Here is a 57,671-nt window from a genome sequence, read left to right on the forward strand (position 1 = left end):
TATTGATCATATTCTGGAAAGAATCCCGGCTGAACTGTTGTTCGCAGAATTCGATCTTGGCTGGGTTAAGGTAGCAGGTCAAGATCCAGCGGAATATGTGAACAAATATGCGGGGCGTCTTCCTGTCGTTCATGCGAAGGATTTCAAAGAAGATGGAACGGATACGGAAATTGGCCGAGGCTCCGTCGATTGGGATTCTGCACTAGCAGCATGCGAATCCGCAGGTGTAGAATACGTCATCATCGAGCAAGAGCGTTATGAAGTGTCCTCACTTGAGAGCGCGAAGCTGAACTATGAGTGGTTCAAAGCACGCGGCTGGCTCTAGCCTTATAGTTGTACATTCAGCATGGAACACTAAGCTCGGCTTATGCCGGGCTTTTTGGCATTTGTGTCTGTTGAGGGTCAGCATCTTACTCCACGAGGATATCTTTGTTACTATAGAGATAATAGTACTAGTCAGTTGAGGAGGCAGAACAGCTATGGAGATCAGACAGCTTCGAGCAGATGAGTTTGAGATAAGAAAGGCGTTAACGGAATTCGCTTTCCAGAAAAAATGGACGGAAAAAGAAACAGAAGAAAGGCAACTCCTCTTTCGCCCTGAGAATGATTGGGGGGCGTTCGACGAACAAGGGGCATTGTTGTCGGCGTTGCTCATCCACACGATGGATGTGTGGATTCAGGGCAAGAAGCTGGCGATGGGTGGAGTATCGGCAGTAGCCACTTGGCCTGAAGCGAGAAGGCAGGGATGCGTAAGTCGGTTGCTAGTCCATGCCTTGGAGACGATGAGAAGTAATGGACAAACGATCAGCATGCTGCACCCGTTCGCTTTTCCTTTTTACCATAAATACGGTTATGAAATGACGATCGAACGCAAAAAATACACGATCGAAACGAAGCAACTGCCTCCTCGCAAGGAAGTGCCAGGACAGGTTAAGAGAATGCCCACGCCTGACATAGAAGTGCTGGATGGCATCTATTCGGCTTATGCTTCACGATTTAGTGGGACGCTTGTGAGGACGCAGGAATGGTGGGAGAGCAGGCTACTGATCAAAACCGGTGCGTTTGCGGTTTACTATAATGAAAGTAATGTTCCTGAAGGTTATGTGTTCTATCATATCGAGGATAGAAAGCTGCTGATTCATGAATGGGTGAGCACGAATGAGACGTCCCGTGTGGCCTTGTGGACGTTCATAGGCAACCATGACTCGATGATTAACGAGGTAACGACGACCGTACCGATAGATGATCCATTGCCGTTCTTGTTAGCCGACCCTAGGATTAAGCAGGAGATTATCCCTTACTTCATGTCGAGAATTGTGGATGCGCAAGCTTTCGTAGGACATTACACTTGGGCTCCAGGCAATCAAGATGAGGCTATTGTGATATCTCTGTCTGACTCCCATGCACCATGGAATAATGGAGCCTACCAGCTCGTGTGGAGCCAAGAGGGTCAGGGCCGATTGAAGCTGTTGGAGGGCGATGCCGCGAAGGCTGTGACGTCTGAACAGGGGGCAATAATCTGTGATATCCAAGCGCTGACAGCTATGTTAGTGGGTAATCGGAAACCATCCTTACTTCAGGAGTGGGGGCGGATTAGCGGGTCTAAGGAAAGTGTGGAGCTGTTGGAACGACGGATTCCGGAGCGGGTGACGTTGTTGATGGACTTCTTCTGATCAAGCTAATGAATATGGGATTACGAGATGCCACGGCAAGAAGGAGTGGGTTGAGGTGTTTGCACAGCAACGACATCAGTTAATTATCGAGAAGATAAATAAAGACAAATCGATTCGAGCCTCAGAGCTTATTGAGATGTTCGATGTGTCATTTGAAACGATAAGACGCGATCTCGAGTATTTGGAAAATGAGGGATGCTTAAAGCGTGTTCACGGGGGCGCGATATTGAAGGAACCGGATTATAGCCGTGAAATACCGTTGCCGATACGTGAATCTATATTTGTGGAAGAAAAGACGGAATTATCCCAGAATGCGTCCAGATATGTGACAGAGGGGATGTCCATCGCGCTGGATGCCAGTACGACAAATACGCAACTAGCGAGGATGTTCAAGAGTAAGTTTAAACGTCTGACAATCATTACGAATTCATTGCCGATTATGAATGAGTTGGTCGATAGGCCTGGATATACGCTGATCATGATCGGCGGTATTCTTCGCCAAGAGGAACAGAGTATTATTGGTGACTTAGCTGAAGAATTTACATCGCGGTTTCATGCTGATTTATTCTTTATGAGTATGAGTGGGGTTACGATAGAAGACGGCATTACAGATAACGCGATCGGTGAAGTGCAGGTCAAGAAGATCATGCATGCCAATGCGAAGCAAACGATTGTGCTTGGAGACAGCAGTAAATTTAATCAGGTTTCCCTCATTAAGGTATGTGCATGTGCTCAGGTTGACCGGTTTGTAACGGATTCTAAGATCGATAGAGCTCTTGTGGAGAAATACAAAGCGAGTGGTATTGAGATCGTCTATGAATAGAGGGCATCGCGAAATAAGGAAGTTCGTTTAAACGGTTCTTAGTGAAATCTAAGAGTCGTTTTTTCTTGTTTATGAGGTTGTGTTTTCCTTTGTTGTATTGTATTTGTGTGTGTTTGTGTGATAACATGTTGAAAACACATACAAAAGAAGAGTGGTACTCAGATGATCGCAATTCCTCTTATCCTCGTTCTATGTTCAGGTCTGGCACACGCTGTGTGGAATATGTTTGCTAAGCAAAGTACGGATAAGCCGGTGTTCTTATGGGTGATTTATGCTCCGGTAACGCTTCTCTTACTCCCGACAGCGATCACTGAAATGGCTGTTGCTCGGTTTACATGGAATGAATGGTTGATGATTGGGTTGTCTCTAATTATGCAAGGTGTGTATTCGCTGTTACTTGTCCAAACCTATAAGGCGGGGGATTTATCTCAGGTGTATCCTATTATGCGCGGTACGCCGACCGTGTTGATTCCAGCGGCCGGCGTACTTGTATTGGGGGAAACGATACCTCTCTGGGGATGGGTTGGGATAGGCTGCATGCTGATCGGATTCATCATCATGGTTGGACGAAGCCCAAGAACACAGCATAAACATACATCCCTTAAACCTGTATTGTTGGCTCTGAGTGTGGGCCTGTGTATTACAACTTATACACTACTTGATAAAACGAACCTGCAATACATTTCTCCTCTTTCACTCCTAGCGGTGACTAATCTTGGTTTTATGCTAGGTCTGACGCCAGCTGCACTTCATCTGGACCGATTGAAGCGTGTTATACGCACGCATTCCCGAATCATTTGGATCGGGGCGATCTTGTCTCCGGGCTCTTATTTATTGTTCTTAATTGCAGCAAGTACTGCCAATGTATCCACTGTCGCTCCCTTACGTGAGGTAGGAATTGTATTCGGCACGCTACTGGGGATATTTGTATTGAAAGAAACACAAGGAACCCGGAGGATTGTGGCTTCAATCGCTGTTGTGATAGGTATTATTGTAATTGCGTTATCAGCAAAATCCATATGAAGTATAAGAATGATATAGATTAACGTATAGATTAGGTTGTCAACCTACTGGGAATTGTGATAAAATAAAAATACTGTTTTTCAAAAGCAATCAGGTAGCGGCGTAGCCGTTTTACTTAGGGATTTGGGAGGTGTAAGCGATGGACGTCGTTCTTAAAATAATCTTGGTTATTTTCTCGCTAGGACTAATTGCAGTTGTTCTTCTTCAACGCGGTAAAAGTGCAGGCTTGTCTGGTGCGATCTCTGGTGGAGCTGAGCAATTGTTCGGTAAACAGAAGGCTCGTGGTATCGACCTGTTCTTGCAGCGTCTAACGATTGGACTGGCAATTGGTTTCTTTATCCTTTCTTTGGTGGTTGCTTATTTCGTTAAGAACTAGTCACAAGAAAATCTGGCAGGGAGCGTGAGCTTCCTGCCTTTTTTTGTGCATGAGATAAGAAGAATTATCCGGTTGCCGAGGATGCAAAATGTACATACTATACGTAGGACGAGGTGATACGGATGCCGATGTGCACAGAGCAGGAGCTGCTCGATTTTATGCGGGAAACCGCTTATAAACCCATGACTTACCGCGAATTAGAGAAACATTTTGGCATAGAGGACGCTATTGAATTTAAGACCTTTCTTCGTATGCTTACGGAGATGGAGCAAGACGGCAAGATTCTATTGACCCGTACGGATCGCTATGGCGTTCCAGAACGGATGAATTTGTTGCGCGGACGGATTCAATCCCATCCGAAGGGCTTTGCGTTCTTAATTCCGGATGACAAAGAGCATCCTGATCTTTATATTCATGCCAATGATTTGAAGGGTACGATGAATGGAGATATCGTGCTTGCGCGCGTATCTGCGAAGAATGAGAATGGCAAGCTTGAAGGCGAGATTGTTCGCATCGTTAAACGTGCTGTGACCCAGATTGTCGGTTTGTTCCATAATCATGAAAGCTACGGCTTCGTGGTGCCGGATGACAAACGGATTAATAAGGATATTTTTATCCGTGGGGAAGGCTTTAAGGGAGCGGTGACCGGACAGAAGGTTGTCGTTAATATTCTTACATATCCAGAAGGCCGTTCTGCGGCAGAAGGCGAGATCGTTGAAATTCTGGGGCATAAGGATGATCCAGGCGTCGACATTCTGAGCATTATCCGCAAGCATGGACTTCCTGAAAGCTTCCCGGGAGACGTGGTCGAGGAGGCTGAGGCAGCTCCTGATGCGATTACGGAGGAAGAGATCATTCAACAGGGTCGTCGCGACTTGCGGAATAAGGTTATCGTGACCATTGATGGTGAAGATGCCAAGGATCTTGATGATGCGGTTAACGTTGAGCGATTGCCGAATGGCAACTTCGTGTTGGGCGTGCATATTGCGGACGTGAGCTACTACGTGCGCGAGAAGTCCAAGCTTGACGAGGAAGCTTACAATCGCGGATGCAGCGTTTACTTGGTAGATCGCGTTATTCCGATGCTTCCGCATCGGTTGTCTAACGGGATCTGTTCGTTGAACCCGCAGGTTGATCGCTTGACGATGTCTTGCGAGATGGAGTTCGAGGCAGGTACGATGAAGCAGGTTCGTCATGATATTTTTACAAGCGTAATTCGGACGACGGAGAGAATGACCTACACCAATGTCCGTAAAATATTGAATGAAGAAGATCCAGAAGTCACTGAGCGATACGCGGACTTGGTGGATACGTTCAAGGATATGCGTGAGCTAGCTATGGGCTTGCGTGCCTTGCGGATTCGTCGCGGCGCAATCGACTTCGAATTCCAGGAATCGAAGGTTCTTGTGGATGAGCAAGGTAAGCCAGTTGATATCGTGAAGCGTGATCGTTCGGTCGCCGAACAGATTATCGAAGAGTTCATGTTAGTGGCGAATGAGACTGTGGCCGAGCATTTCCACTGGTTGAAGGTGCCATTCATCTACCGGATTCATGAAGAGCCTTCCGATGAGAAGCTTATGACTTTCATGCAATTCGCAGGTAATTTCGGTTATGCGGTTCGGGGTAAAGGAAATACCGTGCACCCGCGAGCGCTACAAACCTTATTGGAAGAAATACAAGGAACGAAGGAACAAACTGTTCTTAGTACAATGCTGCTGCGTTCAATGAAGCAAGCTAAGTATGATTCTGAGAGCCTAGGACATTTTGGTCTAGCTGCAGAGTATTATTCGCACTTTACTTCTCCAATTCGTCGTTATCCGGATTTAGCGATTCATCGGGTTATGAGAGAAGTGTTGGAGAACGGTGGCTTGCTACCGGACAACCGTTTTGATTCGCTGAATGCACGTATGCCGGACATCGCGTCTCAATCTTCGGAACGCGAGCGGGTAGCCGTTGATGCAGAGCGGGATACGGAGAAGCTGAAAAAGGCTGAATTCATGCTCGATAAGATCGGTGAGGAATTCACGGGTATTATTAGCGGTGTGACAAGCTTCGGTATGTTCATTGAGCTGGAAAATACGGTAGAAGGACTCATACGTCTAAGTGATCTGACGGATGACTACTATCATTTCCATGAGCTTCATATGGCGTTAATTGGCGAGCGTACGTCGAAAATTTATCGGATTGGCGATGAAGTGAAGATTCGCGTGGCGCGGGTTAACATGAATGATCATACAATCGACTTCGAAATGGTCGATATGAAGTCACGTAGCGGCAGTCGCGTAAGCTTCGTGGACGCACGTGGCCCAGGCTTCGACCGGAAGCGTAAGAAGCAGAATGCTGCGGGCAGATTTGTTGGTGTCGGTGGTGGTAATGCTGGCGGTCGTGGTGGACGCGGCGAACGTGGAGATCGCGGAGGCAAGGGTGGTAAAGGCGGCGAAGGACGGTTTAGCAAAGCTGGTCGCTCTGATGATCGTAGCTTGAACAGCGCTGCTCCGCAGGTCGGAGGCGAAACAACCAATCCTAACAGCAGACCGAAGAAGAAATCCCACAATAGATCTTCAGAAGCTGGTGCTCAGGCACAAGTTCAGACTCCGAAGGCTCAAGCGCCAAAAGCTCAGGCTCCAGCTCAAGCTCCAGCCGTGACGAATGCTCCAGCGACATCACCAGAAGTGAAGTCGAAGGGATTAGAGACATCAGGAGGCTCGAACAGATCGGGTGGCTTCAATCGGTCTGGTGGATCCAGTGCATCAGGTGCGTCGAATAGATCTGGTGGTGTGAGTGCATCAGAAGGTTCGAATGGATCGAGAGGCTCAGGCTCGAGTACTTCGGGCGGATCAAGTGCTGCTCCAGCGCGCCGTGGGAAGCTTGATATGTGGGGGCTTCCACGCTCCGGTAATTATCCGAAAAATGCGGATGATGGTACGGACGGAAGAATGGCTAATGATCGTAAGGGCAATAGAGGTGGAGGTGGTGGACGGCCGAAGAGTACTCCTAAGCCATTCACCAAAGCGGAAGCTTCGATTCCTAAGCAAAGTGGAGAGAAGTCCGATCGACGTAGAAAGCCAAAAGAATAAGTAATCATGAGCCTCCCGGACGTAATTGTCGGGAGGCTCTTTTTCTGCTCATTGAATGGTCAATATGAGGTGCGGATTCCATTTTACAAACTTCGCCGTATCTTATAGGATAGTACTTAGTGTGTACGGAGATGTATGTCGGGGAGGCTGACAGGATGAAACAGTATTATCATGTTCTTGGAGCTAAACAGTTCGATAAGGAAGAATTAGAGCAATTGTTTGATGCAGCGCGGGATATGGAGAAAATAGTCGCTCGCGGCGGAGACAGAAGACATGAAGGAAGAATAATGACGACGTTGTTCTTCGAGGCAAGCACGCGGACAAGATTATCGTTCGAATCGGCTATGCATCGGCTCGGAGGAAGCGTCATCGGTACGGAAAATGCTTCGCAGTTCTCTTCCGCGATTAAGGGAGAGACGCTGGAGGACACGATCCGGGTTATCAGTGGCTATAGCGATATTATCGTCATGCGTCATACGGAAATCGGTGCAGCTAAACGTGCAGCTGAGGTCGCTAAAATTCCGGTCATCAATGCAGGTGACGGAGCGGGTGAGCACCCAACACAGGCATTGCTGGATGCGTATACGATTCGCAAGGAGTTCGGTAAGATCGATGGCTTGAAGATCGCGATGGTCGGGGATCTAGCTTATGGTCGGACAGTCCACTCGCTAAGCTATATTTTGGCCAATTATCAGGACGTTATGGTGTACTATATCTCTCCAGACAATGTGCGGATTCCGGACAACGTGAAGAAGTATATGGAAGAGAAGGGAATCCGCTATGCGGAAACGAACGATCTGGATTCCGTTGCTGGCGAGATCGACGTTCTGTATCAGACTCGGATTCAGAAGGAACGTTTTCCATCGGTTGAGGAGTATGAGAAGGCTTCCGGGCAGTACATTGTGGATGCGGAACTGATGAGTCGGATGCGTAAGGACGCTATCGTTCTACATCCTCTTCCTCGCGCTGGTGAGATCGCTGAAGAAGTAGATTCGGATCCTCGTGCAGCCTATTTCCGCCAAGCTGTGAATGGTTTGTACATTCGTATGGCTCTGATTGACAAGTGTATTACAGAATCTCAAGGGAAATAGGCTAAAGTTGGTACCTGCTTTGTTGATGGCGTGGGTGGGCGCGTGCTATAATGAATGTCCGACGGTTGTTAAGCTGTCGCGCCATCAACGGAAGCTAGGTAAGGAAGGTGAAGGAAAATGGGCAAGAACTCGCAATACGATAAACCGTTAGCTCAGAACAAGAAAGCCTCTCATGATTACTTCATCGAGGACACCTATGAAGCCGGAATGGTGCTGACAGGTACAGAGATCAAGTCCTTGCGTACCGGCCGCGCGAACTTAAGCGATACGTTCGCCACGATTCGTAACGGTGAGATTTTCCTACACAACTTGCACATCAGCCCTTTTGAACAGGGTAATCGTAACAATCCGAGTGATCCATCCCGTGCACGGAAGCTTTTGCTGCATAAGGTACAGATCCATAAGCTTCTAGGATTGACCAAGCGTGATGGCTACACCATCGTTCCTCTTCGTATCTACATCAAGAACGGTTATGCGAAATGTCTGATCGGGTTTGGTAAAGGTAAGAAGCAGTTCGATAAACGTCAAGCGGATGCTAAGCGTGATTCCCAGCGGGATATTCAGCGGATTCTCCGTGAAAAGCAGAAGGTCAGCAACTAAGCGAGCTGGATGTACGGGGACGAAGTGGTAATACTGCCAACAATATTTTAGGTAATCGGATGTCTCCCGTGTTATACTAAACAAGTAAGCTAAGCAAGTTTGTTCTACCGTCATTCTTCGGAGTGACTTTCTCTGGAATGTCCAACCGCAGTATGCGGTGGCGACCAGCCATTCGGGGGCGTTTATGGATTCGACGGGGATAGAACGAGCGTGGGTAGCGGGTAGTAGGGCTGCGTCTGCTTCACTAACGCGGAAAGCCAATTAAACGGCAAACAACAAAACAACTACGCTTTAGCAGCCTAAGAAACTGTTAGCGTGCTTCTACCTTCCATCGCCCATGTGGCAGGCTAGGGGCTAACCTATAGTGGGATACGCTAGAAAGTCTCCGCCTGAGGCTCTCTAGAAGAAGACAACCAGGCTGACCCGAAGGGAATCCGGTGACGGGGAGTCTCTAGGGTGACATCAAAACTGTCACTACACCCGTAGAAGCACATGTGGCGTTGTCTTCGGACAGGGGTTCGACTCCCCTCGCCTCCACCATCATCAAAGCCAGCCGCAAGAGGCTGGCTTTTTTGCGTGGAAAAGAGGGGAGTCGATTACCCTGAATCCGAAGGAGGACACTGGGGTACGTTCCGCGCGCAGGTTTGCAGAGCAAACCGAGCACGGCATCTCATTCTACCTATAAGAACGTCATCCGCGAATCATCTTCGTCAGCCGTTTCAATGAAGAATGGGATATTCCTGAGCCGAATAAAAGAATCGCGACACAAGAAACCGACACGAAGTAGTCGTGTTTCGTTTGGGGAGCCACAGGGGAGTCGTCTCAGTGAGAAGGAGGACAATGGGGTACGATCGCGCGGAAGGTAGCGAAACAGTCTGAGCACGCAATTCAATTCTTCATGCCAATAAAACAATGACAAGCAATTCGAAGAGAACTAAAGTAAGGATCGCCGCTTCACTAGGTCCAAAAAAGGCGCGTTGTCCTGATGGATGAGAAACTCTTAAATAAACGTGTCTGTTGTCGACATGTACAATTACACCCTCGTAGGTATTACCGTCTAATGTCTGAACACGAACTCTCCTATTTACATGGCTACAGGTGATGTTATAAACACGATCGCGAATTGTTTTTAATGTGGACGCTACGGTAGGGTCAGATTGATACAGAACGTGATTTTGACCTGCTGGATGTTGCCAACTCATTAACATGACCTCCGTATATCCAAGAATCAGTACTTTTCATACTATGCATGTGCCTAGTCCGAAGTTCGTTACTTACTCTTGACCGCACGAGGTCAACTGATGCATGAGGTCAATGTTTTATGTGTGTAGCCAAGAGGGAGTTAAGGTCCGACATATAGATAAAACCTTCATATAGGTCATTGCATAAGATGTTATGGAAGGCAATTGCGGAGAGGTGGATTCATTATGGCTCGTGCACATATTTGGGGAAGTCACTACATGATCAGAAACGACACTGTCGTATTGGATGCGAAGTGGGGGGATGTAAATGGGGATGGAACGCCAGACCAAGTTTATTTGACAGGTAATCTTACAGAAGACATGACCAGCTCCTTTGTCCAGAATATACAACTGACCGTTATGGATGGACGCAGCGGTGCAAGATACACTAGCCAACTGAAGTACAATGCAGGTTATAACGCTCGCCTCTTCTTAGGTGATTTTACAGGAGAACGCGTGGATGATATCTTGGTAAGTATCGACTCTGGTGGCAGTGGTGCTTTTACCTACAATTATATTTATTCTTTTATGCAGAACGTGTTTTACGAGCTCTATAACAATGAATGGTTCTACGAAGCATACAGTGATGCCTCAGTTTTCTATGAGGACAACTACAAGGTTCGAATTGTAAATCGATCCTTGCAGAAGGAATTCCTTCTGGACATCAGCTTGCGCGACCCGTCGTATTTGTCTGATTTGTATGACTTGAACGGGAAGTTGAAAAAAACAGTTGAAGGTAGCGTGCTGGGCGTAAGCGGAGCATATCCGATCGACCTGCAAGGGGAAAGTGTATTCGAAATTTGGCCCTTCCAACGAGTGATCGGTTTATATAATGCTGATGCGTTGGGGTATTTGCAAACCCCGTTAAGCTGGAACTCAACAACTTCTAAATTTATCCCAATGTATCAGTGGGCTTCTGTTAACGGGAATGATACAAATTGATAACCAAATTTGGTTGAAGGTAGGGACAGGGAGTCTCTAGGGTGACTAAAACTGTGACTACGCTCAGTACAGGTGGCGTTGTGTTCGGGTAGGGGTTCGACTCCCCTCGCCTCCATCATCATTAAAGCCAGCCGCAAGAGGCTGGCTTTTTTGCGTGGAAAAGAGGGGTGTCGATTACCCTGTATCCGAAGGAGGACAATGGGGTACGTTCCGCGCACAGGTCTTCTGAGTAGACCGAGCACGGCATCTCATTCTACCTATAAGAACGTCATCCGCGAATTATCTACGTCAGCAATTTCAATGAAGAATGGGATACCCCTGAGCCGAATAAGAATGCGACACAAGAAACTAACACGAAGTAGTCGTGTTTGGGGAGCCAAGTGGCTTTTGCAACAAAGTAAAACCCCGATAGCAAGAGATCGGAGTTAAGCTTATACATATTATTTACTTACAAAATACAGAGAATCTGTATCAGGAGCAAAGCTATCAGCGGAATAACTCAGGGCTTGACAAACCGTCTTGGTAAAAAGATACTTGTTCGGAGTAGAGGCTGCTAAAATATTCCTAACAGCTTGCGATAGATCCGAACCGGAACATTACCCGAGCTGAGTTTGTATCGATTATCGTATGAGCTCTCGGTCTGCCTGAGCAGAGCGAGGTGTCTCCAATGTCGGATGTGAAGAGTAAGGATTGGTTCAACGGTGCGGTCAATACGGCGTATGCTTATGAATTGATTAGCGGTTTCGCAGACGGAAGCTTCCGTCCGAATGAGACGATCATGCGTCAGCAAGCGATGGTTTTTATCAGCAGGGCTATGGAGATTACCGGATTGAAAAGTCAATTGCCTTCCAGTGAATCTAATTTGATTTTGCAGGATTATGTAGATCGAAATGAAGCTGCAACTTGGGCGCTGCAGGGCATTACAAATAGTGTGCAAGCCAACATCGTAAAAGGTCGTACGGGATGCTGTTGGCGCTAACAGACACTGTTACACATGCAGAAGTGCCGATAATGATTCAACGTTTACTTCAGCAGTCGGATTTGATTTAAAAGAGGATCGTTGATTGAGGATGAAACTCGAGCTTGCCGAGTCTAGCTATCGTTGAAGATGCGGGTCTGCTAAGCGATGTTTGTTCGACATAAAAGTTGAACGCTATGAAAGGACGGTATCAGCCGTTTATGCTTGGTCATTCAGTCTGTCAGATAAAGGTTTCTGTGGATTGCAACAGCCCAGACCACAAGACAATAAGACAAAATGTTAGGAGTCTCGAATCGATTCACGGATCATTCTCCGTATATCTATGCCATTGTGGCAAGTACAAACGAGCTGTCCATCATTCGTAAGGACGATATGAGCGTGCGCGAATGAGAGTTATAATAAACATAAATGCAACTTTAGGAGAGATACTATGAATCTATTCGATAAGTGGTTGAATGAATCTCAGATCGATGAAAAGGATAATTTAATTCAAATCACGGCACCAGCGAAAACGGATTACTTTATCAGCCCAGAAAATGGACAATTAAATAACAATGCACCATTTTTCTATACGGATATACAAGGGGATTTCATATTGCGTGCCAAAGTAAGGCATGATTTCATATCAAAATATGATGCGGGCGCACTTTTTGTCATGGATAGCGATCATTGTTGGGCAAAGCTTTGTTATGAATATACGGATTTTAATACATATGCAGTAGTCAGTGTTGTAACCAACGGAGTATCTGACGATGCGAACGGCCAGAATCTAACAGATAAAAGCGTTTGGCTTCAGATTGGTAGAAAAGGCGATGCATATGCAATGCATTACTCCACAGATGGGACTCATTATCAGATGGTGAGAGTTTTTAATATGAAGGCTTCGGATACGCTGAAAGTAGGAATTGTTTCTCAATCGCCAGTCGGCGAAGGTATGGTCAGTGATTTCTCTGATATTCAGATTGAAAAAGTGACCATGAAAGAGATTAGAGTCGGCAAATAAAATTACAGAAGCTCTAAAGATGATATTTAATGTATTGAAGTTTTTTCTTCATCCTGAGATGAAGCGCATGCTAGAGAGCCTGGAATAATATTTTTTTAATAGTCATACCAATGAAGAGATCGACTCCTTTCGCCTCCATATGTTAAATCCACAACCGAGTCCGTTTGTGGATTTTGCGTTTCAGGGATATGAATCTTTAAGATAAGTTCAAAGTAACTGGCAACGAATTTCTTGATTTCGAGAAGGTTCCGAGCGTCTACATGGTCTTTGAATTTGCCTGAATGGTTAGTTGTTCGGGAGTTTCAGGCTAATTGTCTTAAAAAATAGATTATTCAATTCCAAAAGTGTTGGATCTTTATAACATCGTAAAAAATCTGTCAGATAAGAATATTGGTTCTCTCATTTGCATTATGAAGAAAGATTCAAAAAGAAACCCGACTATTTATCAAACTATGCTACAAAAAGGGAAATTATCCTCAGAAAAGTATAAGGCAATTGAACATTAGCAGCACTATCTGCTTCTTATTTGCCTTTCCTCGATTTTAACTATGTAGGTTCTGAATGTTCCTAATAGACAATTAATAATGCAGACGATTCAAACCCTCCATTAAACCACCACCCTATGGATCTTTTGTTACTGTTACTTCCTAAGATCAATTTAGGAGGTTAGATCATGATATTAAAGGTTGAAAATTTGTCGGTAACATACGCTCAGAAAACGGCAGTCAATCGTATTAGTTTTCATTTAAAGCCTGGGGAAGTCATTGGATTGCTAGGTGCAAATGGGGCAGGAAAATCTTCAACAATTGCTGCAGTGCTAGGCATTGAAAAAAGCACTTACGATGAGCTTGTTATCGTTGGTAAATCATTGATTGGCAATCGAAAGCAGATATTTGAACAAGTAGGGGTGCAGTTTCAAGAAACGCATTTCCAAGATAAATTAACTGTTTCTGACGCATGTGAGCAATGGCAATCACTTTATAAAAAAACGAATGACGTACCTGCTCTACTACAAGCCTTTGGACTGGAAGGTAAGGGAAAGCAACTTGTTAAATTACTTTCTGGTGGGGAACGTCAGCGTCTTGCCGTACTCCTCGCGCTAATTCCTGAACCGAAGCTTGTGTTCTTAGACGAACTAACAACGGGGCTTGATATCAAGGCTCGCCGTATGCTGTGGAAGCAGCTCTTAGCAATGAAAGAAAATGGATTAGCGATTGTATTAACATCACATTATATGGATGAGGTTGAAGCGTTATGTGATGAGATCTTAATTCTGTGTGAGGGTCAAACCGTCTTTCATGGAACAATTCAGGAAGCGTTAGCCGCTAGTGGGAATACCAAGCTTGAAGACGCATATTTACATTTTGCTGGTGAGGAGGAACAGTGGGGATGAAAACAATGTTTGCACTTTTAAAAATAGAGGGTAAGCTGGTATGGAAAGGGATTGATATTTTAATTTTTGGCATATGTTTTCCGATCATTTTAGCTACTCTGTTTGGATACTTACTTAGTAAAGATGCAACGGCAGGTTCTTCTAACTTTGAATTATCGTACGCGGCTGTTATAACGATTGGTGTGCTTGCAACGGGTGTAATGGGTCTACCATTAACCATTGCTGATTATCGACACCGAGGCATTCTGAAACGATTTCAAGTGACTCCGGTATCTCCTTTACAGATTTTATTTGCTCAAGGTCTAATCCAGCTTTCCTCTGCACTTGTTTCATTTATTGGTGTTACTCTTGTATATTATTTATTTTTTGATTATCAAATAGCAGGCTCCTGGCTTATGTTTTTGAGTGTATATGCTTTCGTTATTGTAGCCATGTACAGTATTGGTATTTTTATTGGCAGTGTCGTACCGGATCAAAAGGCAGCGAATATGTGGAGTTCTATCGCCTACTTTACGATGTTATTGTTCTCAGGTGCGACGATTCCATATGAAGTGATGCCGCGCCTCTTTCAATGGGTAATGGATATACTACCTTTGTCGCATGGTATTCATTTATTAAAAATGGTAAGTACAGGTGGAGAAACGGCGGGCATGACCTTACCAATTGTGATATTAGGTATTTGTACTGTTATCAGCTTGATTGGAGCATTCAAATTATTTAAGTGGAAGTAGGGGTTGAGGAATGTACCAAACCAAAGAAATTGCATCATTAGTTGGGGTACATCCCAACACCGTACGGATTTATGAACAATGGAGATATATCTCATCTGTTCCGAGAGGTGAGAATGCCTATCGTATTTATTCAGACCTGCACTTATTTCAATTAAAAATAGCTAGAATCGCTTTTCGTTGTGAGATTGTTCAGGGACTAATTCGGACAAAGGCTAGAGCTATCGTAGAAGCTAGCGGCAAAGAGGATTTTACTCTAGCACTAGAATATGCACAAAACTATTTATCTCATTTAGAACAAGAATATTATCGGGCGTTAGAAGCGATTGAACTTTCGGAGCAGTGGATGTGTGGAATAGAATCCGTATCTATTCGAACGTATACACGCAATGAGGCTGCTCAGGTTCTCGACCTCTCAGCTGAAGTCTTACGCAATTGGGAACGAAATGGATTAATAACAGTCTCTAGACTCTCTAATGGATCACGCTCATATACAGAGAATGAAATAAAGCGATTGAAAATGATTCGTACTCTAAGGGCGGCACATTATTCAACAAGTGCCATACTTAGGTTGATGAATAAGGCAGGGACAATGAGTGAGACTATTATTAATATTAAGAAGGTACTCGAAACACCTGAAGAGAATGAAGATATTATTTCGGTAACTGATCGATTAACCTATTCATTAGAGCAAGCCATGGCGTCTGCAAAGGAGCTTATATTGTTACTAAGAGCAAAGTTGTACTTAGAGTTATAACATTTCAGGCACGTTTTTGTCACAGACAAGAATCTAATTATTAAAAAAACAGACGCTGATGAGCTGCCCATGAAGGTGAGCATGTTCATAGCGTCTGTTTTTATTAAATGTGTTTCTAACGTTGTTGATGAAGTCTAACAATTGTCTGCCTTACTTTAGTATCCCAACACCCAAATCATAACATCATTATTGCTTTTTTTAGTTACTCTTTCTGGATACCTTGCCTTGTAATCAATCTTAAATTTCATATACAAAAGATCTTTTGTCGAAAAGGTTACCGGATTGGCCTCATCGGTTAACTGTTCGTACGTGTATAGCGTCGTTACGTTATTGACTGTTATATTCAAATCAAGCACTTGCTCGGATTCAACTTTTAATCTAACGAGCTTGGCTTTTTCTCCGTAATTTGGATCGAATGCGGCATAGAAAGTTTTATTGCCGGCTTTATTAGTATACAAGTTAAAATCGACCCCAACTCCAGAGTCAGGATAGATGTAGTTTATATCTGCATCGCTTGGAATTATATCTAGCAGATCTATCTTAGGCTCCCGAAGTGGAGTTTTTTGATAAATGTTATAGAGCCGATACAGAATCGTTGAAATTTCAGCGCGTGTGACCATCCGCGAAGGATAAAAATTGCCCTGCTTATCCATAACCATAAGTCCAAGTTTACTAAATCTATGTAGGGCTTCAGCTTTCATATATTCAATATCCGATGATACTTTAATACCGGAGCTGTTATTCTGATCTACACCGACGATCGGAGACATCGTGGATGCTGTTTTCCACCAAATATCATATTGTTTCCCGCTCAGGATCTTCTTTTTTACATCCTTTGTCTTCGCCAGTGTCTGCATGATCGATTTATCGCTTGGTATATCCATATACAAATCCAGATTGCTGAATAAAGCATCTAGAACCATCATCACTTCCCATCTCGTCATAACCTTATCTGGCGAATATGAAAAGGATTCCTTCAACCAATTTTGCTTGTCTGCGGCATATATCGGCCATGTTGTACTGTAGACCTCTGCAAATACCTTGCTTGCCCAGTGAGTTTTAGGAATGCCCGGAATGCTCTTCGGCTCGGATGCCCTTAAATCTGGAAATAGTCGATAGATCATTACGGTCAATTCGGCTTTAGTTATCGACTTGCCAGGCTTAAAGCTGCCATCCTCGTAACCTGCGATGACTTTACGATCGGCCAAGAAGTCAATCGATTGCCGTGCCCAGCTATATGATTTGTTGACATCAGGGAACGCGGCATTGGCTGGTGGTACAGCTAAAGAAAATAATAAAATAAAAGCAAACGTCGATAAAATCCATTTTTTAATCAATTTCAGCACTCCTTATTCTAGGTTGTTGGAATATGTCGACATTTCGACTTGCTAATATTACCACACGTGGACATGGAGCGTTAAATTAGATTTCCGCTATGCAGATTACGATTACCCTTGAGAGCACTTTCCTTAGAAGGAAGTATTTTAGACTTACTTATGATATATACGATAAATTATGATTATAAATATTGGGGCATCAGGTTCATCTGTATTCTATGCTTTCTTCTGAAATGTTAAATCTGTATTATAAAATAAATTGAGGTGTGGCAAGATAAATGAAAAGGCAATTCGTCCATTTTCTAACAAAAATGAGGGGTCAAGGGGTTTCGCCTCTAAAGGTTTCTAAAAAAGGAGCATTTCTTGGATTTATTGGAGGATTTATTGTCATTGGCATTCTGGCTCTATTTACTTCGATTTCCTCGGTAGTTTGGGTGATGGCGCCGTTCGGTGCAAGCTGCGTATTAGCGTTCGTTGTTTGGGACGCGCCGTTGTCGCAACCAAGGAATATTATTGGAGGTCATGTTGTATCAACAGCAGTCGGACTAGTAATCTCTCATTTAATGGGCGACTCTATTCTATCGCTTGCGCTTGGAGTCGGACTGGCCATCTCCTTGATGCATTTGACTCGAACGACGCATCCACCTGCCGGTGCGGATCCGATTGTTGTCATCATGGCGGGTAGCTCGTGGTCGTTTTTATTTTCTCCCGTTCTTATTGGGGCCGTGGTTGTTGTTGCTATAGCATTGATTATTAATAATTTGGATAGAGAGAGAATATATCCGAAGTTCTGGTATTAGGGAAGCTGTAATATATAAGGTGAATTAAGAATACTGACCACATGAGGTCAGTATTCTTTAATTTTCCTCGACCTTTAACTCATCTATTAATATCTTTCTAGAATGTTGCGATTGGTATATGTTATTTTTGAGTGTAATTTATCATTGCTCATCATATGATCTGCTCTCTTCGTCATACTTTATGCGGCTTATGGGCAAATCTGTCACTACACCCGTAGAAGCACATTTGGCGTTGTCTTCGGACAGGGGTTCGACTCCCCTCGCCTCCATACTGCAAATCCACAACATAATGGTTGTGGATTTTGTCCATTTCTGAGAAGATGTACTACTTAAACCTCGATTAAGCAAACAGGCTTAAGCTGGGAAGCAAATAAGTAGTTTCGCGTCCATATGCAGATAAGCGAAAAACACTGACGAGCATCGTCAGTGTCCTTTTGCGTCTATGGAGGTGTGGAATCCGGCCCTGTGGCCGAAGAGGACAGGGTTCAGTCCCGAGCGGACCGGAGCGTAAGCGAAGGGAGCACGCATCGAAAACTACTTCTAAGGTTGTCTCGTCGAATCGGTTTCGGTAGCAGGTTAAATCAAGATTTCGATACACCCTAACGCGTGGGGCGAAGCCTGAAGTCTAACCCTCTTGCTTCGACCTTACAAGTTCCATGCACGCCGTCAAGGTGTTTCCTTTCTTTTTCATTTTGCACCCATATATACCGTACTTTTTGTTTGTTGTGATCCAACTGGTGGCGATATTATACAATACTCCTATTAATAATCTGTTAAGAAAACCCACTACTGAAAATCCTCTGCTCTTAGATTCATCTCCAAGGGCGGCTTGTTCTTGAAATTCAAGTCGCGCAGCCGTTCCAGAATCTGATTCAATTCTTCCACAATACTTGAAGGCTTGCTGGTCCAATTGAGATCCCTAGAAAGTCCCCTTTTGATTCGATCGAGCATCCCGGGATACATCTTCTTCAAAGTTTCGGTATTCGCCAACAGCCAGTGCGTGAACGGGTGGTTAATATTGACAGGCAGTCTACCTTTCCTCAGAATACCGCTTCCCGCATACTCAATAAAGAACATGGGGGGATATTCGTCCATTTCTTCTCTTTTGGGATGCGCGGGAGCATTAATCACCACGGCATTTTCATGTACATGATAGGTCAAATTTAAGCCATGTTGGATAAGTGCAGCCATACAATATTCCAGAAAGGAAGCCTTCTCCCAATGGGTTGCATTAAAGGTTTTATGAAGTCCCAGCATATGCTTTCCTGGAATCGTGATTTTACCGCCTGCTTTTAGCAGGCCCCAGATTTCTGCTAAGCTCCTTTTCCCATGATTAGTGTCGATAACCTTCTCCGATGCCCACAGATTGTCTTCACGCATGCAATGATCTTTCATAATCTCACCATAGTTCAGGCTCCCGCTGGAATGTATCCTTGGAAAAATATCCATGTTCTTGTCCGGCACATCAATGCAGGCTAGCGCACGGGAAAAGGCCAGATTGATCACAGAGTAAATCTGCCAGGAAACCCCTCGTAATTCATCTCTCGATAGCGATAAATCGGGACGAAGCTGGTCCTTTAAGGCAAGGTAATAGAAAATAAACCCATGCCTTACCGGATTTATAATTTCCAATTTAATATTTTGGCTTCCATTAAGAGGGACATAGATTCCATTATGGGATAACCAACGATTCTCGAACTTGTTGACATCTAGCCCAATGAGACTCCCAAAGTCATCCCACTCCACCTCCATGGAGCATTTGGCTGCTTCACATTCATCGGCTTTCCGCCGATAGTCGATGGCTTCTTTGTAAAAACTACGCAATTTCGATGCTTTGCCGGTATGTATTTTCACATGATTCATGTGAGATTTAAAATTTTCCCATCTACGTTCGGATTCTCCGGGATCTTGATTCAGCAGGGCTTGGATACTGTAATAATATTCCCTTCCAAGACTAGAACGGGTGATAAAGTCCACGTGCTCGCAGAAAAATCGAATCTCGTCCAAATCGGTAGACTGATTATTAGATACAAACTGTCTTAACCTGTTGGCAATGTTCAAAATTTCATTTTTATTCCAGCCCAGCAGATCCATATCGCCGGAATCCGATGCACTGTCAAACCGCTGCACCCCTTCAATAAAACCTGCAATTCTATGGAGAATATAATGTGCCTCTCCATTTTGGTGCAATTCATCTATCTGAGTCATTAAACGTTGTTTCCATCTACGCAATTCATCTTCATCGTAATTTTGTCTTTTCAGTGTTTCGTATTTTAGAGTATCTACATAGTTGATCTTAAATACAGCTTTTCCATTCCCTTCGAGCTCCACTTTCAATGTCCGTTCAATGTGCCCGAGCGGCTCAAAGTATGCTCCCTTATCTGCCGCTGGAATTTCGATAAAGCCTACTATGCCTTGCCCCTCCAGGTTTTTATCTGGGGAATGAAAGGTCAGGTCCAGCGGCTCAATCCTGATCTTCAAGGGCTGAGAGAATCGGAACTTCGATGCCCGCTCGATCTGTTCCTGATGCTCCGGCAAGATTTCCAAGGCCAACCCTTTCGTCCACGGGTTCTTGACTAGTTGCTCATACTCTCCTCCAACCCGTTCCCCATTCAGCAGGATAGGTACCGGCGAGCATATGACGTACTCATTCAAGATTTTGCTCAGATCATAATCCCCCCGGTCCCGCTTCGGACTAAACCGGACAGCAATCGAAGTTCCATACTCAATCGGCGCCCTATAGTTCTCGGTTACCCTAATCCCATTCGGCATAGGGGAACCAATATGCTTCTCCGCCTCCTTCTTAAGGACAAAGAAAGAGTTCAGCCCCTGCATGCTGATACGTAAAGCGTTCCTGTTGTTCTTCTCTTGAAACCTGCGGGTACTGACTTCAATTTGGTCTCCAATGATGAAGCAGGACAGTACTCCGATACCGAACCGACTTATAGGGGTAAAATCAGTGGAGGAACGCTCCATCCAGTTCAGTTGATCGATCTTGAATTGCTCAGATTGGTAATAAGAACGGCCGACCTTTAAGAAATAATTCGTAAGGATCTCTTCATCCATGCCCATCCCGTAGTCATCGATCCGTAACCATGTATAGCCGTCCGAATCCACCCAAGTTGAGAACACTATCGGCTTGGGCACGAATGCAGCATTCCCTTTACTTTGCTCTGAGACTACCCGATGTCTGGTTGTATCTATGGCATTTTGGACTAGTTCTCGGATGAACACATACGGATCAGAGTACAGATTCTCCCCCATAAGCAAATTCAGGATTTGATCCTGCTCCAGGGTAAACCGGTATTCACCGTAGGTATAGCCCTGGCTTTTGATACCGTTCCGGTTGATGGTGTGAGGCAGCTTGAAGCTTTGCCACCTCGTGGAACAATACTTCAAAGCGGTGCTGCATTTCTCGAGCTCGTGCTCGATTGTGTTCAGAAACTGCCGCAAATCGTACTCTACGGCGGGTTCCTGTGGAGCGGCGATGAAGGAGATGGAGTACCGTTCCGCACGCTCCTTATCCTTGAACACAAACCCTTCCGAGCAAAGATGCTTTCGCCATTCGACGTCGCTCATCTCCTCCCTTCTGTTTCTTTGGTAGGACAAACCCAGATACTTGTATACTTCATCCGGGGAACGACTATTATCAAAGTCCAAAATGTCCGCAATCCTAAGCAGAATCGAACAAAACCGCAGATCAGCGTGCCCCAAAGCTTCTGTCTCCATTTTGGTGGACATACACACGGCTTCAATATCTTCACCATGGCTCTCACACAATAATGCCACCAGATCATTAATCGGGACCACATTCCACCGGATCTCATCCGTTTCGCCCATCAGGTAATGCTTACTTCTCTTAGGATGAATCCAACGGCAATACCATTCCGCTAACTCTTCGGGAACGCCGTGTCTATCTGATTCTACCAAACTTTGGTATTCTTTCAGCTGCAAGTGGGCTTTGGGATGTTTCTCCAAAAACTCTGCAAATTCAGCCTCATTCTGAATGCCGTTTTTCTCTTCAGGTGTAAAGACCATGCCGATATCATGGTAGTAGGCACTCATGAGCAACAATGCCGCTTCCAATACATGCAACTCCTGAAGGCGGTTGCCTAACAGCTCCCCCATAATTTCTACTACGTTCAAAGCATGCAGCTCATTGTGCAGCGTATAGGTGGGGAATGTATCCCGGACGAGCATCAATCTCTGCGAGGCCTTTACGAGTTCCTTCCGAACCAATGCCCTCTGCTCGTCACCAGCCTTCTCGTAGAAATACTTCCATAACGATGTATCTTCAAAATGCTTTCCAGTTTTCATGGCGGCCTCCCTCGTGGATAGCAATCAATTCCCTTGATTCTCGGAAGGATAGCTTTCCCATTCCTTTCGCTTCCATTCCCATATGTTGTGCTTAATGGTTTGCAACTCGCTGTCGAATCCGATCCATAAGCCCGACATCGTCTTGCCGTTCATTCCGATCCTAAGCTGGAAGGCACCGGAGTAACTGGCTCCACGATGCTTGTCCCGCCAAGTGCCGTTTAAAAAATAATCGGTGATGACTCCTTCCAGCTCATAGGTCCGGTCCGCTGCTTTAAATTCAGCCATGACGCGGTTTCCCTTCTGGATGATGTTCACATCGGTATCTTCATTCTTTTCCAGAAATTGTTGACTCTTGGTCCCCTCCAACATCCAACGTTCGCACCACTTCCCGGCAAGTGCAACTCCACTGTCGCTCTTCGCTTGCCGAACGATTTTCTTAAATTCGGTGCAGAACGGACCCACTCCAGCGTTCAAGTCGTCATCATCATCCGTGTTGATATATTTCCCCGGCATAATCCCTAGCAGATCGGAAGGCAAATGCAAATCCTTCGGGGCGTCATCGGGCACGACGAAAAACACACTCTCTTTCCCGAGGTAACCCATAAACAACCCAAGCTCGAAAATCACATTATCCCGGGCTGTGTGATATTCCATATTCCTAAGAATCGTGATGTCATCTGGAGAGAGAATGAATATTGCATAGTCATGCTTTCGCAATGTTGCAAGGAGATCGTCCAGGGTCGTACTGTTAATTCGGAAAATCCCTTGGGACCAAATAGTTGAAAACAAATCGTGTGTAAGCTGCTGCTGGATCGCTTCGGCTACCTTCAAACCTTCCACGGACGATCCAATGAACAATCGGGGCTTCCTCATTCGTCATTCTCCTCGTTAATCTGAAATATTGGTGAAAACAGATATGAATTAATATTATTAATTTACCAAGTATTTGTATAGAGCTTTCAACAAGTGACACAAAAAGGTTTATCATTCATTCCTTGATCTATGGTCGATAACAGGTGCCGACTCTTATATAAGCCAAGTGTCGAACACCCTATTCATTGGCCTCTATCCTTACTCACCTTAACTTGGAAATCGGACTTGTAGATATATGAAAGGCCGCATTCTCAATGAGGGGGACTATGTGCGTAAAGTTTATGGCTGAGGTTAAAATCATACGAAGAACAGCCAATTTCGATACTTTACAAAGAAATGATAGATTTTTTTCATCATTATTAGGGCTCAATGATTTAAGCCAACTTCCCAATGATCCTCAGCATCACACGTCGGCGGATTGTGGATTTGCTGATCCACGGTTCGCCTCCACCATCATCAACACCATCCGTATGCGGATGGTGTTTTTGTTTAGAAGCTTTTTAAACGCTTTAAATAATCGATTGATGTAAAGGGCGTACCTATACAAGGTGCAAGGTGGTCTGAAAGCACATTGCACTACTTTCAACTAACGTTCAACTTCATTTAAGTTCTATTTAAGAAAAGAGATATAGACTGATAGAGAACATAAACTATTGAAAGAAAGTGAGATGGTATGATGAAACGCACAATGTCCCTTATGCTTGCTTTAATATTGACAATGACTAGTGTGGTCGGGCTTGCCTTTGCTAGTACAACAACGAAGGAAACGGTTATTAAGCTTTCAGATACGGCAGTAACAGTAGATGGACAAGTGGCGTCAACGAGTTCTTCGGCAGCTGTATATACTGGAGCTACCATTGCATATTATGAGGACGGACATGACAGTAGTTATGGAGAAGGAAAAGAGTCAGATGCGCACAGCGCAGAGGAAGCAGCCAAGCATACAGTAGTGACCATTACGGAGCCTGGAGTTTATCGTGTATCTGGTAAGCTATCGGCTGGACAACTTGCAATTGACTTGGGAAGTAACGCATCATCTGATCCGACGGCAGTTGTAACACTTATTTTAGACGGAGTAAATATTACGAATACAGTGGCTCCTGGAGTTATCTTCTACAACGTGTATGAGCCATACTCAAGTACAGTAGATACAAAAGGAATTATCGATCTTAGTCTTGCAGGTGCACAGGTTATATTGGCGGACAATTCTGTGAACACTGTAAACGGCTCCTATGTCGCACGAATTTATAAAGAAGGAACAACGAAAAAACTGCATAAATATGATGGAGCTTTTTATTCTAAAATGTCCATGAACATTACTGGAGAATCTAAGGGGACAGGTGAGCTGCATATTACTGCTGCTAACGAAGGGCTCGATTCCGAGCTGCATCTGGCTCTAAACGGTGGTAAGGTTTATATTGAGGCTCAGGATGATGGAATCAATACGAATGAGGATGGGATTTCAGTTACGAGCATCAATGATGGGTATTTATACGTTAATGCAGGTCTAGGAGCAGAAGGTGATGGGATTGACTCCAATGGTTACTTGACTATTAACGGAGGAACGATTGTAACAATGGCCAATGAACGCAGTCCTGACGGTGGTATTGATGCTGATAAGAATATTACAATCAATGGCGGCTCAGTCATTGCATTGGGCACTCGTAATGATGCCACTTCTTCTACATCTAAGCAGACGTTTATTGAGCTATCCTTTGCTACCACTCAAGCGGCGGGTAGTACAATTTCATTAAAAGACGTGGCAGGAAATGAATTGCTAAGCCATACTGCGAAAAAAGCATTTCAAAGCGTAACATTCTCATCTGCTGATCTTAAGCTCAATACCGAATATCATCTGTACATTGATGGTAAGCAGCTGCAGTATACAGGAAACTCCTTCGGCATGATGGGTGGCGGCTTTGGTGGCAATCGTCCTGAAGGTGGAAACGGACAATTTGGTCAAGGTACGCCTCCAACAGGTGAGCAGCCTCCTACTGGAGCGACAAATGGACAAAAACCTGAAGGCACACCTCCAGAGGGAAGTTTTCCTGGTCCAAATGGTGAAGGTATGCCAGAAGGTGGCATGATTCCAGGTGGACAAGACAGCACAACAGTAAGTGGTGAAGGATCTACAGCATTCGTGATTACGGAATCCATTCATAGCTTTTCAGGTATTTCCGAGGCAACGGATATTAGCGGTAAAACTAAGGTTACCTTTACTGTCAATAACGGTGCTGGTATTCAAAGTGTAGCTTCTGGTGAAAGTATTGTGTTTGATGGAGTTACAGCGAGCACAGCTGTTCCTGAAAGTGATATTCAGCTGACTGTAACAGATGTGCCTTCAGAGAACTATTCTGAAACGTTTCTTTTATCTGAATTGAAGGGTGATTTCACCAAAATCATGCCTGAAGAGGATGGTCAATATCGTCTTACAATTGCGATAGTGTCCTCTAATGAAACACATACTGGAGTATCACAATGGCAGTTTGCAATTGGTGTGCTGCCCTTTACTGATGTAAATTCAAAAGATCCTTCCTACAATGCAATCAAAGCCCTATATGAACAGGGAATTATGATTGGAACGAGCTCAACTCGGTTCTCACCGAACTCTCCAGTAACACGTGCAGCTGCGATTACGACTCTGGGCAGAATGCTCAAGATTGAGCAAGTTGAATCTAGCAAGTTCAATGATGTTGTGAAAAATAGCTGGTATAGTGGATATATTGGTTGGGCAGTGGAAAACGGAATTGTTATTGGCGATGGAAAAGGGAACTTCATGCCCAATGCTAACCTGACTGTTGAGCAGATGAAGCTTGTGATATCGAGATATGTAGAATTGAGCGGATTAAATATTGCGGTAGACGATCTTTTCCCAAGCACCATTACGGGTACAATGACTCGTGCAGAGCTTGCAATTCTATTAAGCAAGCTACTATAGAAGATTTGTGCAGGCAATAGCATAAGAAGTATAACTAAAAATAGCCTGCTGCTTACAAGATAGAGAGTAAGCAGCAGGCTATTTTTTATACTGTGACTACACCCACGACGAAGCCCAGCACAAGTGGCATTGTCTTCGGACAGGGGCTCGATCGCGCGGAAGGCCGTATTAAATGCCGATTTGGAAAACTCATTGCTCTCTAGCAGAAAATATTGTAAGATATAATTAATAAATCATATGGAATTATTAATTATAAAATTCGCAATTCATATTAATAGCTTTAAGCTTGAAGCACCATGTAGAAGTCTCTCATCGTTTAGCTCTGTTGCCTTTCAGCCCAAATGGGATTTTTAATATTTCAGTATATCCCTTAGGAAAGAAAGAATTAGAACGGAAGGAGAGGTGAGGATCATGGTGTATTTAAGTTTGTCTCAACCCTAGTAAGTATATCTAGATGAGGAGGCCGGGTGACTTGAAAATTCATTGTTATCTGATCGTTATTTTAAAAACACGGGAGGTAAATGATGATGAAATCGAGAAGAATAATAAGTGTTCTGCTAGGCTGTATGTTACTCGTTGGATCAACCGTGATACACCCAAGTGTAACAAAGGCATCTACAAACAAAGTAATCATGGCGTATTATCCTTATTGGTATCTCAATTACAAGTCGGACAAAATCCAGTTTGATAAATTAACGCATGTCAACCATTCATTTGTACAACCTGAAACGGATGGATCTATTACGATTCCTACTGGATTCCTTGAGCCCTTACTGATCACTCGTGCACATGCGGCAAATGTGAAGGTTCTACTATCGGTTGGTGGTGCAATTACAGATGCAGATGCAAATTTCCGAGCCTTAGCAGCGAGTTCTACCGCCAGAACGAACTTTGCTAACAATCTGGAGTCTTTTGTCCGCACGAATGGGTACGATGGTGTTGATATAGATTGGGAATTCCCTAGTAATTCAACAGATAGGACGAATTTCAATCTATTGTTGCAAGCCATTAATGATAAGTTTAATAGTTCAGCCTCTCCAGCTCCTAGTTGGATGATAACTGTAGCTGTTAGCGGGAATCCGAATGTTGGGCAATGGACCGATTATAGTACAGTTAAAGGTTTAGTCGACTTGGTTAATATTATGTCATACGATATGCATGGTCCCTGGGCAACTCAGGCAGGTCATAATGCCCCATTGTACGAGAATCCGATTCAGGATTCCGAATTTTCTACCGAACAAATGATAGATTATATCGTAACCACTAGAGGGGTTCCCGAAAGTAAAGTCGTTATGGGTATTCCATTCTTTGGCTTATCTTATCCTAATGCAGAAGATCTATATGATTCAGATGTTTCAAGTGGCACATGGAATACCTATACAGACGTTGCCTATATGGCGTGTAATGATTGGACAAAATATTGGGATGCAGACTCGATGGTTCCCTATCTTAGGAAGGATGTAGGTACCGGCGTCATTTCGTATGAAGATGCGATTTCCGTGGATGCGAAGGTGGAGTATGCCCTGGATTACAGAGATCTTGCGGGTGTGTTCACTTGGGAATTAACCCAGGATGATATCTACGGAAACCATCCTTTAATGGATGCAATGTACAGTGCTTATGTCAATTATACGGGAGGGAGTAGCTCTCAAAATCTAGCCCTAAACAAGGCAGTTACAACGCTGTATAGTGGTACGAAGCTCGGTTGTGTAACAGATGGTTTCATGGAATCTAACCAATATGCCAATCTGATACATGGCGGCTTGGATTGGATTCAGGTCGACTTAGGTGTAAGCCAGCCTATCAATCAAGTTAAACTTTGGCATTATTTCACGGGTGGATTAACCTATCACGACGTTATCGTACAAGTGTCAGACAGTGCTACCTTCAGCAGCGGCGTAACAACGGTATACAACAATGATACTGATAACAGTGCAGGACTTGGTATCGGAACGGATAGCGAGTATCTGGAAACAAGCAGTGGCAAATCGATGACCTTTCCTACCGTAAATGCAAGATATATCAGACTGTGGTCCAACGGTAATAATGTAAATACTCTTAATCATTATGTAGAGGTTGAAGCATACAATAATCCTAATCTTGCCTTAGCTAAAACAGTTACAACCAAGTATGGCGGTACGGACCTATCCTATTCTGTCGATGGAAATAAGAACACATCTCAGTATGCCAATCTGACGCATGGCGATTTGGATTGGATTCAGCTTGATTTGAGTCGGGTTACCGACATGAATACACTCAAATTGTGGCACTATTATGCAGATGGAAGAACGTACAAGGACATCGTTGTGCAGGTCTCTAATAGCTCCACCTTCAGTAGTGGAGTAACGACTTTATTTAATAATGACACCAATAACAGTGCGGGACTCGGTACTGGAACGGATGCCGAATATGTGGAAACCAGCAGTGGCAAAACGATAAGCTTCCCTACAGTAAAAGCTAGGTACGTAAGACTATGGTCAAATGGAAGCAATGTAAATAATCTCAATCATTATGTTGAGGTTGAAGCGTATCAGAATCATTAAATCTAAGGGGCTAGAACAGAGTCCAGGGTGAGGCATCCTTGGCTCTGTTCTAAGCTTCATAGGGCCGCTCGGCTACGGTGCAAAAATGAAATTGTGTGGTAAACTAGATAAAAACATATGAAAATAAAGGACGTAGTGTAAATGATTCAAGTTGTTAGTCAACAGCAAATGAAGCTATCAAATACGAAGAGCGTGTTCCGCTTGATTCAGGTGAACAAGAATATATCTCGTATAGCCATATCCAAAATTACAAAGCTAAGTCCGACTACGATCTCTTCCATTGTAGATGAATTAATGTCCAAAGGAATTGTGGTGGAAAGGCTACCTCTTGATAATATAGGAGCGGGCAGAAAAGCGATTTCTCTTGAGATTAATGACGTTAAGAAATACATAATCGGTATGGATCTTAACCAAGAAGGGGTAACAGGAACGGCTTTTAATCTGAAGATGGATCCCGTCTTTACGATTGCTGAGCGGTTTAACAAGAAAACATTAGAAGATGTTGAAATCATAAGGTTGCTTAAATCGATTATTAATAAATTAATGAAGGCTGTTAAAGGCGATTTCAACGAATTATTGGGTGTTTGCATCGGAATTCCTGCTTTGTTGGATCCCGTGAAACAATCGATCGTTATTTCTACGGCATTAAATATCGAGAATATCGATCTGTACCATAGCTTACAAGCAGAATTCGATTTCCCGATATTTTTTGAAAATGAAACGTTAGTGGCTGCTACAGCAGAAAAAGAACAATATGAGAAAAGTACAAGTCCGTTTATCTATCTCTCCATAAATGAGGGTCTGGGTGCCAGAGTCATCATCAATGACCAATTTTTACAGGGAGCAAACGGTGATTCCATCGAAATCGGGCACATGTCTGTGGATTTGAATGGAGCCCAATGTTCTTGCGGTAACCGTGGGTGTTTTGAACTTCTGGTCTCCACTAACGTACTTGCAGTTAAAACAAATAAGGCTATGGCCAACAATACGGATTCTATCCTTAGTGAATTAATGAGCAAGGAAGGAGTTAGTATTGAATCAGCTATTGCAAATGCGGTGCTAATGAATGATCCCTTGGCCATACAAATTGTTGATGAGATCGCGATAGACCTAGGTAACGGTATTGTGAATGTAATTAACATATTTAACCCTGAGATGATCGTCATTGGAGGTAGACTGTCCACGTTGGGTGACAGACTGCTTTTGGGTGTGCAGAAACAAGCAGAAAAGAGAGCGATCAAGCCTTTTTTTGAGCGATGTACGATTGGATTGGTTAAGCAAAGGGATAATACGATCTCAAGAGGCGCTGCAATTTATACCTTAAATAGAGTGATTGAATCACAAATTAATTAAACCTAATTATGGGAAAATAGAGCTTGATTTTCAATAAAAGGTATTGTAACATTAGTCCCAGGTAATTAATAATTCCGGTGGAATAATTAAAGTAGTTAATTAGTAAAAGGTTAAGCCCAGTCACCTATGAAGAGGAATATCAGTGATATCATAAAACGTCCTATTAGGCGATTTATGTTATTTTTGTTAGCCATTCAAAAAAACTTGGGAGGTCACAAAATGAAGAAAACAGTATTCGTTCTACTCGGTATGGTGCTCATTCTGTCCATGGCACTTGCAGCTTGTGGTAACAATAACACCGAGAGCTCGGTCACACCTACACCAGCTGCTGAATCAACCAAAGCAGCAGAAACATCTAAGGAACCAGAACCATCGAAGGAACCAGAGCCATCGAAAGAACCAGAAGAAACAGTGAAGTCAATTAAGCTAACTCTCCGTCATACGATGACCAAAGACAGTGACAAGAAAGCACTAGCGAGACTGACAAGTGCGATTCAAGATGCAGAAGCTGCCCAGCCCGGTTTGAAAATCGAAGCAGAAGGCATGGAAGAGCAAGTTCACCGTTTTCAACGGTTGAGAGCTGAAATGTCTGCGGGGAACCCACCGGATATATTCGTTAACTTCGGTGGAACGGACACCAAGGATTTCTCGAGTACAGGAAATCTATTGGAGCTTACTCCTCTTCTAGCAGAGCTGGGATTGAATGATAAATTTGTATCTCTCGGTGAATTCACCGTGGATGGCAAAATATACGGATTGCCTATGGCTGGTTATGCAGAAGGTTTCTTCTATAACAAGACAATCTTCGCGGATAACGGCTTAAAGGTTCCGACTACGTGGGATGAACTATTAGCGGTTTGTGAGGCTTTAAAAGCTAAGAACATCATTCCTATAGCTATGGGCGGCAAAGACCCATGGGTTATTAACATGATTGCGAATTCGCTCTGGGTTCACTCCGCTGTCGATGGCGCCGATGCCATTACAGGGACGGTAGCTGGAACTCATAAATGGACGGACGCTGATCTGACGGAAGGCTTCAAGAAATTGGATACCATTGCTAAGAAAGGGTACTTCCCTAAAGGAACACTTGCACTAGCGTACGATGAGCATAAGAATAAATTCGTCAATCTTGAAGCGGCAATGTCTTTTGACGGCACTTGGTCTGGAGGCTTCTATTCCGGGGCTGATACGTCAAAGATTGGAGCAGAAAATGTAGGATTCTTTGCACTCCCTAATTTTGGTACAAAAGGTGATAATCAAATAAACGCTTCCTATACAGCAGGGTTCTCGTTCTCTTCCAAATTAGATGCTGATCAGCAGGTAGGTTTGAAAGCCTTTATCAAAGCCTTTTACAGTGAGAAATATCAATCCTTAGCCAACCAAGAAGAAGGCTGGTTACCATCCATGACTTATCCAATTACAGGCGCGCAACCCTTCGTCTATGAGGTTCAGGTGGCAATGAAAGGTCAAACCGCCTTCCCGGCTTTCGATTCTATTGTTCAACAAAAAGTACGTGAAGCCATTGAAACCGGTGTCCAAGAAATTCTTGGAGGTAAATCTACAGCAGAGAAAGTTGTAGCTAAAATTCAAAAGGCGCAAGACGCAGCGAATAGTGAAACGAAGTAAGCGGATCTCTTAACCCCATTGTATTGTGTGTCCAACGGGTACCACCCCAAAGTGGTACTCGTTGCTTTGCTTCATTCGTTCAGCAGCTAACCATCGATTGGAGGCTAGAGGAATACATGAACAGGACATTAAGGAATCCACTAACCTACCTTTTGTTTTTAATTGTGCCGGCTGCGTTTTATTTCGTTTTTTTCTTCTATCCAGTCATACAGACGTTCAGGATCGGATTCACAAGTTCTAACGGAATAGGAATGGGCAAATTCATCGGCTTTCAAAATTACGTTCGTGCACTGACAGATGACCCGATTTTTTGGTCGGCATTTTATAACAATGTGTATTTTATCCTTTCCTCTATTTTTATCCAAATCCCAATCATTATTGTATTAGCGGTTCTAATATCAGAGATCAGAGGATTTAGAAATTTCTACAAAATAACAGTGTTTTTGCCAAGTATATTATCAACAGCCGTCGTAGCCGTTATTTGGCGATTTGCTATTTATCACCCTGACGTTGGAGCTGCTAATAAATTTCTGACGGCAGTGGGCTTGTCAAAATTTACGCATGCATGGCTTGGAGAGGAAGGCTACGCAACGCTTGCTATATTAATTACGAACGCCTGGCAGTGGACCGGATTTTATGTTGTGTTGGTTCTTGCGGCTATATTTAGCATACCTAAGGAAATTCTTGAGGCGGCTGACACGGATGGTGCGAGGGGGTTTCGAAAGCTACGTTCCATTACCGTACCGTTGCTACGTCCAGTTATTATCGTCATTATTCTTCTTTCAATCACGGGTGCTATGAAATCAATGGATATTGTTATCGTCATGACTGGGGGAGGTCCTTACCGCTCTTCAGATGTTATGGCGACACATATGACGAACATGGCTTTTAGAAATGGCGAATACGGTTATGGAAATGCCATTGCTAATTTGATTTTCGTATTCACTTTAGTTATTACACTCATCTTTAACTTTATTTCGAAAAAATATGGGGATGTGGAGAGCTAAGATGAGAAAGTACGGAAAACTATGGATCCATATTGTTGTATCCTTTTACATCTTAATTACGATTTACCCCTTATTTTTTGCTTTTATCAATTCATTTAAGACAACGATTCAAGTCATTGATAATCCGTTTTCTGTTCCTTTTGACTTAAACTTTGCTAACTATATTAATGTCTGGGAATCATCCAAGATCAGCACCTATTTTTTTAATAGCTTATATATCAGCACGCTGTGCAGTGTTGTCTCTATTGTTCTAGCAGCTATGGTGGCTTATGTCATTAGCCGTATGAGATACAGGTTTGCAAATAAAGTTATTTACTTATTTCTGGGTTTCAATTTGCTAGTTCCAGGTGGATTTTTGTTGATCCCGCTCTATTTTCTGCTAGTCGGAATGCAATTTGATCAATCATCGCATGCCTTCATTGCGCAATTGGCGATTATCCTTCCTTATATCACCTTTGGTATCCCGTTGACGACGTTTATTATCGCAGCATTTATGAAGTCTATTCCTGCTGAAATGGAGGAAGCGGGCGTTATGGATGGATTGGGCGCATTCGGATTATTCTGGAGGCTTGTGCTTCCGCTCACAGTGCCGGCATTGGTCACTGTCTTTATCCTGTGTTACCTAGGCAATTGGAATGAATTTATTATGGCTAATTTCTTTATAGCTAAAGACAAATTTAGAACTCTTCCCGTCGGAACGGCAGCATTTAATGACACCTTGAACAAGGACTATGGCGGGATGTTCGCGGCGACGATGTTCAGCATTGTTCCAGTTGCCCTTATCTACGCCTTCCTTCAGCGGAGAATTATCGATGGGGTAACTGCGGGTAGTATAAAAGGATAAAATTCAAAAAAACGGAGGAAATCATATGAATTTATTATCTACACTTAAAGGATCAATGATGGAGCAGTTCTTTCCTAAGGGATGGGATCTTGCCAGAATAGATCAATGCAGCTCTCACCCGCCAGAAACAATTCTGGATCGGCAGCCGCATTGGCATGAGGAGTTTCAGCCGGTATCGTGTGATCAACTAAGCGATTTTGATACTTATGTGGGGCATGAAATAGCCTTACAGATTAAGCAGGCACGGGACAGAGGGGAAAAGCTGGCGATGATTCTACCCGTGGGCCCAATGGGGATGTACAGATGGGCGATCTATTTTTTGCAAATGTGGAATGTAAGCGCATCTCATGTGTACGGATTCAATATGGATGAATGGTCGGATGCAGAGGGGAATACGCTTCCCGCAACAAATAGTGGATCATTTCAATATGGAATGGAGCAAGCTTTTTACAATCCACTGGGTGAACTAACTATCCCTGATAACCAGCGAAATTTTGCGACAAAAGATAACTTACCCCGATATGCGGAGAAAATTAATGATCTAAAGGCTCAAGGAGCTAAGCTGGTCGTTGTTTATGGAATTGGTAGAGTATTTCATATCGCATTTTGGGAGCCACATTTTGCAGCAGAGTTTGATACGGAGCTGCAATGGAGCAGTGAGACACACAGACTTGGGGCCAAATTACACCCGCTAACCATTGAACAGAATGCCATTACAAGCTTCAAGAGCAGGACCACTCTCGTTCCTTGTTATGCCAACACGATTGGACCTGGATTATTCCTCGGGGCAGATTATGCTATCGGAGGCGCGGATGGGTATATGGGTCGAGGGATGATGTGGCAAGGAATGTCATTATGGACAACATTGAGATATGGGAAGTCTCCTTGGATCCCCTCCAGCTATATGCCTACGATCAAAGGACGGTTATTTTTCCTTAAAGAATTGGCAGGACCGCTGTCAGCTGAGTTAAATTAAGCGATCTTCTAAGGAGAGAAGAGATGATAATACTAGCAATAGGCGCGCATCCCGATGATATCGAAATTTCCTGTGCAGGTTCACTTGCCAAAATGGTGCGAGCCGGCCATGAAGTTGTAATTTGTCATGCAAGTGATGGAGATAAAGGGCATTACAAGATTCCTGCCGAGGAGCTCATTCCCATTCGTAGACAGGAGGCCCAGCAATCGGGGGGGATTATTAATGCGAAAGTGATTTCATTAGGGTTGAGAGATGGGGAGGTTACTGCAGAGAAGGAGAGTACTCGGTCACTTTTCATAGATCTTATTTGTTCTGTACAACCCGATATTGTAATTACTCACGCCGCGAACGATTATATGCCTGATCATGTCGCGGTTAGTAGATTAGTATTCGATACGACTTTCCTTGCGACGTTGCCTGGTGCTTCTAAAAATTATCCCGTTGCGAAAAAGGTGCCGGCTTTATACTATATGGACAATTTATCAGGCATAGATTTTCAACCTACAATCTACGTCGATATTACGGACACTTATGAAACGAAAGTAGAAATGTTGAAGCAGCATCAAAGCCAGCTTGTATGGTTGAAAGAGCACGATGGTGTGGATATATTGGATTTCATGCAAACGCTGAGCAAATTTAGAGGGATTCAAGCAGGATGCGCGTATGCGGAAGGCTTTATTCAGCATATGGCATGGGCCCGTCCGAATGCGGTCAGATTTCCAGTTAATTGAACTCGAGGGGGCTGGAGTATATTGATTAAATTTGCGGTAGTTGGAACGGGTTGGGTAGCCGGAGAATATTTGAAAGCGATCCAAACGCAGTGCGATTCCGAGATTTATGCTGTGGTTACACAGGATGCCGATCATGCGAGATCTAGGCTGGCACAATTGGGCATTGAGGCGCGGATTTTCACTGACTTTAGTGAAATGGTTAAGGATTCAGAGGTGGATGCCGTTGTCTTATGCTCACATCCGGACGTTCGCCCCGAACAAGCTATATTGGCCGCTCAACACGGAAAGCATCTAGTCATTGAGAAACCGATGGCAATGAATAAAGAAGAATTACGGAGAATGGCCGATGCAATTCAGAAATATCCTGTTCGTACAGTCGTTAGCTTTGTACTGCGATGGAATCCGTCTTTCGACACGACGAAGGCGCTAATTGCTGATGATGCGTTGGGTAGAGTATTCATGGCTCAGATAGATTATTGGCATCATATTGGCCCGAATTACCCGCAGTATCGTTGGAGCAGTAAGAAAGCGCTTGGAGGCAGCAGTATTCTTTCAGCGGGATGCCATGCGGTGGATGCTTTACGGTATTTTGCCGGCGATATCCAAGAGGTGACAGCCTATAGCTGCGGAACATGGGCCAACTCAGAATACGAGTTTGATCCGAATGCAATCGCTATTTTCAAATTAAAAAATGGTGGTATTGGAAAAGTGTCCTCTTCGTTGGAATGTAAAACCACGTACAAGTTTAACATTCATCTCCTTGGAGAAAAGGGAGCCATTATGAACAACCAGTTGTTCAGTCATAAGCTACCTGGGCAAACGGACTATGCCACAATTCCAACGATTTTGCCGGATAATGGGGATGTGACGCATCATCCATTCGTTCACGAAATAGAAGATTTTGTCCAGGCAATTAAGCATAATAGGCTCACTCGTTGTGATTTTTTTGATGCATACAAAACGATGGAAGTATGTTTTGCGATCGACGAATCGATCGCTACCGGTCAAAGGGTGGTCATTTCGTAAAACGATTCGTAAATCTGATATAAGGGCTGATGTATTCATGCTGCAAGTGGGATTTGTAGGGCTAGGCGGAATCGCGAGAGAGCACTTGGGAATTGTGAGTGAATTTCCCAAAGCCAATATTGCCGCAGTTTGCGATATCGTACAGGAGAATGCCGAGAAAGCCGCAGAACAATACGGTGCGAATGCATATACCGATTTCGACATCTTATTGGAGTGCGAACAATTGGACGCCCTGTTTGTGTGTGTTCCTCAATTTGCTCGTGCGGATATTGAGGAAAAAGCTGCTCAGCGAGGTATTCATCTATTTGTGGAAAAACCTCTTGGAATTGATATGGAAACGGTGAAGAAAAAAGCAGAGGTGCTCCATCAATCAGGAGTGATTGTTAGTACTGGCTATTGTCTAAGGTATCTGGATATCATCGAAAAGGCAAAACAGTATTTGGTGGGAAAACAAATCGCGATGGTCCGTGCTAACCGGTTTGATAGTATGTATGGCCCCTTGTGGTGGCGTGATCTATCTAAATCCGGCGGACAGCTTGTAGATCAGGTAACGCACAACATAGATATGATGATGTATCTAGCTGGGAAAATAAAAAAGGTGTCGGCAGATATGGGGCTGACGATTATGAAAGATGTTCCGGGAACGACCGCTCCTGATGTATCGTCCGTGAATGTCGTATTTGAATCGGGGGCAATTGGTCACATTGCTGCTAGTTATATACCCCAGCCAGACTATCGTTCCAGCCTGGAGATTATGGGCAATAATTTCCGTGTCACGATCGATGGGATTGCTACCTTGACCATCGTAGAAAAGGATCAAACGATCAGTTACAAGAGCAATACTCTTTTCTATAAAGAACAGGACGAGGCCTTTCTAAATGCAATTCTTACTAGCGATAGAAGCTTAATTCTATCCTCCTATGAAGAAGCGATGAATACGTTGGAAGTGACTTTGGCTGCCAATGAATCAGCTCAAACCGGCTTATCTGTTTATCTGTAGGGAGGTATCTAATGGTGAGTATAGGGTTGAGTACCTATTGTTTGGCAGAGGCGATAAAATCGGGTGATATGACTGTCCTTGAGGTTATCCAATGGATAGCGGAAAATGGTGGAGAGCACGTGGAAATAACGCCTATTGGATATAGCTTGGAGCATAATGATGCTCTAGTAGATGCGATCGTACAAAAAGCGAATGAAGTCAATTTGCCGATAGCTGGGTATGCGATTACTGCGAATTTTATTCAAGAGAGTAAAGATGATTATGAAGCAGAAATTGCTAGAGTGAAGCATCATGTAGATATCGCTCACCGTTTAGGTGTTAAGCTCATACGCCATGATGTCGCCTCTAGAGCACTTCAAGAATGCTCTATCGTCCAGTTTGAAGCGGACATGGATATCATGGTGCAAGCCTGCCGAGTGATCGCCGATTATGCGGCACAATACAGCATCATAACAAGCGTGGAGAATCATGGGTTTTACATCCAAGCGAGTGATCGAGTGCAACGGATTATCCATGCAGTGGATCGTCCGAACTTCCAAACCACGCTCGATATCGGCAACTTTATGTGTGTGGATGAGGATCCCGTCGTGGCTGTAAAGAAAAATATATCGTACGCTTCTACCGTGCATCTGAAGGATTTTTACGTTCGACCTTCTTATCAACATCCAGGTGAGGGATGGTTTCAATCTAGAGGAGGCAACTTCCTAAGAGGGGCTATATTCGGACAAGGGGACATCGACGTAAGAGAAATCATAAGGATTATTAAAAGGTCTGGGTATTCGGGTTATATTTCCATTGAGTTCGAAGGCATGGAGGACTGTAGGAAGGGCTCACGAATTGCTCTAGACAATGTAAAACGGCTATGGAACGAAGTCTAAGCTATGAATAATGGCTTTGTACAGCCAAGGCTCGCCTCCATCATGAAAACCCCGACCTATGCGGTCGGGGTTTTGCTTTGGGCGGAAATTGTATTGTAGATGACTTGTAGTCACGATGCTTGCAACCTATCATACCTATCTCCTCAAAATATTTATCCTACTGTTTCATAGCGCCTATTCCTCTTCCTGCGGCAGCACTTTCTGCAACAGGTTGTCCAAGTCATCGAGCGGTACGGCCAAACCGGCCTGAACGATCTGATCTTGATGCGAGATCTCCGTCGTAGCGTAAATAACGGCGATGGCTTTGCCATAACGTTGATGACCGGAGAACCGCTATTACCGTTAAAAACGGGCGCATCCAGTGCCATTACTAGCTTTTTCCGTCCTTGAATCGGCACCATGCCCAGTATTTTTCCTTCATTCGCAATTTGTGTGAAGTAAAGCGGGTTACCGATCACGTAGATGTGATCCCCCGACCCCCACGGCCGCTTCTCTCGTTCGATTTCAATGAATGGCAGCTCTTGACTCCCGATATCCCCTTCAATACGGCAATATCCAGACCTGGATCGCTTCCCGCCAGCTGTGCTTCGTACACCCGATCATTTTCAGGAAATTTAACTAGGGTATAAGCGTCATCTTCGATCACGTGATAGTTGGTCACAATGTACCCGCCTGAAATGTGGAATCCCGTCCCTCTGCCTTTGTCCGTACTGACCAAGACAACCGACTCTTTACAGCTTCGGATTTCTTCCAGGCTAGATAGCTCCTTCGATTTGAACAAGAAGGGTAGCGTCTTCGTGTTGTAAATTTGCGGCCAGAACGCCAATATATCCGATTAGAGCGGCCACGAGGAGGGAAACGATGGTATTTCGGATCCACTTGCGCCTTGGGGCAGGAATTTCAGATTGTACTTCCTCATCGTCCCACTCTTCATCCGTATAAGTCTCGAATGCTTCGTAAGTCTCGTGTTCTCGCTCATTCTCGGATACATGCAAAGATCTCTCTTCGTTTCAATTCGGATTGTTATCCACGATGTCCCTCCTCAGCCTATCGATATACTGTCCAAACATTGTATCATATTCGGTTTAGGAGAAAGGGCGGGGGCGAATTGTGGTTTTGCGATAATAGAAAGCAAAATAAACTTGGACTCGAAGTGAAGATCCTGAAAAAGTAAACTTTGATAATAAGTCAAGATGTTGGGAGTCACAAATCAGTTATAGAAAATAATGGTTCTGCATGGTATTATTCCTGGGTAGCAATCTAAATTAGAAGGGGCGCATCGCATGAAGAAAATACGTAAAAAAGTTACTATACTCCTATTAATGGTCCTCTTGTTTAACTCGTTGGGCGTTATGATGCCAGTATCCAGTGCAGATGCACCTAAGGCGCCTCTAGAACTCTCTCTACCAAGTGATTTGACAGACTGGATATTGGACGAAGATGCGGGTTATATCTACGCGATCTCGAGCGGAGCAAATAATCTCTATTTTATTCGACTAGGCGATTTTGCAATTGAAAAGACGATAAATGTAGGTTCTAATCCTATTTATCTTGCAAAGGAAGGACAGTTCCTGCACATTGCGTTGTCTGGAGCGACCATAATAAAGACAGTTGACCTCTCAACTCATCAAGTTTCGGACACGATTACTACAAGTGCAATACCAACCTCGGTAGCTGCCTCATCCAATGATCTCTTCTACGGGACCGGTGAAGGGAAGATATACAAATTTAACAAAACTACTCGAACGAACAGCTTATTATTTCGTGATAGTGGTTACTATAATTTAACTCTAGCGTTTGATGAGCCAACCAATACACTTTACGCTGGTAATTTGTCCTCGTATGGTGGAATAGTGGCTATTAACGCCGATACCGGAGCAAAGCTGAGTCAGGACATTGATGACAATATGGAGATTGGAGGATCTACTTACTCGCTCAAACATATTTTTATTGATGATCAATCCGTGTATTTTGGTGGACATCAGTTCAATAAAGAGAATCTGATAGAGACCACAGGTACTTACTCAAGAACGGACGCCTACAGCTATCTGGAATCAGTAATAGTGGATGTCACAGATTCCTATGTACTCACTACGCAAGGGGTATATGATAAATCTACATATACTCCGTTGATTCTTTTCTCTTCTAACGCAGCGATAACATCTAACCAGAAGTTTGCCTTGCTCGACTCGAACGGAAATGCCTATCTTGCAGGCATTGAGAATTGGTTTACTGAGAGTGATAAGATCAAACGAATCGACCTTACGATACCACAAAGGACTAGCGCTCTCTTCACGACAGATACTTATTCGATCACAAGCGACCAAGCAATTACGGATTGGACCACCACGGATCATTCTCCATATATCTATGCCATTATGGCAAGTACCAACGAGCTTGCCATCATTCGTAAGGGCGATATGAGCGTAGAAAAGAAGATGTTTATTGGTTCTAACCCCAGTAAGATTAAAATCTTCAATAACAAAGCTTACGTCATCTTTAAGGGCGAAAACCACATCAATGTAATGGATTTGAATGATGGTATTCCAACAGATGCTTCTACTGTCAGAATCACTACAAAGAACTATCCGCTTGATGTTTTTCCGGATAATAATAATCGGATTTTGTACAATGGTGGGGTGTTTTATGGTGGGATCAGTGTGACATCAGCTACCTATACCTCTGTTTCGGATATGGTTTATAATGAAAAAAGCACAGGAATCTATAATCAGTCAAGTTATATGTTGGACTCGAATCAAGAGGTTCTTTATGCAGGAGATAGTTCCTATCTCCTTAAATACAATAGTCAAAATTTTAATCTTCTTGAGAGGTCTAGTGTAGAAGGAGGTTACTATTCAAATATCCTTCTCGATGAAAATAATTTAATCTATGGGCAGCGCAGGTACGATGCGAACCAAATATCCAGCCTATACGGGACCTACCCGGAGACGGTTATTTATGCACGCGGCAGTTATGTATTCAGTAAAGATGCCGTATACGATAGAGATAGTTTTACAAAAATCTCTGATTTGTTTATGTCCATCCGACATGCATATGTTGATGCAAATCAAACCATCTTTATATCAACGGATAAACGTTTATATAAATTTAGTAACATCGAAGAAATGAAGACGATTATGATTGAGACCCGCCTGCCTTCAAATGCCATTTTCATTGATGAGGATTTGATGTCGGATAGGATTGACGGCTATTTATTCTTTGAACCGCCGATCGACCAGGATGGGATTATTTATTATAGTGGATACTATCTTGATCAGAATGGCAATAAACTTAAGGAGTTAGGGTTATTTAAGAATACGGAGTTATCGACGGATTCACTCTTTATATATGAAGTAGTACATTCAACCCTACCCGAAGGTGCAGTAAGTATTGGGCTGTACCCGGTTGTCCGCTATGATTATGGCAGCATCCGAACTTTGGATATAAATACTTCGGTTCCCATATACGATGCACCGAACTATTTACCTGTAGACTTGTCAGTATCGAATATATATGCAGATACGAACAAATTTGCTGGCACAGTCACATGGAAACCTGGAACGGTTGAAATACCAAGCATCCGTTATTACTTATATTTTGTTGATGAAGATGGAGTGATTGGAGACGAATTAGCCGTTGTGAATGGCGGGCAAGCGATGTATTCCGTTACGATTTCAGAGAAAGACGTGCCGGAGGAAGCTATCGGAATCGGTCTTTTCATGAGTAATGATGATTTTACATCGCCATTCTATGTAATGGAAGTATTGAAGGATGAGCGGACACCGGCTATCTTGGCATCATCTATTATGGTACACAATTATGAAAAACAAGCGGATAAGATCGTAGTGAGTAACCTTACTGCTGGGGATATTATTCGAGTGTACAAGGAAGGACAAACCTCCATAATTGGAAGTGTTGTTGTTGCGCCGAACCAGAACGCAGCTACAATCACTATTAACAATCTTGGTAATCCAGGAGATAAACTACTTCTAACCAGACAAGCAACCAATTTAGATGAAAGCACGGGGACTTTAGTTATTGTACCGCCTGTTACTAATGACAACATCGGCGGAGGATTTGGGGGAGGTGGCGGACCCGGTGGCGGCAACACTACCTTAGACACCAAAATCGTAGTGAACAAAGACGGAACCCGTTCCTCTACAACAGTAGTAACATCGGCATTTGTTTCAACGGTAATTAGCGGCGCTGACTTTAAGAAAAATCCAGTAATCACGATCAAGGCTGATGAAAAAACAGCAACTCAAAGCAGTCAATTCGAGATAGATTTAAGTACTTTAATCAGTATTAATAATAACTCGAAGGATGCTGTTCTTATCCTGGAATCAACATCAGGCAAGCTTCAGCTTCCCGTAAATACCTTGTTATCTTCGCTTTCCCAAGATGGCAGTTCGAAACAGAAGGTTGTCATTACGATTGCCAAAGCGGCAATCGAATATAAGACTAAGTTGAGTACTCAGCTCAATAGTCCTGCGAGTGTTCCGTTGGGAGATCCGATAGAATATGAGATTAAGTTGATAGGTGACGGCCCGGATCGTATTATTTCCAATCTGTCGGACTATATTGATCATGTGATTAGCTTCAGTGTTGCAAAAGAAGCAGATGCCGTTTATGCCGGTTTAACCTATGATTCGATAACAAAGAAGTATGTTCCGGTCCCGACCACTTGGGAATGGAAAGATGGGGTTCTGCAAGTGACTATGAAGCGTAAAGGGAACTCCGTGTACACCGTTGTGAAGAATCTTGTTGAGTTTAATGATTTGGATAACAGTAATCCGTATAAAGACAGCATTTTAGCGTTAGCAAACCGAATGGTTATCGACGGCTATACTGACGGAAGCTTCAAGGCGGAATCGGTTGTAACTCGTGCAGAATTTGCTGCTATGCTCAACCGAGCTTTAGGGATCTTGCCTAGGTTACAGGCCTCCAAGAGCTTCACTGATGTAACGAATGGAGTTTGGTATGCGTCACACGTAAATGCAGCCGTCGACGCCGGATTGATTAACGGCTATAAGGACGGTACATTCCGCCCAAATCAAGAAATTACGCATCAAGAGATGGTCGCTATGCTAGTGAATGCACTGAAATATATCAAAGCAGATACAGTTATAAATAAGAACACTTCAGATGAGTTCCCTGTCAATTTGCCAGAGTGGGCAAAACCATATTACGCAACTGCCATGAATAATGGGATACTACCGACGAACAATCCGTTCCAATTCCAGTCGGATAAGAACACACAACGTCAAGAGAGTGCCCTGCTATTGTACCAATTGATGAAGGTATTGAAGCTTACAAACGCTTAGTAAGACATCGGCGAAATTGTGGATTCACTAATCCACGCTTCGCCACCATCATGCAAATCCACAATCGCACGAGGTTGTGGATTTTTGCTTTTCCTCGATTTGAACTGCCAATGAAAGTTCTACATGTTCCTAAGCAAATATCGATTCGCAATCGGAAGGAGGTATTTGAACAAGTATGGGTGCAGTTTTAAGAAATCCATTCAACGCAGGTTATATAAAAATATTTACACCAAAGGGTGCGCGAATGAGAGTTCAGCACCAGCGAAAACGGATTATTTTATCAATCCAGAAAATGGACAGGTAAATACAATGCACCTTTTTTATAATACGGATATACAAGGGGATTTTGTATTGCGTGCCTAAGTAAGGCATGATTTCATATCGAAATATGATGCGGGTGCACTTTTTGTCATGGATAGCGATCATTGTTTGGCAAAGCTTTGTTATGAATATACGGATTTTAATACATATGTTGTAGTCAGTGTTGTAACTGACGGAGTACAGTGATTTCTCGGATATTCAGATTGAAAAAGTGACCATGAAAGATGTTAGAGCCGGCAAATAAAATTGCAGAAGCGCTAATGATGCTCCTCTCCCCTCCACTAATACCATGAGAAAGAGCACCTTATCGGGTGCTCTTTTTGCTTTAATGATGTCCATATGTGTGGAGGAGGTCTTTCAGACAACGGGAATGACTTGCATTCCTACACATATTCACAACTTTCACCAAGGCTGGTAGAATGGAATGCTTGATAGAAAGTTATAATTGAAAATCGTTTACCTAGTTACGTATTGAGGAGAATCCACGATGAACAGCATTGAATCCTTAGAAACTGTGGTTGCAATGATTCCAATCTTAAAGATGGCAGTTCCTGCTGAATTATCGATTGCTATTTGTGATACTGAGAAATTTATTGCATATTGGCCTGGAGAAAATATCGATTTACAAATACGTGTCGGTCAACCGTTGCACCACGAGGAACCGTTAACGCAGGCGATTCGGAACAATGTAGCACTAAAGTCAGAGGTGCCAGCCACGTTTTACGGTTTTGAATTTACCGGAACGGCTACACCGCTCCACGACCCTAACGGAAATGTAATCGGTGGCATAGCCATTCAGCTTCGCAAACAAAGTGAATTAATAGCCATTGCCGATCAAATCTCAGTTTCACTAACCCAAGCCAACAATCAGCTCTCGCAAGTCGCGGAGGGTTCGGATATACTGGCGGATTCTGCCCAGCAGCTTCTTGCACTGGCCCAACAGACGGTAGATCAGGTAAATGAAACGGATAAAGTTGTATCGATGGTTAGAAGAGTAGCGGACCAAACGAATTTATTAGGTATTAATGCGGCAATTGAAGCGGCTCATGCAGGGGATCGAGGAAGAGGATTCGGTATTGTAGCCAACGAGATACGGAAACTATCCAATGAAACGGTTACTTCTACGAACGCGATTCAGCATACTCTGAAAACATTCGAAAAGGACATAAGAGAAATGCGTGTATCCATTGAACATATGACGGCAATCGTTGAACAGCAGGCGACGTCGTCTCGGCAGGTTTCGGACTTTATCGAAGAGGTTCATCGGATGTCGGAACAGTTGAATACATTCGCAAAGAGATTATAATACAATTCCACGGGAGGGATTACGGGCGACGCTCAGGTGATCAAACTATCACTCTATACCCGTAGCTCATGCGCGTGATCTTCAGATAAGGGGTCAAATCCCCTCTGCACCTTCATCAATGCCAGCCGCAAGAGGCTGGCTTTTTTGCGTGGAAAAGAAGGGAGTCGATTATCCTGAATCCGAAGGAGGAAATGGGGGTTTGATCGGACGGAAGGTAGCGGATGCGGACTGAGCACGCAAAAGTTATACTCCCAAGCGATATATTTTACAAATCGCGTAAACTCTTCAGCATGTAAATTTACATTTCGTCTCTATACTTAAGTCGATATCATCATGCAATCGAAGGGGATTATTACATCATGAACAGCAAACTGAAGTCCTTACTTTGTAGCTCTTTCGCTTTCTTAATGCTCGCACAGAGTGCGGCGACGGTGTCAGCAGCAGAGAGCACACCTTCCGCCAATTCAACGGGGAGATGGATGTCCGGTGAGTACCATGTACACACTGTACAATCGAGTGATGCATCCGAACCTTATATGAAATTGGAAAATGTACTCGATGCCGCGTTTCGAGAGAATCTTGACAATAAGCCTGCTGAATCAGTCACTTCATTGACGTACGGCGATCCTTTTGATTTCATCGTACTCTCTGACCATCTACGCGATTCGCCGCGTGACCCAGAGGGTAACAACAAGGGCACTGCACGTTGGGAAGCGATTAAAGATCAACAGGACAAGCTTGCAGCGCTCCAAGCTGCTGGTAAATACACAGGTAAATCCATTTATTCTGGTTTCGAATGGGACATGATGGGCTTGGATCATGGTTCAGTCGGCATTATTGATTCCAATAGTAATGAAGTACCCATCGATGCGATTCATCAATTCGAATGGCTGTACAGCTACGATACAACGCCGGGCATGTTTCATTCAAATGAGGCAGCTCTTTGGGGCGCAAGGCCGGATAAAAATACGTTGAAATCTGACAAGAATAAAACCTTTGAAGCCATTGAGTGGCTGAAAACGAATTACCCGGAGAGCTATGTATTGCCTAATCATCCGTCTAGACATAACGGCGGTACAGGTGTTGTCACTATCGAAGATCTTCGCAAGATGAATGACATTGCTCCTGAAATTGTGTTTGGTATGGAAGGGTTGCCGGGCAACCAGATGGCAGCCGGTGGCAATAGATCGGAAATGGCGGACATATACGGTGGAGCTGACGTCATGGTTGCAAAGGTCGGCGGAATGTGGGATGCCATGCTTGGTGAAGGTCGCCGCTTCTGGAACTTCACAAATTCCGACTTTCATTTTAAGGTGAGTAGCAATCGGAGTTATTCAAGTGGTTACTGGCCAAGCGAGTACTCGCGAAACAATACTTGGGTCGAGGGCAATACCTTCAAAGATATTGTAGAGGGTATGCGTTCAGGTAAATCCTATGCTGTTTATGGTGATCTCATCAATGCGCTTGACTTTAAGGCAACCGGTAATGGCAATCAGGCGGAAATGGGCGGGAACCTGCAAGTAACTGAAGGGGATCTGACGACGATAAGCATTCGCTTCAAGAGCCCAGAGTACAACAACTATGCACCTATTAGCCCGCATGTTACCTCAGTCACGAATGATATCAAAGTCGATCATGTCGATCTGATCTCCGGAGAAGTGACTGGCAAGATCGATGAAAGTCAATATGCGAGTAATATAACCAATGAAACGACGAAGGTTATTAAACGCTTTACGAAAGACGATTGGGGACAACCGGATGCCGATGGCTATTATACGGTTTCCTATAAGGTGCCTGCGGATACAAGCCGTTATTATCGTTTGCGCGGTACGAGCCTGGGTACAGATGTCGATGGCTTCACTGTTAATGGAGAGCCTTTAAAAGATCAGTCATTTGACTATAGTGGTAGTGTAACTCCGGAGCAGAACGAGGAACGCTTCAATAATATTAATGACCGTAACTATACAGGCTTGTGGTTTTATTCCAACCCGATCTTCGTTGATGTCGCGGCTCTTAGCAACGAGCAGGCAATTACCGATACCATCGCTAATGTAACCTCAACACTTGGTGATACGAGTGCGGTTATGACTAACGTTCCCCTTCCTTCTGAAGGGTTGCATGGTACCCAGATAGAATGGAAAAGCAGTAATGTGAATGTTATCCGCATCGACAACAATAATGCCATTGTTACACGTCCGGCTTCCAGCATAGGGGATATGACTGTCACGCTGACTGCAACGATATCTCGCGGCAATCAAAGCATAGATAAACCATATACCTTTATCGTGAAAGCCTACCCTTCTAACGGTTCGTCCGGTGGAGGCGGATCGTCAGGCAACAGCTCAAGCAAGCCGAATGCGTCCGTCTCAGGTGGTGGAGGAACAGTTACTGCTGATATCAATGGCAATGTTACAATAACACCTGACAAAGGTTATCAGGTTAAAGAGGTTACGATCAATGGAATATCTCGAGGAGCACTCACTCAATTGACGGGTCTGAAATCTTCTGACCAAGTTGTTGTGACCTTCGAAATAATTCCGGAGCAACCTCAGAAGCCAACTGAACCAAATGAACCCAATAAACCTGCTGTTACTTTTAGTGATATTTCGAATCACTGGGCGGCTTCATCGATCCAATATGTTGTGGAACATGGGCTGTTCACGGGTACTGCGACAAATACGTTTAGCCCGAATAACACCATGACTCGCGGGATGCTAGTCACGGTTATGCACCGGTTAGCAGGTAAGCCTGGAGTAGGGTCAAATCACTTCAAGGATGTTAAGGCTAGTGCCTATTACAGTGATGCGGTAGATTGGGCAAGCGAGAATAACATTGTCCACGGGATTAATAGTACCCATTTTGCTCCAGATCTAGCGATTACTCGTGAACAACTGGCGCAGATATTGTTCAATTATGCAAAAGCAAACAAATTGAATATCAACGATAGCCAGACCTTAGTCGATTTCTCAGATGCGAACCAGATCTCAACGTGGGCTGTTGATGCGATGAAGTGGTCCGTAAGCAACGGGTTATTTTCTGGTAAGGGTAATGGCTTGCTTGATCCAACGAGTGCTGTATCACGTGCTGAAGTCGCAACCATTATTCATCGTTTCATAACAACGTTTAACCTGTAATACGATATTGTCCAAGCAATTTGCAAGCTCAAGAATATCGCTGGTGCCAAGTGCATCGGCGATTTTTCTATGTAGTCAAAATGCTCTAAAATGATAATCATAAGAAGCAACTGAAAGGGGGCTATCTAATGAACAATCACGAAACGATAACCCACATCGAAACCGCAACGCTGGGAATGGGTTGTTTCTGGAGTCCGGAAGCCTTGTTCGGATCTTTGCCAGGAGTGCTTAGAACTCGGGTCGGTTATGCGGGGGGCACCACTAGTCATCCTACCTACCGTAAAATGGGGGATCATTCCGAGGTGGTTGAGGTCGACTTTGATGCTGATCTTATTTCATATGGTGAATTATTAACGGTGTTCTGGAATAACCACAACCCCATTAATATTAATGGATATAAAGGACGTCAATATCAGTCCCTGTTGTTATACCGTAACGAGGAGCAGGAAGAAACGATTCATCGCATGAAGAAACGAATGGAGTTAGATAAGGGAAGTCTTGAGACGGAAATCGTTCCTTACACGGAATTCCATATCGCCGAGCCCAGACACCAGAAGTATTATGTAAAAAGGTTCCCGAATGCGATCGGAAAGCTGAGCACTCTCTATCCGTCCGAGGAGGAGCTGATGAATGCCACCTTGGCAGCCCGCTTGAACGGATTGGCGAAGGGCTTTGCTAACTTAGAACATATTCAGCGTGAGATTCATCAATGGCCGATTAGCACAGATAACCAAGCTGAGTTCATTCAATTGATCAGACAAATTCGCTGGTAATATGCGAGGGCCGTTAGGGAGATCTGACGGTTTTTCGCTCAATATTATTGTTCTCGAAGTGCTTAGTCGTACTTAACGCAAATCAAGCTTGTATATTAATCTTAAATCTTTTATTCTTTAAAGGATTTTATAGAATGTACTATAGTATAGAGCTAACGATAGACATGGAAACAACAAACGGGAGGAAACAAATTGAGTACACAACATCTGGGAGTCCCATTAGAAGGTTTTGCAGAATTTAGCCGGACGGTAGCCGCAGAAGGTGCGGTTTTGTTGAAAAACGATAGACAGGTGCTTCCGCTTCGAGACGGAGAAAACGTCTCTATATTTGGTAGAACTCAAGTGAATTATTATCGCAGTGGCACAGGCTCAGGTGGAAGTGTCCACGTTGCTTATACGACCAATTTGTTGGACGGTCTTCGCAGTAAAAAGAATATTACAGTCAATGAAGAGCTAGCAGCTGTCTATGAAAAGTGGATTGAGCAAAATCCATTTGATAATGGTGGAGGCGGCTGGGCAGCAGAGCCATGGCATCAGAAGGAAATGCCTTTAACCGCTGAACTGGTGTCGGGGGCAAGAAGCCAATCGAGCAAGGCGATCATTGTGATCGGACGTACAGCGGGAGAGGATCAGGATAATGCTGATGCTCCGGGAAGCTACCAATTAACAGCGGAAGAGAAAGCGATGCTGAAGCAGGTCACGGCTTATTTTGAACAAACCATCGTCGTGTTGAATGTATCGAACATTATAGATATGAGCTGGATGAACGATGATAGCTATGTGCACCCGATTCCGTGCGCCATCTATTCCTGGCAAGGCGGTATGGAAGGTGGCAATGCGATTGCCGACGTGCTTGCTGGAGAAGTGACTCCGAGCGGTAAGTTAACGGATACAGTCGCTTATTCCATCGATGATTATCCCTCTACTCGTAATTACGGCAATGAATTTAAAAACTTTTATCAGGAAGATATCTATGTGGGATATCGTTATTTCGAAACGTTCTGCCCGGATAAGGTTCAGTATGAATTTGGTTACGGGTTATCCTATACCACATTTAAGCTCGAGCCAGAAGAAGCCAAGCTGACAACTAAAGAAGGCGAGCAATACATTGAGATCGGTGTAACCGTAACGAATACGGGCTCCACCTATGCAGGTAAAGAAGTCGTGCAGGTGTATTACGAGGCACCGCAAGGAAAGCTAGGGCAGCCTGCTAAAGCTCTCGCGGCATTCGGAAAGACCAAAGTTCTTCAAGCGGGTGAGTCGCAGCGTCTTACGGTGAGCTTCCCTGTTCATACGATGTCATCTTATGACGACGCGGGTGTGACGGGACATCCTTCTGCTTACGTACTGGAAGCGGGAACGTACCGTTTGTATGTAGGAACCAGTGTCAAAAATCTGGTGGAAATCGATGCTCAAGGACAAAACGGTTACGTCGTGGAAGCTCTTCAAGTTGTGGAGCAGCTGCAAGAGGCGATGGCGCCAATTGAGAGCTTCACAAGAATGCAGCCTGGCGATCGGAAGGAAGATGGTTCATATGAGCTTATCTTTGTAGAGGTACCGAAGCGCAGCATTTCATTAGCGGAGCGGATCGAGAACAATCTTCCCGCAACGCTTACGCAAACCGGTGATCAAGGACTTAAATTAAGGGATGTCTTTGACCAGAAAGTTAGCATGGAAGCCTTCATTGCTCAGCTTAGCGATCAAGATCTGGCTGCGATCGTTAGAGGAGAAGGCATGAGCAGTCCGTTGGTTACACCGGGGACGGCTTCCGCTTTCGGGGGAGTAAGCGATAGCTTATTCAAACTCGGAATTCCTGTTGCTTGTACAGCAGACGGACCGTCTGGAATTCGTATGGATAGTGGGCAGAAGGCGACTCAGGTTGCAATCGGAACGCTACTTGCGGCAACCTGGAATGCGGACCTGGTTGAAGAGCTTTATGTGATGGAAGGTCAGGAGCTATTAAGCAACAACGTGGACACTTTGCTTGGACCAGGCTTGAATATCCGACGCAGTCCCCTCAATGGACGTAACTTTGAGTATTTTTCAGAGGATCCGCTCATTTCTGGAGTATTTGCCGCAGCATGCACGCGGGGCATTATGAAAGGCGGCTCTAACGCTACACTGAAGCATTTCGCCTGCAACAATCAGGAGAAGCACCGCAGTAAGGTAGATGCCATCGTCTCCGAGCGTGCCCTTCGGGAAATTTATCTGAAAGGCTTCGAAATTGCGGTCAAACAAGGCGGCGCGAATTCGATCATGACCTCCTATAACCCTATCAATGGGCATTGGGCGGCTTCTCATTATGATATGAATACGACAGTGCTTCGCGGCGAATGGGGTTTCAAAGGAATTGTGATGACGGATTGGTGGGCCATTATGAACGATGTGGTTCATGGAGGCGCAGCGGATCGGAAATATACGAACTGGATGGTTCGTGCACAGAACGATCTGTATATGGTTGTTCCTAACTATGGAGCGGAGATCAATGGCTGGGAAGATAATACGATGGAATCCCTGGAAAATGGTTCTCTAACCCGGGGTGAGCTTCAGCGCTCTGCTATGAACATTTGTGAGTTCATCATGCAAGCACCTGTATTCTCTAGAGAACAGGTCATTGAAGAGACGGTCGAAGCATTCAAGGCGAATCCTTCTCTTACGGCGGAGCAAGTCCAATCCTTATCCGATCAAGTACAGGTTAAGCTTGCTGCAGCCGGATCGACGATAATAAAAGTGGATCAGGCTGGTCAATATCGGATCATTGTTCACATCATGTCACCGGAGCCTGAATTGGCTCAAAGTGCTTGCAATGTAACACTGAATGATCAGCTAATGACGACCATTCAGACGAACGGGACGGAAGGAAAATGGATCAAGCAGAAGCTTGTGAAGGTCGAGCTAGAAGCTGGCCTCTATGAATTGGAATTGAATTTCATCAAACCAGGCTTACAGATTGACTGGATCGAATTTAAACAAGTGTAAATAGATAGGAACAAAAGCCAGCCGCAAGAGGCTGGCTTTTTTGCAGTTTCCCGTAGGATCGAGGATGTTGCGCACAGGCTCGGATATACTATGATGGGCAAGTTGTCCAATGACTCCAAGTCGATCTAGTCGATTAATTTAGCGAGGTGAACAGGATGAAACCTATTATTCTGGATGTCGATACGGGTATTGATGACATGTTGGCGATCGCGTATGCGACTCACTCTCCCGAGGTAAAGCTGATCGGATTGACGACGCTGTTCGGAAACGTAACCGTCGAGGAAACGACCCGTAACTCTCTGTTTGTGTTGGAACTACTGGGGCGGGAAGAGATTCCGGTGTATGCAGGCGCTGCCAAGCCGCTATCGCGGAATAAGGATTCGTACGCCAGACACGTGCATGGCGATGACGGCTTGGGCGGGGCGTTGCAAGACGCACTTCCAAAAGGTCAAGCGAGTTCATTAAGCGCTGCGGAATTTATGGTGGAGCAGGCGCGGAGCATGCCCGGACAATTAACGATTATAGCCGTCGGGCCGATGACCAATTTGGCCAAAGCTGTTCGTTTGGATCCGGATTTCGTACGGCTGGTCGGCCAAGTGGTCATTATGGGCGGAGCTGTTACCGTACCCGGCAACGTTACGCCGCATGCGGAAGCGAATGTTCATAGCGACCCAGAGGCTGCTGAGTTGGTGTTCGGTTCTGGGCTACCTATTAAGCTGGTTGGACTGGACGTTACGATGAAGACACTGCTGCCACGTACAAGTATGCAGGAATGGCGCGATAAGGGCACCGTGATGTCGAACTTCCTGGCGGATGCGACTGATTTCTATATGAATGCTTATGAAACATTCAGCCCCGGTATCGGCGGCTGTGCCCTGCACGATCCGCTTGCCGTTGGTGTCGTCGTTGATCCTACGTTCTGCCGGACAGAGTCTATGCCGGTGAAAGTCGACACAACGGGGAAGAGCACCATCGGTCAAACATATGCCGATCGCAATGCCTATGTGGATGGTCGTCCGAATATTGAGGTTTGTTTCGAAGTGGATGCGGACCGTTTCCTTGCCCATTTCATGAGTCGGGTCGTGTAGGCTTGACGTATGTTATACCCGAACGCGTATTCCAGAAAGCTCCTTATAGATCAGTATGATCTGGCATCCTACGATTTACTTGGGGCGGGTCATAAGTTCCTGATCGTCGACGAATTCGTCGATCAGGAACTTATGCTCGAACAGAAAGCTCGCATCGAGGCGTTCTTGAACCAAGGTAATATCCTCGTGTTCTGTGGACACTTGTTCATTCAGCTCATTTTTCAAAATCCGGACCGTTCGATGAATCCCTATTGGCGAGTGAAGGAGAATATCGCGGAACCGATGCGGCTCAGCGGCTATTCGAAAAAGCAGGCTTATGCGGAAGTGGAGAAATTACTTGCCAAGGTGAAGTTATCCACGGATTATATGGATCGCTCCCCCGCGGAATGCTCAGGTGGACAGAAGCAGAGGATCGCGATCGCAAGGGCGCTGTCCATGTCGCCGCAATTGCTCGTGGCCGATGAGATTACTTCTGCGTTGGATCCGTCAACAGAAGAAGAGATACTAGAGCTTCTATCGACATTACAACGATCTGAAGGGATGTCCATCCTGTATATTACTCATCGAATCGAGACGATCTCGGGATTCGCCGATCAGGTGGCCGTCATGAAGGACGGAGCGATTCAAGAGATCGGCAATACCAACGCGGTATTCGCGAATCCGAAGTCGGACTATACGAGAGCGTTGTTAAAGGCGTCGTCTTATTCTCTAACGGATCTTTCATTGGAACCAGCCAAATGAGGCTGGTTTTTTGGCATTGATGTGGGCCGCATACCGACGAAGGTTTAAATGGGTTAAGAGGAGGAATTGCTCTAAAGAAGGCATAGAAGGAGCAAAACAATGGGGAAGTTATGACGCTAACGCTTCATTCGTAATCTTTGCAATATCAATAGAGGATCTCGATCCTTCACTAACCATATCCGGCAAAATATTTTGCAGAAAATAATTAACGCAATGAAGATTAATACCCTTAATCTTAATTAGAGCACTTCGATACATGACGATAAATTCTTTTTCTGTATTTCCTCGTTGCAGCTCTGTAAAGGCTTCGTAGACTTGATCCATTTTATCAGCAACTTCTAATATGAGACCTTCCACTGAATCATCTTTACCTTCGCGCAATTGTCTACGGAAGATAGGCTTAAACTCCTCTGGAATATGCTCGTCAATGAAATGAGACACCATGCCTTCTTCTACCTTCTGCAGCATGGCCCGAAGCTCTAGCGAATAGTGCTTCACAGGTGTTTTAATATCCCCGATAAATATTTCCCCGTAATCATGGCTGCTTGTTACTTCGTATAGCTTTTTCCAATCTACAGTAACTCCGTTACTTTCTTCGATATCCGCCAAGGTTTTGGCATATTGAACAACCTTCCACGAATGAGCAGATACGCTATGCTCCTCATACTTGAATCTGCCTGGGCAACGAATAATGCGTTCTAGATCGTTTAGCGACTGAAAATACGTATGGATTCCCACAGTGTGAACTCCTTTCTCTGATAAGGGATTAGTGTGCGACTTTACAATAAGTATATATTCTTTTTGTTAACGGATGATTAACTAGTATTGCCAAAATCACCCTAATTACAAACGAGTTTGTCTGCGATACTCGGCCGGGGTTAGACCAACGGTTTCTTTGAAAATCCTACCGAAGTGGCTGGAGTTAAGATAACCGCACTGGATGGCAATATCGGAAGCGCGTTCTTCCGTCGATTCAAGCAGCTTCTTGGCATGATCAATCCGCAGTCCGGTGACATAATCCCAGAAGTTGATATGATGCTTTTCCTTGAATAACTTACAGAAGTAATCTTTATTTATATTCAAATGATCTGCTATTCTCTGTAAGTTAATGTCCGTGTCATAATATTTCTTGCAATAATCCACCGCCTTGGCGATTAACATATCCTGTTGACCGGGTGAGGTATTCGGGGCATGGCTGGAGAAGGGGGTGTTCTCAGTTGTAATAGCGAGACGGCTGGCTTCTTCATAAGCCTCGGACAATTGATTCAGCGTATACTCCTTAGTACACGAGCCATATTGGAACGCTTCATCCATATATTTGGTCAGCACTTGAATACACCCTTGAATTAATAGGGTATTATCCGATATGGGCGTATAAACAGTGACGAACTCATTATGTTTACTGAAGAAGCTTACACCATGAAAACCAGATTGCAGGATATGGCTGTTTATCTCTTCGACAATGCTTATTTTGATGATTTCGTCGATATCTATGGATCTAATGGGTGAAGAGTTCAGCTTAAAGACGCTTACCATACCGTATTCCCATCGGTCCCCAACCATCGCTTGAAATACCTGAAAGTCAGTTGAATCTATTCTGCCAAGGAGAAGCTTCTTCAAAGCGTTCTCTTCAACAAGAGGAATCACCTTGGAAAGCTGGTTCTTATGTCCGATTTCGTTCTCAAGCTCTAGAGTCAATTGAAACACAGCATGGATTAACTCGGTTTGGATAAAAGGCTTGAGCAAATAGCCGGAAGCACCCAACTGAATCGCCTTACGAGCATATTCAAACTCACCATAAGCAGTGACCAGAATGACTTTAATAGGTAATGCCGCTGCTCTTACCTTCTCCATGAGCTCCAGCCCATCCAGATGTGGCATACGAATGTCGGAGATGAGGATATCTGGAGCCTTTAATTGGATTAACTCCCACGCTTTCAATCCGTTCGACATTTCGCCCAATATTTCAATGGCCGGAAAATGATCCTCAATGATTTTCCGAAGGGCACGCGTGGTTAAGGGTTCATCATCAATGAGGAGTGCTGTTACCATCCGAGTTACCTCCGATATAAAGTAGTTTAGGTAGGATGAGAATGATCGTCGTTCCTGTTCCCAGCTCACTTTCAATATCCATTTTGGCTTGGGGCCCAAATTTCAGGATCATACGGTCAATAATACTCATCAAACCGATTCTTCCTGATCTTAGTTCCTTATAAGCAAGCTGTCCTTTAACCTCCTGTAGTCGCTTCTCGGTCATTCCTACCCCGTTGTCTTTAATCTCGATGCGAATATGCGTAGATTGATTTGCAATGCTGATGTCGATCAACCATTCCCCATCTTTGCTTTCCAATCCATGATAGATCGCATTCTCCACAATGGGCTGTAGAACGAACTTATTAATGATGTTAGCCTGAACCCCATCGTCAGCGTGGATGTTGTAGCTGAGTCGTCCGTCGTAACGAATATTTTGTATGCGCATATAATTCTGTACGGATTTAAGCTCATCTTGAATTCGAACCATTTCGTTCTGTTTGTACAACGAGTATTGAAGCATTTCCCGAAGGGAATGAGTAACCATCTCAATATCCTGTGTTCTCCCAAGAATAGATAAGGACGAAATGGATTGTAGCGTATTGTACAAGAAGTGGGGGTTCATCTTTGCTTGCAACGCCGTGTACTCAGCATCCTTCTGCAATAGCTGCCTTTGTACGGAATCCGCAATGAGTTCATTAATTTTGTCGAGCATCTCATTAAAGCCTCGGTTTAATACAACGATCTCTTCATATTGAGTCTCTCGTTTGAGGCGCATATCGAGCTTCCCTTTGCCTACTTCCTTCATAAATTTAACTAGAGTCAGAATGGGCTTTGTCGTGCGAATGGTAAAGGCTGTCGCGAATATGATCGAAACGACAATCACGATACACAGCAGTAATATCGTTGTATTACGAATGAGAGATAATTTGTTATCCAGCTGGGAGAAGGATTGGATACTCACGGTTTTCCACCCTGTGACCGAGGAGGTGGAGTAGGCAACAAGCTTCTTGGTGCCATTGAGATCAGTGGTCCAATGCCCTGAGGAATGCTGAAACAATTGATCTATCATCTCCTGATCAAGGATCAGAGAAGAATCAGTCTGATAGATCACTTGCCGTCCGTCATCAATGACCAGGGAATGAATATCAAGCTGGGTTTCGAGCGTATCGAAGATGGGCTTCAGCTTGTTAATGTTGTAGTCGAAGATGGCTACACCATACAAGGTCGGATTAGAAGGATCATAGGCATCTTTAAGGTTGGCTGCGATGGTGATGACGTTGCCATCGGTCACGCTAGAGTAATTGCCATAATAATTGGGCTTGTGAGCACCGTAAAATTTTGTCTGTAAGGCATATTTCGTATTTTTGAAATCTGTCCACACTTCCTGCAGGAAATCCGAGTTGAAATCGAGGGAGGAGCCGCTATTAATGTATTGAATTTGGTTGTCCTGATTGTAGATGAAATACCCTCGAATATCGGTTTTATCAGAGAACATATTGTTGAGCAGAACAGAGATTTGGCCGCGGATAACATTCTGGTCGAATTTGCTATTGTCTGAAGTCGATTCTTGTAGGATCGAAATGAGCTTTTGATCAATAGCCATAAAATTTAGAGACTGTTTAATATCATTCAAGTACATATCTAGGCTTCGATTCACCTGATCGGTAACGAAGGAGGTGTTCTTTATCATCTCCTGTTCGGTAAAGCTGGAGAAGGTTACATAGCTTATAACGCCAAGCAAGGAGAGAGACGCTCCAATAATAAGGGAGAGGTAGATGATCATACGAGATTTTAACGATTTCATCAATTTCAGTTCATCCAACCCCTAACGATACGTTTAAACTCCCTAACTATCATTCAATATAACGCTTACATAAGGGGAGAACAATACCATGGTCCCACCTTCCCAATATTAGAACAGAAGCTCAATATTTGACGATGTTCAGTAGGAAGAGGAGAACGTATAGTTTAGAAAGCGATTACAACACTCATGGTTAAAAGGTCAGAATTACACTA

The 57,671-nt window shown here is 44.1% G+C and carries 43 protein-coding genes and 1 other RNA gene (1 of these 44 only partly in view); 34 read left to right on the forward strand and 10 right to left on the reverse strand.

Features of this window, described 5'->3' with window-relative positions; all coding sequences use genetic code 11:
* From M1K58_RS08550 to ssrA, 9 genes are all read left to right on the forward strand, one after another.
* A protein-coding gene (locus M1K58_RS08550; RefSeq protein WP_256758343.1) for a sugar phosphate isomerase/epimerase family protein crosses the window boundary here: on the forward strand, positions 1 to 325 show its final stretch. 440 nt of this gene lie to the left of the window's left edge; only the last 325 of its 765 coding nucleotides appear in the window; the start codon falls outside the window, past its left edge; its stop codon occupies positions 323 to 325.
* Positions 326 to 479: 154 nt separating this feature from the next.
* Entirely contained in the window at positions 480 to 1,673 is a 1,194-nt protein-coding gene (locus M1K58_RS08555; protein WP_256758344.1) for a GNAT family N-acetyltransferase, read from the forward strand.
* 55 nt (positions 1,674 to 1,728) lie between these two features.
* Positions 1,729 to 2,496 (forward strand): DeoR/GlpR family DNA-binding transcription regulator, encoded by a 768-nt coding sequence (locus tag M1K58_RS08560; protein ID WP_256758345.1) that lies wholly within the window; start codon positions 1,729 to 1,731, stop codon positions 2,494 to 2,496.
* Positions 2,497 to 2,658: 162 nt separating this feature from the next.
* Positions 2,659 to 3,519 carry a DMT family transporter gene (locus tag M1K58_RS08565; RefSeq protein WP_256758346.1) on the forward strand — a complete coding sequence of 287 codons (861 nt, stop codon included), beginning with the start codon at positions 2,659 to 2,661 and terminating at the stop codon, positions 3,517 to 3,519.
* 139 nt (positions 3,520 to 3,658) lie between these two features.
* Positions 3,659 to 3,895, forward strand: a complete 237-nt coding sequence (gene secG / locus M1K58_RS08570) for a preprotein translocase subunit SecG (RefSeq protein WP_256758347.1) — start codon at positions 3,659 to 3,661, stop codon at positions 3,893 to 3,895.
* Between the two features lie 128 nt (positions 3,896 to 4,023).
* Positions 4,024 to 6,972 (forward strand): ribonuclease R, encoded by a 2,949-nt coding sequence (gene rnr / locus M1K58_RS08575; protein ID WP_256758727.1) that lies wholly within the window; start codon positions 4,024 to 4,026, stop codon positions 6,970 to 6,972.
* 155 nt (positions 6,973 to 7,127) lie between these two features.
* Positions 7,128 to 8,063: an aspartate carbamoyltransferase gene (gene pyrB / locus M1K58_RS08580; protein WP_256758348.1), complete on the forward strand. Its 936-nt coding sequence runs from the start codon at positions 7,128 to 7,130 to the stop codon at positions 8,061 to 8,063.
* A gap of 117 nt (positions 8,064 to 8,180) precedes the next feature.
* Positions 8,181 to 8,663: an SsrA-binding protein SmpB gene (gene smpB, locus M1K58_RS08585; RefSeq protein WP_256758349.1), complete on the forward strand. Its 483-nt coding sequence runs from the start codon at positions 8,181 to 8,183 to the stop codon at positions 8,661 to 8,663.
* A gap of 174 nt (positions 8,664 to 8,837) precedes the next feature.
* Positions 8,838 to 9,203, forward strand: a transfer-messenger RNA (tmRNA) gene (gene ssrA / locus M1K58_RS08590).
* Between the two features lie 356 nt (positions 9,204 to 9,559).
* Here ssrA and M1K58_RS08595 read toward each other — a convergent pair.
* Entirely contained in the window at positions 9,560 to 9,865 is a 306-nt protein-coding gene (locus tag M1K58_RS08595) for a hypothetical protein (RefSeq protein ID WP_256758350.1), read from the reverse strand.
* Positions 9,866 to 10,123: 258 nt separating this feature from the next.
* Between M1K58_RS08595 and M1K58_RS08600 the strand changes: the two genes are divergently transcribed.
* From M1K58_RS08600 to M1K58_RS08625, 6 genes are all read left to right on the forward strand, one after another.
* Positions 10,124 to 10,846: a VCBS repeat-containing protein gene (locus M1K58_RS08600; protein ID WP_256758351.1), complete on the forward strand. Its 723-nt coding sequence runs from the start codon at positions 10,124 to 10,126 to the stop codon at positions 10,844 to 10,846.
* Between the two features lie 667 nt (positions 10,847 to 11,513).
* Positions 11,514 to 11,825 (forward strand): S-layer homology domain-containing protein, encoded by a 312-nt coding sequence (locus M1K58_RS08605; RefSeq protein ID WP_256758352.1) that lies wholly within the window; start codon positions 11,514 to 11,516, stop codon positions 11,823 to 11,825.
* A 430-nt stretch (positions 11,826 to 12,255) separates the two neighbouring features.
* Positions 12,256 to 12,828 carry a DUF1349 domain-containing protein gene (locus M1K58_RS08610; RefSeq protein WP_256758353.1) on the forward strand — a complete coding sequence of 191 codons (573 nt, stop codon included), beginning with the start codon at positions 12,256 to 12,258 and terminating at the stop codon, positions 12,826 to 12,828.
* Between the two features lie 673 nt (positions 12,829 to 13,501).
* Positions 13,502 to 14,221: an ABC transporter ATP-binding protein gene (locus M1K58_RS08615; protein WP_256758354.1), complete on the forward strand. Its 720-nt coding sequence runs from the start codon at positions 13,502 to 13,504 to the stop codon at positions 14,219 to 14,221.
* Positions 14,218 to 14,952 carry an ABC transporter permease gene (locus M1K58_RS08620; RefSeq protein ID WP_256758355.1) on the forward strand — a complete coding sequence of 245 codons (735 nt, stop codon included), beginning with the start codon at positions 14,218 to 14,220 and terminating at the stop codon, positions 14,950 to 14,952. The genes M1K58_RS08615 and M1K58_RS08620 overlap by 4 nt, the downstream gene beginning before the upstream one ends.
* A 10-nt stretch (positions 14,953 to 14,962) precedes the next feature.
* Positions 14,963 to 15,706 carry a MerR family transcriptional regulator gene (locus M1K58_RS08625; RefSeq protein ID WP_256758356.1) on the forward strand — a complete coding sequence of 248 codons (744 nt, stop codon included), beginning with the start codon at positions 14,963 to 14,965 and terminating at the stop codon, positions 15,704 to 15,706.
* 155 nt (positions 15,707 to 15,861) lie between these two features.
* On the opposite strand, the gene M1K58_RS08630 is transcribed toward M1K58_RS08625, so the two are convergent.
* Positions 15,862 to 17,043: an S-layer homology domain-containing protein gene (locus M1K58_RS08630; RefSeq protein WP_256758357.1), complete on the reverse strand. Its 1,182-nt coding sequence runs from the start codon at positions 17,041 to 17,043 to the stop codon at positions 15,862 to 15,864.
* A gap of 278 nt (positions 17,044 to 17,321) precedes the next feature.
* Here M1K58_RS08630 and M1K58_RS08635 point away from each other — a divergent pair, with 278 nt between their 5' ends.
* Positions 17,322 to 17,843, forward strand: coding sequence for an HPP family protein (locus tag M1K58_RS08635; RefSeq protein WP_256758358.1), 522 nt, complete (start codon positions 17,322 to 17,324; stop codon positions 17,841 to 17,843).
* A 786-nt stretch (positions 17,844 to 18,629) separates the two neighbouring features.
* Here the strand turns inward: M1K58_RS08635 and M1K58_RS08640 are convergent.
* A complete protein-coding gene (locus M1K58_RS08640) occupies positions 18,630 to 22,160 on the reverse strand; it encodes an HD domain-containing protein (protein WP_256758360.1) in 3,531 nt (1,176 codons plus the stop codon).
* 24 nt (positions 22,161 to 22,184) lie between these two features.
* Complete coding sequence (locus M1K58_RS08645; RefSeq protein WP_256758361.1) at positions 22,185 to 23,033, reverse strand: nucleotide-binding protein; 849 nt, start codon at positions 23,031 to 23,033, stop codon at positions 22,185 to 22,187.
* Positions 23,034 to 23,706: 673 nt separating this feature from the next.
* Here M1K58_RS08645 and M1K58_RS08650 point away from each other — a divergent pair.
* The 11 genes from M1K58_RS08650 (at position 23,707) to M1K58_RS08700 (ending at position 37,955) form a co-directional block, all read left to right on the forward strand.
* A complete protein-coding gene (locus M1K58_RS08650) occupies positions 23,707 to 25,971 on the forward strand; it encodes a carbohydrate-binding domain-containing protein (protein WP_256758362.1) in 2,265 nt (754 codons plus the stop codon).
* Between the two features lie 521 nt (positions 25,972 to 26,492).
* Positions 26,493 to 28,514 carry a glycosyl hydrolase family 18 protein gene (locus tag M1K58_RS08655; protein WP_256758364.1) on the forward strand — a complete coding sequence of 674 codons (2,022 nt, stop codon included), beginning with the start codon at positions 26,493 to 26,495 and terminating at the stop codon, positions 28,512 to 28,514.
* Positions 28,515 to 28,655: 141 nt separating this feature from the next.
* Positions 28,656 to 29,867, forward strand: coding sequence for an ROK family transcriptional regulator (locus tag M1K58_RS08660; protein WP_256758365.1), 1,212 nt, complete (start codon positions 28,656 to 28,658; stop codon positions 29,865 to 29,867).
* A 219-nt stretch (positions 29,868 to 30,086) separates the two neighbouring features.
* Positions 30,087 to 31,493, forward strand: a complete 1,407-nt coding sequence (locus M1K58_RS08665; protein WP_256758367.1) for an ABC transporter substrate-binding protein — start codon at positions 30,087 to 30,089, stop codon at positions 31,491 to 31,493.
* 116 nt (positions 31,494 to 31,609) lie between these two features.
* Positions 31,610 to 32,500: a carbohydrate ABC transporter permease gene (locus tag M1K58_RS08670; protein ID WP_256758369.1), complete on the forward strand. Its 891-nt coding sequence runs from the start codon at positions 31,610 to 31,612 to the stop codon at positions 32,498 to 32,500.
* Between the two features lies 1 nt (position 32,501).
* Positions 32,502 to 33,344 carry a carbohydrate ABC transporter permease gene (locus tag M1K58_RS08675; RefSeq protein WP_256758370.1) on the forward strand — a complete coding sequence of 281 codons (843 nt, stop codon included), beginning with the start codon at positions 32,502 to 32,504 and terminating at the stop codon, positions 33,342 to 33,344.
* A gap of 25 nt (positions 33,345 to 33,369) precedes the next feature.
* Positions 33,370 to 34,320 (forward strand): sugar phosphate isomerase family, encoded by a 951-nt coding sequence (locus M1K58_RS08680; protein WP_256758372.1) that lies wholly within the window; start codon positions 33,370 to 33,372, stop codon positions 34,318 to 34,320.
* 23 nt (positions 34,321 to 34,343) lie between these two features.
* Positions 34,344 to 35,051, forward strand: a complete 708-nt coding sequence (locus M1K58_RS08685; protein ID WP_256758373.1) for a PIG-L deacetylase family protein — start codon at positions 34,344 to 34,346, stop codon at positions 35,049 to 35,051.
* A 21-nt stretch (positions 35,052 to 35,072) separates the two neighbouring features.
* Positions 35,073 to 36,077 (forward strand): Gfo/Idh/MocA family protein, encoded by a 1,005-nt coding sequence (locus M1K58_RS08690; protein ID WP_256758374.1) that lies wholly within the window; start codon positions 35,073 to 35,075, stop codon positions 36,075 to 36,077.
* Positions 36,028 to 37,077, forward strand: a complete 1,050-nt coding sequence (locus M1K58_RS08695; protein ID WP_306220293.1) for a Gfo/Idh/MocA family protein — start codon at positions 36,028 to 36,030, stop codon at positions 37,075 to 37,077. Before M1K58_RS08690 ends, M1K58_RS08695 begins: the two co-directional genes overlap by 50 nt.
* A gap of 14 nt (positions 37,078 to 37,091) precedes the next feature.
* Positions 37,092 to 37,955: a sugar phosphate isomerase/epimerase family protein gene (locus M1K58_RS08700; RefSeq protein ID WP_256758729.1), complete on the forward strand. Its 864-nt coding sequence runs from the start codon at positions 37,092 to 37,094 to the stop codon at positions 37,953 to 37,955.
* 152 nt (positions 37,956 to 38,107) lie between these two features.
* On the opposite strand, the gene M1K58_RS08705 is transcribed toward M1K58_RS08700, so the two are convergent.
* Genes M1K58_RS08705 through M1K58_RS08715 form a run of 3 tightly spaced genes read right to left on the reverse strand, consistent with a single transcriptional unit; the run spans position 38,108 to position 38,950 of the window.
* A complete protein-coding gene (locus M1K58_RS08705) occupies positions 38,108 to 38,500 on the reverse strand; it encodes a trypsin-like peptidase domain-containing protein (RefSeq protein WP_372339144.1) in 393 nt (130 codons plus the stop codon).
* Positions 38,410 to 38,736 carry a trypsin-like peptidase domain-containing protein gene (locus tag M1K58_RS08710; protein ID WP_256758376.1) on the reverse strand — a complete coding sequence of 109 codons (327 nt, stop codon included), beginning with the start codon at positions 38,734 to 38,736 and terminating at the stop codon, positions 38,410 to 38,412. Before M1K58_RS08710 ends, M1K58_RS08705 begins: the two co-directional genes overlap by 91 nt.
* Positions 38,711 to 38,950, reverse strand: coding sequence for a hypothetical protein (locus M1K58_RS08715; protein WP_256758378.1), 240 nt, complete (start codon positions 38,948 to 38,950; stop codon positions 38,711 to 38,713). The genes M1K58_RS08710 and M1K58_RS08715 overlap by 26 nt, the downstream gene beginning before the upstream one ends.
* 288 nt (positions 38,951 to 39,238) lie before the next feature.
* Here M1K58_RS08715 and M1K58_RS08720 point away from each other — a divergent pair, with 288 nt between their 5' ends.
* The 7 genes from M1K58_RS08720 (at position 39,239) to M1K58_RS08750 (ending at position 53,621) form a co-directional block, all read left to right on the forward strand.
* Positions 39,239 to 43,279, forward strand: coding sequence for an S-layer homology domain-containing protein (locus M1K58_RS08720; protein WP_256758380.1), 4,041 nt, complete (start codon positions 39,239 to 39,241; stop codon positions 43,277 to 43,279).
* Between the two features lie 808 nt (positions 43,280 to 44,087).
* A complete protein-coding gene (locus M1K58_RS08725) occupies positions 44,088 to 44,906 on the forward strand; it encodes a methyl-accepting chemotaxis protein (RefSeq protein ID WP_256758382.1) in 819 nt (272 codons plus the stop codon).
* Between the two features lie 359 nt (positions 44,907 to 45,265).
* Positions 45,266 to 48,040: an S-layer homology domain-containing protein gene (locus M1K58_RS08730; RefSeq protein ID WP_256758383.1), complete on the forward strand. Its 2,775-nt coding sequence runs from the start codon at positions 45,266 to 45,268 to the stop codon at positions 48,038 to 48,040.
* 128 nt (positions 48,041 to 48,168) lie between these two features.
* On the forward strand, positions 48,169 to 48,813 hold the full coding sequence (msrA, locus tag M1K58_RS08735; RefSeq protein ID WP_256758384.1) for a peptide-methionine (S)-S-oxide reductase MsrA: 645 nt from the start codon (positions 48,169 to 48,171) through the stop codon (positions 48,811 to 48,813).
* A gap of 192 nt (positions 48,814 to 49,005) precedes the next feature.
* A complete protein-coding gene (locus M1K58_RS08740; protein WP_256758385.1) occupies positions 49,006 to 51,792 on the forward strand; it encodes a glycoside hydrolase family 3 C-terminal domain-containing protein in 2,787 nt (928 codons plus the stop codon).
* A gap of 155 nt (positions 51,793 to 51,947) precedes the next feature.
* Entirely contained in the window at positions 51,948 to 52,880 is a 933-nt protein-coding gene (locus M1K58_RS08745; RefSeq protein WP_256758386.1) for a nucleoside hydrolase, read from the forward strand.
* 9 nt (positions 52,881 to 52,889) lie between these two features.
* Positions 52,890 to 53,621: an ATP-binding cassette domain-containing protein gene (locus tag M1K58_RS08750; protein ID WP_256758387.1), complete on the forward strand. Its 732-nt coding sequence runs from the start codon at positions 52,890 to 52,892 to the stop codon at positions 53,619 to 53,621.
* A gap of 108 nt (positions 53,622 to 53,729) precedes the next feature.
* Here M1K58_RS08750 and M1K58_RS08755 read toward each other — a convergent pair whose 3' ends face one another.
* From M1K58_RS08755 to M1K58_RS08765, 3 genes are all read right to left on the reverse strand, one after another.
* Positions 53,730 to 54,359, reverse strand: a complete 630-nt coding sequence (locus M1K58_RS08755) for a YfbR-like 5'-deoxynucleotidase (protein ID WP_256758388.1) — start codon at positions 54,357 to 54,359, stop codon at positions 53,730 to 53,732.
* 105 nt (positions 54,360 to 54,464) lie between these two features.
* Positions 54,465 to 55,673: a response regulator transcription factor gene (locus M1K58_RS08760; RefSeq protein WP_256758389.1), complete on the reverse strand. Its 1,209-nt coding sequence runs from the start codon at positions 55,671 to 55,673 to the stop codon at positions 54,465 to 54,467.
* Entirely contained in the window at positions 55,651 to 57,459 is a 1,809-nt protein-coding gene (locus tag M1K58_RS08765) for a cache domain-containing sensor histidine kinase (RefSeq protein ID WP_256758730.1), read from the reverse strand. The genes M1K58_RS08760 and M1K58_RS08765 overlap by 23 nt, the downstream gene beginning before the upstream one ends.
* Positions 57,460 to 57,671 lie beyond the last annotated feature (212 nt).

The sequence above is a fragment of the Cohnella sp. WQ 127256 genome (assembly GCF_024519285.1).
Classification (GTDB): domain Bacteria; phylum Bacillota; class Bacilli; order Paenibacillales; family Paenibacillaceae; genus Cohnella.

Bases quoted from the DNA above. Each gene is read 5' to 3' on its own strand.
- M1K58_RS08555 (WP_256758344.1), top strand. From the start codon at position 480: ATGGAGATCAGACAGCTTCGAGCAGATGAGTTTGAGATAAGAAAGGCG.
- M1K58_RS08565 (WP_256758346.1), top strand. From the start codon at position 2,659: ATGATCGCAATTCCTCTTATCCTCGTTCTATGTTCAGGTCTGGCACAC.
- secG (WP_256758347.1), top strand. From the start codon at position 3,659: ATGGACGTCGTTCTTAAAATAATCTTGGTTATTTTCTCGCTAGGACTA.
- rnr (WP_256758727.1), top strand. From the start codon at position 4,024: ATGTGCACAGAGCAGGAGCTGCTCGATTTTATGCGGGAAACCGCTTAT.
- pyrB (WP_256758348.1), top strand. From the start codon at position 7,128: ATGAAACAGTATTATCATGTTCTTGGAGCTAAACAGTTCGATAAGGAA.
- smpB (WP_256758349.1), top strand. From the start codon at position 8,181: ATGGGCAAGAACTCGCAATACGATAAACCGTTAGCTCAGAACAAGAAA.
- M1K58_RS08595 (WP_256758350.1), bottom strand. From the start codon at position 9,865: ATGAGTTGGCAACATCCAGCAGGTCAAAATCACGTTCTGTATCAATCT.
- M1K58_RS08600 (WP_256758351.1), top strand. From the start codon at position 10,124: ATGATCAGAAACGACACTGTCGTATTGGATGCGAAGTGGGGGGATGTA.
- M1K58_RS08605 (WP_256758352.1), top strand. From the start codon at position 11,514: ATGTCGGATGTGAAGAGTAAGGATTGGTTCAACGGTGCGGTCAATACG.
- M1K58_RS08610 (WP_256758353.1), top strand. From the start codon at position 12,256: ATGAATCTATTCGATAAGTGGTTGAATGAATCTCAGATCGATGAAAAG.
- M1K58_RS08615 (WP_256758354.1), top strand. From the start codon at position 13,502: ATGATATTAAAGGTTGAAAATTTGTCGGTAACATACGCTCAGAAAACG.
- M1K58_RS08620 (WP_256758355.1), top strand. From the start codon at position 14,218: ATGAAAACAATGTTTGCACTTTTAAAAATAGAGGGTAAGCTGGTATGG.
- M1K58_RS08625 (WP_256758356.1), top strand. From the start codon at position 14,963: ATGTACCAAACCAAAGAAATTGCATCATTAGTTGGGGTACATCCCAAC.
- M1K58_RS08635 (WP_256758358.1), top strand. From the start codon at position 17,322: ATGAAAAGGCAATTCGTCCATTTTCTAACAAAAATGAGGGGTCAAGGG.
- M1K58_RS08640 (WP_256758360.1), bottom strand. From the start codon at position 22,160: ATGAAAACTGGAAAGCATTTTGAAGATACATCGTTATGGAAGTATTTC.
- M1K58_RS08645 (WP_256758361.1), bottom strand. From the start codon at position 23,033: ATGAGGAAGCCCCGATTGTTCATTGGATCGTCCGTGGAAGGTTTGAAG.
- M1K58_RS08650 (WP_256758362.1), top strand. From the start codon at position 23,707: ATGATGAAACGCACAATGTCCCTTATGCTTGCTTTAATATTGACAATG.
- M1K58_RS08655 (WP_256758364.1), top strand. From the start codon at position 26,493: ATGATGATGAAATCGAGAAGAATAATAAGTGTTCTGCTAGGCTGTATG.
- M1K58_RS08660 (WP_256758365.1), top strand. From the start codon at position 28,656: ATGATTCAAGTTGTTAGTCAACAGCAAATGAAGCTATCAAATACGAAG.
- M1K58_RS08665 (WP_256758367.1), top strand. From the start codon at position 30,087: ATGAAGAAAACAGTATTCGTTCTACTCGGTATGGTGCTCATTCTGTCC.
- M1K58_RS08670 (WP_256758369.1), top strand. From the start codon at position 31,610: ATGAACAGGACATTAAGGAATCCACTAACCTACCTTTTGTTTTTAATT.
- M1K58_RS08675 (WP_256758370.1), top strand. From the start codon at position 32,502: ATGAGAAAGTACGGAAAACTATGGATCCATATTGTTGTATCCTTTTAC.
- M1K58_RS08680 (WP_256758372.1), top strand. From the start codon at position 33,370: ATGAATTTATTATCTACACTTAAAGGATCAATGATGGAGCAGTTCTTT.
- M1K58_RS08685 (WP_256758373.1), top strand. From the start codon at position 34,344: ATGATAATACTAGCAATAGGCGCGCATCCCGATGATATCGAAATTTCC.
- M1K58_RS08720 (WP_256758380.1), top strand. From the start codon at position 39,239: ATGAAGAAAATACGTAAAAAAGTTACTATACTCCTATTAATGGTCCTC.
- M1K58_RS08725 (WP_256758382.1), top strand. From the start codon at position 44,088: ATGAACAGCATTGAATCCTTAGAAACTGTGGTTGCAATGATTCCAATC.
- M1K58_RS08730 (WP_256758383.1), top strand. From the start codon at position 45,266: ATGAACAGCAAACTGAAGTCCTTACTTTGTAGCTCTTTCGCTTTCTTA.
- msrA (WP_256758384.1), top strand. From the start codon at position 48,169: ATGAACAATCACGAAACGATAACCCACATCGAAACCGCAACGCTGGGA.
- M1K58_RS08745 (WP_256758386.1), top strand. From the start codon at position 51,948: ATGAAACCTATTATTCTGGATGTCGATACGGGTATTGATGACATGTTG.
- M1K58_RS08750 (WP_256758387.1), top strand. From the start codon at position 52,890: ATGTTATACCCGAACGCGTATTCCAGAAAGCTCCTTATAGATCAGTAT.
- M1K58_RS08760 (WP_256758389.1), bottom strand. From the start codon at position 55,673: ATGGTAACAGCACTCCTCATTGATGATGAACCCTTAACCACGCGTGCC.
- M1K58_RS08765 (WP_256758730.1), bottom strand. From the start codon at position 57,459: ATGAAATCGTTAAAATCTCGTATGATCATCTACCTCTCCCTTATTATT.